This is a genomic window from Xanthomonas massiliensis (assembly GCF_900018785.1).
In the GTDB taxonomy this organism is placed as follows: domain Bacteria; phylum Pseudomonadota; class Gammaproteobacteria; order Xanthomonadales; family Xanthomonadaceae; genus Xanthomonas_B; species Xanthomonas_B massiliensis.
The window spans coordinates 1423893-1477960 of sequence record NZ_FCOY01000006.1 but is presented as its reverse complement, the minus strand read 5'-3'; the positions used below and the strand labels follow the sequence as shown (position 1 = coordinate 1477960).

The window sequence follows — 54068 nt, the reverse complement described above, 5'->3', positions numbered from 1 at the left end:
GGCCGACCCGGCCGCGCTGCAGCCGCTGGTCGGGCAGGGGACGCACCGCTTCCGCTGGCCGGCGCTGGTGCTGGGGCCGGGCACCGGCCTGGGGGCGGCACTGCGCTTCGCCGATGGCGAACGGCCGGTGCTCGGTACCGAGGTCGGCCACGCCGCGCTCGCCGCCGGCAACGCCCTGGAGCTGGAGGTGCTCGCGCGCCTGCTGCGGCGCTGGCCGCACGTGGGCAACGAGCGGGTGCTGTCGGGAACCGGGCTGCTCAACCTCTATGGCTGCCTGTGCGAGATCGAGGGCGCGGCGCCGTGCTGGCACACGCCGGCCGAGGTGGTCGCCGCCGCCGACCGCGGCGACGCGCTGGCCGTGCGCACCGTGCGTGCCTTCTGCGAATGGCTGGGCAGCGCGGTCGGCGACCTGGTGGTCACGTTCGAGGCCCGCTCGGTGTACCTGGCCGGCGGCGTGTCCGGCCACCTGCGCCACTGGCTGGCCGAGGGCGGCTTCGCCCGCCGCTTCCTCAACAAGGGCGTGCTCGCGCCGACGCTGGAGCAGGTCCCGGTGTGGCGCATCGAGCATGGCGAACTGGCGGTGCTGGGCGCGGCCGCCTGGCATCTCGCCCATCCCGGCCACGCCGATGCCGGCCCGGCCATGCAGCCCCCTTTCCCAGGAGACCGCCCATGACCTCGCGTCGCCGCTTCCTGCAATCCTCCCTGCTCGCCGCCGGTGCGGCCGCGCTGCCGGCGATGGCCGACGTGCGCCCCCTGCCGGGAGGCGCGCGCGTGGCCTCCACCTGGGATTTCGGCGTGGGCGCCAACCAGGCCGCCTGGCAGGTGCTCGGCGCCGGCGGCAGCGCGCTGGACGCGGTCGAGGCCGGCGCGCGCTGGGCCGAGGCCGACCTGTGCAACAGCACCGTCGGCCACTGCGGCTACCCCGACCGCGACGGCGTGCTGACCCTGGACGCCAGCATCATGGACGGCGACGGCCGTTGCGGCGCGGTCGCCGCCATCGAGGACATCGAGCACCCGGTCTCGGTGGCGCGCGCGGTGATGGAGAAGAGCCCGCACGTGCTGCTGGTCGGGATGGGTGCGCAGGAATTCGCCGTGCAGCAGGGGTTCGCGCGCCGGCCGCTGCTCACGCCGGAAGCGAAGGCGGCGTGGGAGAAGTGGAAGCAGACCGCGCACTACGCCCCGCAGATCAACGCCGAGCGCCGGCAACTGCCCGGCAACGCCGAGAACCACGACACCCTGGGCATGATCGCCATCGACGCGCAGGGCCGCCTGGCCGGCGCCTGCACCACCAGCGGCATGGCCTGGAAACTGCACGGCCGCGTCGGCGACAGCCCGATCGTCGGCGCCGGCCTGTACGTAGACAACGAGGTCGGCGCGGCCACCGCCTCGGGCGTGGGCGAGGAGATGATCCGCAACGCCGCCAGCTTCCTGGTGGTGGAACTGATGCGCCAGGGGCGCAGCCCGACCGACGCCTGCCGCGAGGCGATCGCGCGGGTGGTGCACAAGCGCCCGGACGCCAGCAAGACGCTGCAGGTCTGCTTCCTGGCGATGAATCGGCACGGCGAGGTCGGCGCCTTCGCGCTGCACCGCGGCTTCGTCTACGCGGTGTGCGATGCGCAGCGCCGCGACGCGCTGCTGGATTCGCCCTCGGTCTACGCGACCACGCAGACATGAGCGCCGCGCGCACGCTGCTGGAGGTGGCCGCCGGTTCCCTGGCCTCGGCGCTGGCGGCGCAGGCCGGCGGCGCCGACCGGGTGGAGCTGTGCGACAACCTCGGCGAGGGCGGCACCACGCCCTCCTACGGCACCCTGGCGCTGACGCGCGACCGGCTGAAGATCCCGCTGTACGTGCTGATCCGGCCGCGTGCAGGCGATTTCCTGTATTCGGACGCCGAGACCGAGATCATGCTGCGCGATATCGAGACCTGCGTTCAGCTGGGCTGCGACGGCGTGGTGATCGGCGCGCTGCAGGCCGACGGCAGCATCGACGCGCGCCTGTGCCATGCACTGGTCAGCGCGGCCGGCCGCCTGGGCGTGGCCTTCCACCGCGCCTTCGACGCGACCGCCGACCTGGCGCAGGCGCTGGAGGAGGTGATCGCCCTGCGCTGCGTGCGCGTGCTGACCTCCGGCGGCCATGCCGACGCCTGGGCCGGGCGCGACGTGCTGGCCGGGCTGGTGGCGCAGGCCGGCGAGCGCATCGCGGTGATGCCCGGGGCCGGCATCACCGCGGTCAACGCCGTGGCGTTGGCCGCAGCCACGGGGGCGGCGCAGCTGCATGCCTCGTGCAAGCGCGCGCGCAGTTCGGCCATGCACCATCTCAATCCCACCCTGGCCGGCCTGGCGCCGGACTGGTACGAGACCGACGAGGACGAGGTGCGCGCGCTGGTCGCCGCGCTGGCCGGGGACCGGGCGTGAGCCGCGTGGCCGCCCTGCTGGCCTGGGCCGCGCTCGCGCTCGCCTGCACCGGCCAGGCGCGGGCGCGGCCGCCGGTGCCCGCGCCGCTGCCGCTGCACGAGAGCCCGGTGCCCGGCAGCGACCGGCTGGTGATCCTGCTGTCCGGCGACGGCGGCTGGCGTGCCCTGGTACGCGGCATCGACGCCGAACTCAACCGCCAGGGCGTGGCGGTGGTGGGCTGGAACAGCCTGGGCTATTTCTGGCAGCGTCGGACCCCGCAACAGGCCGGCGCCGACCTGGCCCGCGTGATCGAGGACTACACCCGGCGCTGGCACGTGCGCGAGGTGGCGCTGGTCGGCTATTCGTTCGGGGCGGACGTGCTGCCGTTCCTGTACAACGCGCTGCCAGCCGGGACGCGGGCCCGGGTGCGCTTCGTGGCACTGCTCGGCCTGGCGCCGCAGGCCGATTTCAAGGCCAGGGCCGGGGGCTGGCTCGGCTGGGGACCCCGCCGGCCGGTGGCGGTGCTGCCGCAGGTCGCGCGCATGCCGGCCGCACGCGTGCAGTGCATCCACGGCCGCGAGGAACGCGACAGCCTGTGCCCGCGCCTGGCCGCGCTGGGCGTGGCGGTGGCGTCGGCACCCGGCGGCCATCATTTCCAGGGCGACGCCGCCGGCCTGGCGCGGATCGTCGTGCAGGGCTGGCGCCGCACGCCGCCGCTGCCGGCGACTGGCTGAACCGCCGCGCGACGGCCCCTGCCGGGGTGCTGGCGCCGTTGCCGGCGGACGCGTTCAATGCGCGCTTTCCCGCCGGGCCGCGCGCCATGCATCGCACCACGAATCGACTCCGGGGCCTGGCCTTCGCCCTGGCCACGTTGCCCGCACTGCTGGTCAGCGGCTATGCCGCGAGCGTGCACCACGAGCACCGCCTGGGCGGCGCCTACGGCCGGGTGCAGACCGAATGGCCCATCGGTCCGGTGCGCGGCACGGCCATCGTGCTTGCCGCCGAGGACGGCGATTCCGCCCCCGAGCACCGGCTGGCCGCGCAGCTGGCGCGCCAGGGCATGCTGGTGGCGCTGGTGGACGGCGACCGCTACCTGCGCGCCCTGCGGGCGATGGGCGCGCGGGCCTGCCCGCGCCTGGGCGAGGATGCCCAGCACCTGGGACGGCGGTTGGCGCGGCAGGCCGGGGCCGGCGATTTCAGCGCGCCGGTGCTGGTCGCGCGCGGGCCGCTGTCTGCCCTGGCGCGGCAGGTCGCCGCGGCCAGCGCCCCCGACCAGGTGGCGGCCGCAGTGCTGGCCGGTCCGGGCACGCAGGCGGCGCCGCTCCCCTGTCCGGCCTCGGGCGTGGCGGCGTCGGGCGTGGCCGGCGGCCAAGCCGTGCCGGTGCGCCAGGTCGCGGACGGTGACGATACTGCCGGCTGGGCCGCGGCGGTACGCGCGGCGATTCCGGCTTCGGTGGCGTCCGGCTTTGCCGGGCTGCCGCTGGTGGAACTGCCGGCGTCGGGCCATGGCGACGGGCGCATGGCGGTGCTGCTCTCCGGCGACGGCGGCTGGCGCGAACTGGACCAGGGCATCGCCCAGGCCCTGCAGCGGCAGGGCGTGGCGGTGGTGGGCCTGAACAGCCTGCGTTATTTCTGGTCCGGCAAGGACCCCGCGCGCACCGCCGCCGACCTGGGCCGGGTGATCGCCGAATACCGCCTGCGCTGGCACGCATCGCGGGTGGCGCTGGTGGGGTACTCGTTCGGCGCGGACGTGCTGCCGTTCGTGTACCCGCGGCTGTCGCCCGAGCAGCGCGCCGCGGTGGACGAGGTGGCACTGCTCGGCTTGGCCCACGAGGCCGATTTCCGCATCCGCATGGGCGGCTGGCTCGGCCTGAGCGGCGGCGGGCTGCCGATCGCGCCGCAGCTGGCCGCGCTGCCGCCGCAACGGCTGCTGTGCGTGTACGGCACGCAGGAGCGCGACACCCTGTGCCCGACGCTGCGCGGCCGCGGCGTGGACGTGCAGGCCACGCCCGGTGGCCATCACTTCGACCACGATCCGGAAGCGATGGCGGCGCGCATCCTCAAGGCCTGGCCGGCCGCGGCGGCGCACGCCTGAGCCGCCGCCGGCGGGAAGCTCAGGGGCGCGGCAGCGGACCGGGCCGGATGTCCTCCACCCGCACCTGCAGGCGGCCGTCGGCCAGGCGCGCCTCCAGCACCTGGCCCGCGTGCGCCTGCTGCACCGAACGCACCAGGGCGCCGCTGCCGGCATCCTGCAGGATGGCGTAGCCGCGCGCGACCGTGGCCAGCGGGCTCACCGCCTCCAGCGAACGGGCCAGCGCCTTCAGGCGCAGCGCGTCGCGCTGCAGCCGGCGGGCGATGTCGATACGCGGGCCGAGCGCGGCCAGGCGCTGGTGCAGCAGTTCCAGCCGCCGCGAGGGCGCCCGCAGGCGCAGCGCGGCGGCCGCCTGGGCCAGGCGTTGCCGCTGCAGGGCCAGGTGGCGGTCCCATTGCGCCTGCAGGTGGCGCATCGCCTCGCGCTGACGCCGCTCCAGCAGCTGCAGGCGCGCGGCAGGGCTGCGCGCGCCCAGGCGCAGCCAGGCGCGGTCAGTGCGTTGCATGGCCTGGGCCAGCGCCTGGACCTGGCGTTGCTGCAGGCGGTGGTGCAGGTGGCGCAGGCGCGCGCCGAGGTCGCGCCGGTCCGGCACCAGCAGCTCGGCCGCGGCCGAAGGCGTGGGCGCGCGCAGGTCGGCGGCGAAGTCGGCCAGGGTGAAGTCGGTCTCGTGGCCGATCGCGGAGACCACCGGCACCGGCGCGGCGGCGATCGCCCGCGCCAGCGCCTCGTCGTTGAACGCCCACAGGTCCTCCAGCGAACCGCCGCCGCGGGCCAGCAGGACCACGTCGTAGCGGCCGCTGGCGAGGGCGGCGCGCAGCCGCGCGAGGATCTGCGCGGCGGCCGCCTCGCCCTGCACCAAGCTCGGCAGGATCTCCACGTCCACCAGCGGGAAGCGCCGCCCGAGCACGCTGAGCACGTCGCGTATCGCCGCGCCGGTGGGCGAGGTGATCACCGCCAGGCGCCGCACCAGCGCCGGCAGGGGACGCTTGCGCGCCGCATCGAACAGGCCCTCGGCGGCCAGGCGCTGGCGCAGCTCCTCGAAGGCGCGGCGCAGCGCGCCTTCGCCGGCTTCCTCCAGATGGTCGAGCACCATCTGGTAGTCGCCGCGCGCCTCGTACAGGGTGAGCCGGCCGCGCGCGAGCACGCGCAGGCCCTCGCGCGGGACGAACTTCAGCCATTGGCTCTTGGGCCGGAACAGCGCGCAGCGCACCTGGGCGCGCGCATCCTTCAGGGTGAAGTACAGGTGGCCCGAGGCGGGGCGGGTGACGTTGCCCAGTTCGCCTTCCACCCAGACCAGCGGGAAGGCGCCCTCGAGCAGGTCGCGGGCCAGGGTGTTGAGCTGGCTCGGGGTGAAGATGCGGTCGTCGCGGGAATCCATGTCCGGATTATCCCGCATCCGCGGCCGGCCGCGTCCCACGCGCCCTGGTGGCGCGCGGCCGGTACCTGGGCGCGCTGCGCATGCTGGGGCAGCGTCCACCGCGCGTGCTCGCGCACCCGCGCCGAGGGATGCTCACGGCGCGCCGCGAGCGCAGCCAGCACCACGGGCGTGGATGGGACACGCTCCCCGGCGTGCGCGCGGTCGGTGACTGGGCACGCTGCGCATGCCGGGCCAGTGCCCACTGCATGTATTCGCGCACCCGTGCCAGAGGGACGCTCGCGGCACGCACCGCGCGCGGCCAGCACCACGGGCGTGGATGGGCCGCGCTCCCCGGGGGGCACGGCCGGTGCCTAGGCGCGCTGCGCATGCCGGGCCAGTGCCCACTGCACGTGCTCGCGCACCAGCGCCGAGGGATGCTCGCGGCGCGCGGCGAGCGCGGCCAGGACCTCGGGCGTGGACGGGGCGTTGCCCAGCGCCACGGCGAGGTTGCGCAGCCAGCGTTCGTGGCCGCTGCGGCGGATCGCGCTGCCCTCGGTGCGGCGCAGGAATTCGTCTTCCTCCCAGGCGAACAGCTCGGCCAGGCTCGCCTCGTCCAGCCGGTTGCGGGCGACGAAGCCGGGTTCGTCGGTGCGCCGGGCGAACTTGTTCCACGGACACACCAGCTGGCAGTCGTCGCAGCCGAAGATGCGGTTGCCGATCGGGGCGCGCAGTTCCTCCGGGATCGGCCCGGCGTGCTCGATGGTCAGGTAGGCGATGCAGCGGCGCGCGTCGAGCACGTGCGGGGCGACGATGGCGCGGGTCGGGCACACCTCGATGCAGCGCGCGCAGGTGCCGCAGTGGGCGCTGGCCGGCGCGTCCACCGGCAGCGGCAGGTCCACGTAGAGCTCGCCGAGGAAGAACCACGAGCCGCCGTTCCTGTCGATCAGGCAGGTGTGCTTGCCGATCCAGCCCAGCCCGGCGTTGCGCGCCAGCGCACGCTCGAGCACCGGTGCCGAATCGACGAAGGCGCGGTGGCCGAACGGGCCGACTTCCGCCTGCACCCGCTCGGCCAGCGTCTGCAGGCGGTTGCGCATCAGCTTGTGGTAGTCGCGGCCGAGCGCGTAGCGGGCCACGTAGGCACGCTCGCCATCGGCCAGCGTGGCCCAGGCCTCGGCGTCGTCGCGGCGGCCGTAGTCGAGCCCGACCGAGACCACCCGCAGCGTGCCGGGCACCAGCTCGGCCGGGCGCTCGCGCAGGCCGGCGTGGCGCGCCATCCACGCCATGTCGCCATGCATGCCGGCGTCCAGCCAGGCGCGCAGCGCGGCGCGGTCCTGCGCGCCCGGCTCGATGCCGGAGATGCCGACGTGACCGAACCCGAGCGCATGCGCATGCTCGCGGATGCGCGCGGCGACGCGTTCGGGGTCGGGTTCGTGACGGGCCGCAGACATGGGGCGAAGTATAGAATCGCGCCATGTACACGCCGCTCGATCTCTACGACGTCGCCTCGGCCCGCAGCATCGACGTGCGCGCCACCGCGCAGCTCGGCGGCGATGCCTACGTGCTGATGCAGCGCGCCGGGCTGGCGGTATGGCAGCAACTGGCGCGGCACTGGCCGCAGGCGCGGCGCATCGTGGTGGCCTGCGGTACCGGCAACAACGGCGGCGACGGCTACGTGCTGGCACGCCTGGCCCACCAGGCCGGCCGCGACGTCACCGTGGTGCACCTGCCCGGCCATGGCCCGGCCTCGGCGCTGGCCCAGCGCGCCTGTACCGACTACCTGGGCGCCGGCGGGCGCGTGGCCCTGTTCCCGTCCGACCTGGCCGATGCCGACGTCCTCGTCGATGCGCTGTTCGGCATCGGCCTGAACCGCGCGCCGGACGCACCGACCGCCGCCTTCATCGAGGCGATCAACGCCGCCGCCGCGCCGGTGCTGGCCATCGACGTGCCCAGCGGCGTGGACGCCGGCCGTGGCTGCGTGCCCGGCACCGCGGTGCGCGCGCAGCTGACCGTGCAGTGCATCGTCGCCCACGTCGGCCTGTACACCGGCGATGCGCTCGAGCACGTGGGCCACGCCGAGGTCGTGGGCCTGGACGTGCCGCCCTCGGCGCTGGAAGGGCTGGTCCCGGCCGCCCAGCGCTGGACCGCCGAGGCGCTGGGCCACTACCTGCATCCGCGCCGGCTCAACACCCACAAGGGCGAGTCCGGCCATGTGCTGTGCGTGGGCGGCAACCTCGGCAGCGGCGGGGCGATCATCATGTCCACCGAGTCGGCGTTGCGCAGCGGCGCCGGGCTGGTCTCGGTGGCCACCCGCCAGGCGCATGTCGCGCCGCTGCTGACCCTGCGGCCGGAAGCGATGACCCGCGCGGTGGAGGATGCCGACACCCTGCGGCCCCTGCTGGAGAAGGCCAGCGTCATCGCCATCGGCCCCGGCCTGGGCCAGGACGCCTGGGCGCAGATGGCCTGGCCGCTGGCGCTGGAGGCGGGCAAGGCGCTGGTGCTCGATGCCGACGCGCTCAACCTGCTTGCCGCCCATCCGCGGCCGCTGCCGGCCGACACCGTGCTCACCCCGCATCCGGGCGAGGCCGGACGCCTGCTCGGGCTGTCCAGCGCGCAGGTGCAGGGCGACCGCCTCGCCGCCGCGCACGCGTTGGTCGAGCGCTACGGCGTCACCGCGATCCTCAAGGGCGCCGGCAGCGTGGTGGTCAGCCCGGGCCAGGTGCCGCGCATCATCGCCGCGGGCAATCCCGGCATGGCCGTGGGCGGCATGGGCGATTTGCTGACCGGCGTGGTCGCCGCACTGCGCGGGCAGAAGCTGGCACCGTTCGATGCCGCGGCGGTCGGCGCCCTGCTGCACGCGGCTGCCGGCGATGCCGCCGCCGCCGACGGCGAGCGCGGCCTGTTGCCGCTGGACCTGCTGCCGCACCTGCGGCGCCTGGCCAATCCCGAGCCACAGGCATGAGCGCGGCGATGTTGGCCGTGGCGCTGCCCGACGAGGCGGCCACCGTGGCGCTCGGCCGGGCGCTCGCCGCGGCCCGGCCCGAACGCGCGGTCGTCCACCTGCAGGGCGACCTGGGCGCGGGCAAGTCCACGCTGGCGCGCGCGCTGCTGCGTGCGCTGGGCGTGGCCGGCACGATCCGCAGCCCGACCTACACCCTGGTGGAGCGCTATCCGGTGCCCGGCGGCGAGGCCTGGCACCTGGACCTGTACCGGATCGGCGACCCGGGCGAGCTGGATTTCCTCGGCCTGGACGAGGGCGGGGCGGCGCTGTGGCTGGTGGAATGGCCCGAGCGCGGCCGCGGCGGCCTGCCGCCCGCCGACCTGACCGTGGCGCTGTCGATCGACGGCCCCGGCCGGCGCGCGCGGCTGCAGGCGCATACCGAGGCCGGTGCCGGCTGGCTGCACCGCATCGACCTGAACGGGAAGTTGCAGGCCAATGTTGCCGGAGGACGCTAGGAAAGACCGGCAGGTTACGGATTATTAAGGAAAACCCTATTGCGTTTATCAGGCAGCAATGCTTGAATCCGTTCCATGCGCCAGGGGAATCGCCCATTCATGTTGTTTGCCGTACTCGCCAGCCTGTCGCTGGCGGGCATGGCATCGGCCTGGGCGGGCGAAATCCGCGGCGTCTCGGTCGGCAACGGCCCGACCGGGACCCGCGCCGAAATCCGCATGGACGGGCAGGGCAGCTACAAGACCCTGGCCCTGTCCAATCCCGCCCGGCTGGTGGTGGATTTCCCCGCCTCCAGCGCCGCCAAGGGATTGGCGATGCCGGCCGGCGCCGGGTCCGTCGCCAGCGTGCGCACCGGCCAGCCGGTGCCCGGCACCTTCCGCGTCGTGTTCGACCTGGCCAACGCGGTGACCGCATTCAAGCCCACGCTGGAGACGCGTCCCGGCGGCAGCACGCTGGTCATCGAATGGCCGGGCGACGGTACGCCGGCGCGCGCTTCGGCGGCTGTCGCGGCCGCGCCGCCCCCGGCCTCCGTTGCGCCCGCCGGGGAGGGCCCCGCGCAGGCCGTCGTCGCACGCGAGGAAGCGGCGCGCGCCACCGCCGCGCTTGCCGCTTCCGTGGTCCACCAGAGCACCGCGGTTCCGCCTGCGCCTGCGTCCGCGTCGAACGTGCCGGCATCCGCTGCCGTGACGCCGGTGTCCGCTGCGATCCCGGCGGCCGGTCCCGGCGGGGCCGGTGCGGCTAGTGCAGGCGTTGCTGGCAGCGCTCCCGCCAACGCCGCCAACGCCGCCGCGATCCTCAACGGTGCCCAGACGGCGCATGCGGCGCCGGTGCCCCCGCAGTCGGCGCCAGCGGCCGCGGTCGTGGCCGACGCCACGCCGGAGCCGCCGCGCCCGGTGCTGCCCAGCGAGTCCTCGCGCATCCGCATGCAGAAGGGCATGCGGCCGCTGGTGGTGGCCATCGATCCCGGCCATGGCGGCCAGGATCCGGGCGCGACCGGGCCGACCGGCAAGCACGAGAAGGACGTGACCCTGGCCATCGGCCGCGAGCTGGCGCGCCAGATCAACGCCACGCCCGGGTTGAAGGCGTACATGACCCGCGACACCGACGTGTTCATCCCGCTACCGATGCGCGCGCGCCTGGCACGCCAGGCCAAGGCCGACATCTTCATCTCCATCCACGCCGACTCGGCGGAGAACCGCGGCGCCACCGGATCGTCGGTGTACGTGCTTTCCACCAAGGGCGCCTCGAGCCAGCGCGCGCGCTGGCTGGCCGACAAGGAAAACGCCGCCGACCTGGTCGGCGGGGTGCGCCTGCAGAAGACCGACAATACCCTGGCCAACGTGCTGATCGACCTGGCCCAGAGCGGTCACATGAAGGCGTCCGAGGATGCCGCCGGCCACGTGCTGGGCGGGCTCAAGCGCATCGGCAACATCCACAAGGACGAGCTGGAACGCGCCAACTTCGCGGTGCTGCGTACCTCGGACATGCCGGCGATGCTGGTGGAAACGGCGTTCATCTCCAACCCGGACGAGGAACGGCGCCTGACCGACCCGGCGTTCCAGAAGCGCCTGGCCGGGGCGGTGCTGGATGGCATCAATACCTTCTTCACCCGCCAGCCGCCGCCGGGCACGTTGTACGCCGCGCGCGCCCAGGCCGAGGCGGAGGCCGCGTCCAGCATGGTCGCCGGCGGCAGCCGCTGACACGCCGGGCGGTTCGGGCACGTCGCCCGACGAGGGTGGTCATCGCGGGTGCGGCGACCGGGCCGTGACCACGGCTCGCGTGGCAGGCTGCCGGCGAGTTGACCGTTCGCGAGCGCCTGCGTCCGCCGGAACGCCAATGCCTCGGCAGCGCCCACTGCGTCGGCCCGCGCCTGCGGGAAACACCGGGCGGCATCGTCGGGTGCGACGCGGGAACCGCTATCATCCCTGCCTGATCGCGTCCCGAGCCGTACCGATGCCCGTTGCTTGCCTTTGTCCGCCCTCGTTCCCGTCGCCGACGCGGTGGGGAGGCGTGCGATGACGATCCGCCCGCTGCCGGAGATCCTGATCAACCAGATCGCCGCCGGCGAGGTCGTCGAGCGTCCGGCCTCGGTGGTCAAGGAGCTGGTGGAGAACGCCATCGACGCCGGTGCCACGCGCGTGGACATCGACCTGGAAGAGGGCGGCGTGCGCCTGATCCGCATCCGCGACAACGGCGGCGGCATCCCGGCCGGGGAGCTCGCGCTGGCGGTCAGCCGCCACGCCACCAGCAAGATCGCCTCGCTCGACGACCTGGAGTCGGTGGCCACCCTCGGCTTCCGTGGCGAGGCGTTGCCGTCGATCGCCTCGGTCAGCCGCTTCACCCTGGCCTCGCGTCCGGCCGGGGCCGAGCATGGCGCGGCGCTGCAGGTCGACGGCGGCAAGGTCGGCCAGGTGGCGCCGCGCGCGCATGCCCCCGGCACCACGGTGGAAGTGCGCGAGCTGTTCTACAACGTGCCGGCACGGCGCAAGTTCCTGCGCGCCGAGCGCACCGAGCTGGGCCACATCGAGGAATGGCTGCGTTCGCTGGCGCTGGCGCGGCCGGATGTGGAACTGCGGGTGAGCCACAACGGCAAGCCGTCGCGCCGCTACAAGCCGGGCGACCTGTATTCCGACGTGCGCCTGGGCGAGACCCTGGGCGAGGACTTCGCGCGCCAGTCCCTGCGCGTGGACCACGAGGGCGCGGGCCTGCGCCTGCACGGCTGGATCTCGCAGCCGCATTATTCCCGCGCGAGCGCCGACCAGCAGTACCTGTACGTCAACGGCCGCTCGGTGCGCGACCGCAACGTCGCCCATGCGGTGAAGATGGCCTATGCCGACGTGCTCTACCACGGCCGCCAGCCGGCCTACGTGCTGTTCCTGGAGCTGGACCCGGCCCGGGTCGACGTCAACGTGCACCCGGCCAAGCACGAGGTGCGCTTCCGAGACGCGCGCCTGGTCCACGATTTCGTCTATCGCACCCTGCAGGAAGCGCTGGCCCATACCCGCGCCGGCCTGACGCCGGCGCAGATGGGGGAGGAGGCCGCGCCGGCCGCCGCGGTGCCGCTGCCGCCGGCGGGGATGCCGGCGATGCCCGCCAGCACGGCCGCGCCGACGCCGGCCAGCGCCTGGGCGCCGCGCCAGTCGCCGCTGGGCCTGCGCGTGGACGAGGCGCCGGCCGCCTATGCCGCGCTGTACGCCGCGCCGGCCGCTGCCGCGCCCGACGTGTTGCCCGGCGGCCAGGCGGGCCTGCCGCCGGCCGACGAGGCCGCCGGCGTGCCGCCGCTGGGCTATGCGGTCGCGCAGTTGCACGGCATCTACATCCTGGCCGAATGCGCCGACGGGCTGATCGTGGTGGACATGCACGCCGCGCACGAGCGCATAGGCTACGAGCGCCTGAAGAGCGCCCACGACGGCATCGGCCTGAAGGCGCAGCCGCTGCTGGTGCCGATCACCCTGGCGGTCGGCGAGCGCGAGGCCGACGTGGCCGAGCGCGAGGCCGCCACGCTGGCCGACCTCGGCTTCGAGGTCACCCGCAGCGGGCCGCAGTCCCTGCACATACGCGCCATTCCCGCGCTGCTCGCGCGCGCCGAACCCGCGGCGCTGCTGCGCGACGTGCTGGCCGACCTGCGCGAGCACGGCCAGAGCCGGCGCGTGGCCGGCGCGCGCGACGAACTGCTCTCGACCATGGCCTGCCACGGCGCGGTGCGTGCCCATCGGCGCCTGACGATCCCGGAAATGAACGCGCTGCTGCGCGACATGGAGGCGACCGAACGTTCCGGCCAGTGCAATCATGGCCGTCCGACCTGGGCGCATTTCAGCCTGGGCGAGATCGATCGCTGGTTCCTCAGGGGGCGTTGATGGGCAAGAACGGGGGAAGGGCCGCGATGGCGGCCTGGCTGCTGCTGGCGGTGCTGGGCGGTTGCGGGCGGCCGCCGGCCGCCGCACCGGCCGCGGCGGTGCCGGACAAGGCGTTCCTGGCCGACGAGCAGGCCTGGCGGACGCAGCGGCTGGAGGACCTGCGCCGGCCCGACGGCTGGACCAGCCTCGTCGGCCTGCACTGGCTCACGCTGAAGGCGCACTACATCGGCGCCAGCGCGGACAGCGGCATCCGCCTGGCGGTCGGCCCGGCCAAGATGGGCATGGTCTCGCGCGAGGGCGATGCGGTGTTCTTCACGCCCGAGCGCGGCGCCGCCCTGAGCGTGGACGGCCATCCGCTCACGGGACGCATCCGTTTCCACAGCGATCGCGACGCCCAGCCCACCACGATCGCCTTCGACGATGGCAAGGGCCTGCTGACCCTGATCCGCCGCGGCGACCGCTATGCGTTGCGGGTCAGGCATGCCGACGCGCCCGCGCGGCAGGCGTTCGCCGGGCTGGCGTACTGGCCGCTGGACCCGTCGTGGCGGATCACCGGCCGCTTCGTGCCCAACGCCGCCGGGGCCACCCTGCCGATCGTGGACATCGTCGGCATCACCACCGAGCAGCCCAACGCCGGCGCCGTCGAGTTCGAGCGCGACGGCAAGCTGTGGACGCTGCAGGCGATCGGCGAACCGGGGCGCGCGCTGTTCGTGGTGTTCGCCGACCGCACCAGCGGCCACGGCAGCTACCCGGCCGGCCGCTTCCTCGACGTGGACGCGCCCGACGCGAAGGGGCGCGTGGTACTGGACTTCAATCGCGCCTACAACCCGCCGTGCGCGTTCACGCCGTTCGCCACCTGTCCGTTGCCGCCGCCGGAGAACCGGCTCGACCTGCGCGTGGAAGCGGGCGAGAAGGCCTACCACCCGCCGCAATGAGCCGTCCTGCATACGTGCCAGCATGTGCCTGGCGCTGGCTGGCGGGCCTGGCGCTGTGCCTTGCGCTGCTGCCGGCGGCGCGCGCGGCAGCGCCGGAGCCGCTGCTGTGGAAGGTCGAATCCGGCCATGGCAGCGCGTTGTACCTGCTCGGGTCGTTCCACCTGCTGCAGGCGGACGACTACCCGCCGGCGCCGTCGGTCATGGCCGCCTTCGGCGACGCCGACCGCGTGGTGTTCGAACTGGCGCCGCAGGAACTGGGCGCGCCGGCCCTGGCCGCCGCCATGCGCCAGGCCGGCACGCGTGCGGGCGGCAGGCTGCAGGACGAGCTGGACCCGGCCACCTGGGCGCGGCTGCAGGCCCTGGCCGCCCGCGAGGGGCTGGCGCTGGACGCGCTGCAGGGCTGCAAGCCGTGGTTCGTCGGCCTGTCGCTGGGCGTGGCGACCATGACCCGGCAGGGATTGGATCCGGCCCTGGGCCTGGACCGCTGGTTCATGGAACGCGCCGCGCAGGCTGGCAAGCCGACCGCCGGCCTGGAACGGGCGCAGGACCAGATCGCCCTGCTCGACGGCATGGCGGCGGAGGAACAACGCCAGCTGCTCGACGAGGCACTGGACCAGTTCGACGACGACGGCGGACAGGCCCGCGACCTGCACGATGCCTGGCGTGCCGGCGACGCTGCGCGCCTGCAGGCGCTGGCCGGCGAGGCCATGCGCCGGCGCTATCCGCGCCTGTACCGGCGCATCAACGTCGATCGCAACCGGGCCTGGCTGCCGCAGCTGCAGGACTGGCTGCGGCCGGGGCAGGGCGACACCCTGGTGGTGGTCGGCGCCCTGCACCTGCTCGGCGAGGACGGCGTGGTCCAGGGCCTGGCCGCGCGCGGCTACCGGGTGCGGCGCATCTGCGGCAGCTGCCAGCCCTGAAGGCCGGGGGCCATGGTCAGCGCCGGGCCTTGCCCGGCGGCGGCGTGCCGGGCGCCGCGGCGGGTTTGCCGTCCTCGCGCGGGGCGACGAAGCCGTCGCTGAAGCTGCGCTGGAACTCGTTCCACAGCTTGAGGTTTTGCTCGGTGAGCTGGTTCATCATCGCCCACGGGGTCTGGCCCAGCAGGTTGCCCATCTGCTGGCGGAACTGCTGCTGCTGCTCCAGGAACACCTGCATGCTGCGTTCCAGGTAGTTGCCCATGAAGCCCTGCAGCGAGTCGCCGTAGAAGCGGATCAGCTGGCTGAGCATCTGCGTGGACAGCATCGGCTCGCCGGCGCGCTCCTGGTCGGCGATGATCTGCAGCAGCACCGCGCGGGTGAGGTCCTCCCCGCTCTTGGCGTCGCGCACCTCGAACTCCTCGCCGTCGATGATCAGCTGGCGCACGTCCTCGATGGTGATGTAGCTGGAGATCTCGGTGTCGTACAGGCGCCGATTGGGGTACTTCTTGATGATGCGGACCTCGGCCATGTCGTGTGCTCGTCTCAAGTCGTTTTCCGGCGGAGCATGGCGCGGCGCAACAGGGCCCGCAACAGGACCAAAGTCCAATCCGCACGGCGGGTTGGCGTTCATGGATGCTGCGCAGCAGGGATTGCGGTGCTGCAACGCCGGCCTGCAGCACGGGCTACCAGCCCATGTGGTGGCCGCCGTTGACGTCCAGGTTGGAGCCGGTGATCCAGGCCGCCTCCTCGGCCACCAGGAAGGCGACCGCATAGGCGATCTCCTCGGGCTTGCCGAGGCGGCCGGTGGGGATGTCGGCCACGATCTTGGCGCGGACCTCCTCGGGCACGGCCATCACCATGTCGGTGGCCACGTAGCCGGGCGACACCGTGTTGACGGTGATGCCGTAGGCCGCGTTCTCGCGCGCCAGGGAGATGGTGAAGCCGTGCATGCCGGCCTTGGCCGCGGCGTAGTTGGCCTGGCCGTACTGGCCCTTGAGCCCGTTGATCGAGCTGATCTGCACGATCCGGCCCCAACGCCTGCGGCGCATGCCCTCGATCACCGGCCGGGTCACGTTGAACACCGAGTTGAGGTTGGTGTTGATCACCTCGTGCCACTGCTCGGCGCCCATGCGGTGGAAGGTGGCATCGCGGGTGATGCCGGCGTTGTTGACCAGGATCTCCACCGGCCCCAGCGCCTGTTCGACCGCGGCCACCAGCGCGGCAGCCGACCCGGTGTCGGACACGTCGCCGGGGAACAGCGCCACGTCCACGCCCTGCTCGCGCATGCGTCGTTGCCACTCCTGGGCATGCTCGCCCTTGCGGAAACTGGTCGCCACGCGGTGCCCCTGGCGGGCCAGGCGCTGGCAGATGGCGGTGCCGATGCCACCGGTGCCGCCGGTGACCAGGGCGATGCGGGATGTCATCGGGGAGAGGAATCCAGGCCGGAACCGCTCCATCCTAGCGATCGGCGCCGGCCAGGGAAGCGATTTCGATGTTGCGCCGCGGCAACCGGGCCGGTTCGAAGCGGCGCAGCATCGCCTGCAGCATGGCCGGCGCGCTTCCCGCGCGCGGCGCCTGGTCCTGGCCCAGCGCGTGCCATGCCAGGGCCAGGGCGGGCAGCGGGTCGGACGCATCGACCGGCGCGGCCGCCAGCGACTTGGAGAGCTTGTGCCCCTGCGCGTCCAACAGCAGCGGCAGGTGCAGGTAGCGCGGCGTGGGCAGCCCCAGCCGGCGCTGCAGCAGGATCTGCCGCGGCGTGGAATCGAGCAGGTCGGCGCCGCGGACCACGTCGGTGATGCCCTGGTCGGCATCGTCGACCACTACCGCCAGCTGGTAGGCCCAGCAGCCGTCGGCGCGGGCGAGCACGAAGTCGCCCACCTGCGCGTACACGTCCTGGCGGACATGTCCGCGCAGCGCATCGTCGAAGCCGATGACGGTGCCCGCCGGCACGCGCAGGCGCACGGCCGGGCAGGGCCGTTGCCGCGCGGCCGCGCAGGCGTGGTGGAGGCTGCCGGCGGCGGCCAGGTCGGTACGGCTGCAATGGCAGGCGAAGGCATGGCCGGACGCGAGCAGGCGCTGCAGCATCTGGCGGTAGCGCGCATCGCGCTGGTGCTGGCGCAGCACCGGCGCATCCGATTCCAGGCCGAAGGCGTGCAGCGTGGCCAGTTGCGCCTCGGCCGCGCGCGGCACCTCGCGGATGCGGTCCACGTCCTCGATGCGCACGATCCACTCGCCGCCGGCGTGGCGTGCCAGCAGCCAGCTGCCGAGCGCGGCCAGCAGCGAGCCGAAGTGCAACGGGCCGGTGGGCGAGGGGGCGAAGCGGCCGCGGTAGGCTGGAACGGTCATGGACGGCTGAATCCTCGGTCAGGTTCCGGCTTGAATTCAAGCCGCCGGGCCGCCAGATTGACGGCCATCGCTTCCCCTTCCACGTCCGGGCCTTCCTCCCCCATGTTCACGCGCATCTTCCTCTTCCTGGCCACCAACCTGGCGGTGCTCATCCTGGCTGGCATCGTCATGTCGATCCTGGGCGTCAACCCGGCGCAGATGAGCGGCCTGCTGGTGATGGCCGCGATCTTCGGCTTTGGCGGTTCGCTGATCTCGCTGCTGATGTCCAAGTTCGTGGCCAAGCGCGCCACCGGCGCGCAGGTGATCGAGCAGCCGCGCAACGCCACCGAGCGCTGGCTGGTGGAAACCGTGCGCCGCCAGGCGCAAGCCGCCGGCATCGGCATGCCGGAGGTGGCCGTCTACGACGCGCCGGAGATCAACGCCTTCGCCACCGGCGCCAACCGCAACAACGCGCTGGTGGCGGTGTCCACCGGCCTGCTGCAGCACATGGACGAGAACGAGGCCGAGGCGGTGCTGGGCCACGAGATCAGCCACGTGGCCAACGGCGACATGGTCACCATGGCGCTGCTGCAGGGCGTGCTCAACACCTTCGTGATCGTGCTGGCGCGCGTGGTCGGCGGGGTGATCGACAGCTACCTGTCGGGCAACCGCAGCGACGGCCGCCGCGGCTTCGCCTACTACATCATCGTGATGGTGCTGGAGATGGTGTTCGGCCTGTTCGCGACGATGATCGCGATGTGGTTCTCGCGCCATCGCGAGTTCCGCGCCGATGCCGGCGGCGCGCGCCTGGCCGGCCGGCAGAAGATGATCGAGGCCCTGCAGCGGCTCAAGGCCAACCAGGGCCAGAGCACGCTGCCCGACCAGGTGGAAGCGTTCGGCATCGCCGGCGGCCTGGGCCACGGCCTGCGCCGTCTGTTCCTGAGCCACCCGCCGCTGGACGAGCGCATCGCCGCCCTGCAGCGCCTGGGCACGACCGTCGCCTGACGGCGATACCGACACCGGCAATACGCGAAGGCCCGCCATCGGCGGGCCTTTCGCTGTCCGGCGTGGAGCCTGGCCGAGGAGCCTGCGCGCGCCGGCGCATGCCGGCGGGCAACCGGCGAGGCGGCCGTGCGGATCAGAAGTCGTAGTCCATGCCCGCGCCGGCCAGCCCGACGAATTCGCCTTCCACGTAGTCCACGCCGATGCCGAACAGCTGGCTCATCGAGCCGGCGTCGCTGACGAATTCGGCCAGCACCTTGACGTGGTCGGCGTGGGCGCGCTCGACGATGTCGGCGATCTTGGCCTGATGTTCCTTGACCAGGGCCAGGTCGCGGGTGAAGCCGCGGTCCAGCTTGAGGAAGGCGGGCAGGAAGTGGTGGAGCAGCTGGAACGAGTCCAGGCCCGAGCCGAACTGTTCCAGGCCCATGCGGCAGCCCAGCGCGGACACGTCGGCGAGGAACTGCTGTGCGCTGCGCAGGTGGGTGAACACCTTCGACTCCGGCGCCTGCAGCCACAGCCGGTCGCTGGGCACGCCGGCGCGCGCCAGGCCCTGGCGGATCAGACCGAGCAGGCGCGGGTCGTCGAAGGATTCGGCGCTGACCTTCACCAGCAGCCGGGTGTCGCGGCCGGCCCGGTGGCGCTCGCCGAGCACGGCGATGGCGTGGGCGACCACCCAGCAATCGATGTCCGGCATCAGCCCGTGTTCCTCGGCGATGCCGAGGAAGTGCGCCGGGGCGATGATCTCGCCGTTGTTGTCCAGGCGCAGGAACGTCTCGTAGAGCTCGCCGGGCTCGCCCTGCAGGCTCAGCACCGGCTGGAAGTGCAGCAGGAAGTGGTCGTGGGCGATGGCCTCGCGCAGCCGTTCCAGCCAGCGCTGCACGCGCTCCTCCTCGGCGCGGTCGGCCGCGGCGGGGTCGAAGATCTGCACCGTGTTGCCGCCGAGCTCGTTGGCGGCCTGCACGCTGGCACTGGCCTTGGCCAGCACCTGGCCGAGGTTGGCGATCTTCTCGCCGATCTGCACGCCGCCCACGCTGACCGTCACCGTGGCCGAGCGCGCCCCGGCACTGAACACATGGGCGGCGAAGGCGGTGCGGATGCGTTCGGCCAGCGCCTGGGTATCGGCGTAGCGCCCCTCCGCCAGCACCGCGAAGGTGGTCTCGCCGAAGCGCGCCAGCTGCACCGGCTCACCGGCGCAGCCGCGCAGGTGCGCGGCCATCGCGGCGATCAGGGTATCGGCGGCGTCCAGGCCGATCTCCGGCAGCAGCCGCGCGTAGTGGTCGGGTTCCACCAGCAGCAGGCCGGCCTGGATTTCGCCGCGCCCGGCGCGCGCGATCACGCCCTCCAGCGCCAGCAGGAAGGCCGGGCGGTTGAGCAGGCCGGTGACCGAGTCGCGCTGGCGCAGGTCCTCGACCTCGCGCGCCAGCTCGGGATCGAATTCCTCGCGGCGGCGGAACACCACCTGGATGCACGGCTCGCCCTCGTAGGTGGCGGTGGCGAACTCCAGCATCGCCGGGAACGTGTCCCCGTCCATGCGCCGCGCATCCACTTCGTAGTGCGGCGGCGGCGGCTCGCCGCGCGAGAGCGACTTGAGCAGCTGGCGGAAGTCGTCCACGCAGCGCGGGGCGATCATGTCCAGCAGCGAGACGCCTTCCACGTCCTCGAACGAGTCGACGCCGAACATCTCCAGGTATGCCTCGTTGGCACGGATGTGCATGCCCTCGTGGACATAGGCGATGGGGTCGCGCGAGGAGGCGATCAGCGCGTCGCAGCGGCGCTCGGTCTCGCGCATCTGGGTCTCGATGCGGCGCAGCTTGCGGCGGGTCTCCAGGTCGTCCCACTCGGCACGCACCATGCCCAGCAGCTGCTCCGGCCGGGTGCGCAGGGCGACCGCGCGCGCGCCCTGGGCGAAGGCCCCGACCCAGTCGTTCTCCTCGAGGCCGTCGGCCACCAGCACCACCGGCACGTCCTTGCCGCTGGCGGCCACGGCGGTGAGCACCTGGGGCAGCGGCAATGCGTGCGCATGGCTGGCCAGGACCAGGTCGAACGGCTGCTCGGCCAGCAGGCGCGCCAGTTCCTGCGGGTCCTGCGGATGGGCCGGGCGTACCGCGATCCCGGCGTTGCGCAGGGTGCTGACGATGGCTTCGGCGTGGGTGCTGCTGTCGTCGATCAGGATCAGACGCAGCGCGTTTTCCTTGGTGCGGATGGACATGGGCAAGCTGTCAGGAAGTGCGCCGTCGCGCATGGCCGCGGGAAGTGCGGGGCAGTAGTACACGAAGCCCGGCACCGCGTCCATGCGCCGACGCAGGAGCCGGGAACGGATTCTCCTTCATGCGGCCAGGCCGGCGGCATGACCGGAGGCCCAGGCCCACTGGAAGTTGTAGCCGCCCAGCCAGCCGGTCACGTCCAGCACCTCGCCGACGAAGTACAGGCCCGCCACCAGGCGCGAGGCCATCGTCGCCGAGGAGACCTGGTCGGTGGACACGCCGCCCAGGGTCACCTCGGCGGTGCGGTAGCCCTCGGTGCCGCTGGCCACCACGGGAAACCGGCCCAGCTGTTGCGCCGCTTCGCGCAGCGCACGCTCGTCGAACTGCCGCAACGGGCGGTCGGGCAGCCAGGCCTCGCACAGGCGCTGGGCGAAGCGGCGCGGCATCGCCTCGCCCAGCACCGTGTGCAGGCTGGCGCCGGGCCGCGCGCCGCGCGCCTGGCGCAGCCAGTCCAGGGCATCGCGGCCGGGCAGCAGGTCCAGGCGCAGGTCGTCGCCCGGCTGCCAGTACGAGGAGATCTGCAGGATCGCCGGGCCGCTCAGGCCGCGATGGGTGAACAGCATGGCATCGTGGAAGGCGGCGCCGTTGCAGTGCGCCACCACCGGCAGCGACAGCCCGGCCAGGTCCTGCAGCCGCTCCAGCGGGCGGCCGCTCAGGGTCAGCGGCACCAGCCCGGCGCGCGTGGGCAGGACGGCATGGCCGAACTGCCGCGCCAGGGCGTAGCCGAAGCCGCTGGCGCCCATGGTCGGGATCGACAGGCCGCCGCTGGCCACCACCAGCGAGGCCGCGCGCCACTCGCCCTGCGAGGTGCGCACCCGGAACCCCTCGCTGCCGCGTTCGACGGCACCGATCTCGCACAGCGTGCGCAGCTCGACGCCGGCGGCCCGGCATTCGTCCACCAGCATGCGCACGATCAGCTTGGAGGAAATGTCGCAGAACAGCTGGCCGGCGGCCTTCTCGTGGAAGGCGATGCCGTGGCGCTCCACCATCGCGACGAAGTCGTGCGGGCGGTAGCGCGCCAGCGCCGACTTGCAGAAATGCGGGTTGGCGGAGAGGTAGTTGTCCGGCCCGGCGCCGGTGTTGGTGAAGTTGCAGCGCCCGCCGCCGGACATGAGGATCTTCTTGCCCACCTTGTTGGCATGGTCGATCACGACCACGCGGCGGCCGCGCCGGCCGGCGGTGAATGCGCACATCATGCCGGCCGCACCCGCGCCGACGACCAGCACGTCGCAGTCGTTCATACCCCCGGCGGGCGGGCGGGGGCGTTCCCTTTTGCCCGGCATGCGCGTATCGTGCTCGTCACTGTGTTTGCCGGGTTCACCGTGAATCGTGGCCTGGTGCGGCAGATCGCTCGATCCGCTTCATCGTTCCGCTTTGCCAACACCTGCAATCCAGTCTCGGCCGCCGCGTCCGGTGGCCGCGATAACTTCAAAAAAATTGTCTAGGAGTAGCAAAGATGTCTGATCGCCAGAGCGGAACCGTCAAGTGGTTCAACGATGCCAAGGGCTTCGGCTTCATCACCCCCGAGAGCGGCCCCGACCTGTTCGTGCACTTCCGCTCGATCCAGGGCACCGGCTTCAAGACCCTGCAGGAAGGCCAGAAGGTGACCTTCGTGGCCGTCCAGGGCCAGAAGGGCATGCAGGCCGACCAGGTGCAGCCGCTGTAAGGCGGACGGTACCGACCGACCCGAACGCCGGGGGCGCGAGCCTCCGGCGTTTTTCGTTTCCGGGGCCGGGCGGATGCTTCCGGCCACGCCGGTAGAATGGGCTGCCGCTTCCCGACGAACCCGCACAATGACCGATTCCCCGTGTCCGGCCTGTTCCCTGCCGCCACCGTCCTGCCGCTGGCAGGACCGCATTCGCGACGTGCCGGATTTCCCCAGGCCGGGCATCCTGTTCAAGGACATCACGCCGCTGCTGGCCGACGGGCCCGACTTCGCCTCGGCCATCGACGCCCTGGCCGAGCCGTGGCGGGGGACACCGCTGGATGCGGTGATGGGTATCGAGGCGCGCGGCTTCATCCTCGGCGCGGCCCTGGCCCACGAGCTGCGCAGCGGCTTCGTGCCGGTCCGCAAGCCCGGCAAGCTGCCGGGCCGTACCCTACGCCAGCAGTACGCGCTGGAATACGGCAACGGCACCCTGGAGGTGCAGGCCGATGCGTTGCCGACGGGGGCGAGGGTACTGATCGTCGACGACGTGCTGGCCACCGGCGGCACCCTGGACGCGGCCCTGTCGCTGGCCCGGCAACTGGGGGCCGACGTGGTCGGCGCGGCCGTGCTGGTCGAGCTGGACGGCCTGGGCGGACGCCAGCGCTGGGACGCCACGCTGCCGTTGCTAGCGACCCTGCGCTACTGAGGGACGGCCCTGCCGCTCCGACGCGGGCCGCCTGGCCCGCGCCGTGCGCTCCGGCGGCGATGCCGTTCGCGGCCAGCCGGCGCCTGGTTCGCCCTGCCTGCGTTCGCAGCAGGCGTGCCTTCGAGGCGCTGCGGCGCCGCCGGATACAACCTCCCGCGGCCGACGACGGGGAGGGCCCTGCCCGGGCAAGGCCACGCATCGCGCAGGCCCCGAACCGCTTCCCGGGCGCCGGCCCGGGCATGTCCGGCGCCGCAGGAAGCGCCGGGTCCGCAACGCGTGGCTACGCCGCGGACGAAGCCTGTGCCGCCTTGCGCTCGTATTCGGCACCGCCTTCGCGGTCGAGGGCGGCGAATTCCTCGTCCGACAGCGCGATATCGACCGCCGCCACGTTCTGCTCCAGGTGCGACACCTTGCCGGTGCCGGGGATCGGCAGCATCACCGGGCTGCGCCTGAGCACCCAGGCCAGCGCCACCTGGCTGGGCGAGGCGCCATGCGCCTGGGCGATGGCGTCCAGCAGCGAGCCCGGCCTGGCCAGCTCGCCGGCCGCCAGCGGGAACCAGGGGATGAAGCCGATGCCGTGGGCGCTGCAGTAGTCCAGCACGTCCTCGCTGGTGCGATCGACCAGGTTGTAGCGGTTCTGCACCGTGGCCACCGGGAACACCTTGGCCGCCGCCTCGATGTCCTCCACCGAGACCTCGCTGAGCCCGGCGTGGCGGATGATGCCCTTGTCCAGCAGCAGCCTGACCGCGTCGAACTGCTCGGCGCGCGGCACCTTGGGATCGATGCGGTGCAGCTGCCACAGGTCGATGCGCTCCACGCCCAGGTGGCGCAGGCTCTTGTAGGCCTGCTGGATCAGGTACTCGGGCCGGCCCACCGGCGGCCACACGTCCGGGCCGGTGCGGGTCAGGCCGCCCTTGGTGGCGACCACGATGTTCCGGTAGGGGTGCAGCGCCTCGCGGATCAGCGGCTCGGACACGTCCGGGCCGTACGAATCGGCGGTGTCGATGAAGTCGATGCCCAGCTCGGGCAGGCGCTTCAGCGTGCGCAGCGCCTCGTCGCGGTCGGGCGGATCGCCCCAGATGCCGGGGCCGGTGATGCGCATGGCGCCGAAGCCGAGGCGGTTGACCTTGAGGTCGCCGCCGATCAGGAACTGGCCCGAGCGCGCGGCCAGGGAAGAGGAAGTGGACATGGTGCCTCCTGTATGGGCGTGGACGCCGGCGTGCGACCGGCCGGGCGGATACGCGGCCGCCGGGACCGCAGGTGTCCGGGTCCGGGAGTGTGGACGCACTGGTGTTTGCGCGCGGTCTACGTCGGCGCGACGGTGCATTCCGTTTTCCGTTTTCGTGCGAGCGGCTAAGCCCAAGCCTGAGCCCGAGCCCGAGGCCAGAGCGGGGGGCGGGGAAGAGAAGCCACATCCACCCCTGCGTGCTGCCCTCCGGAGAAGCTTTCCCGTCCTGGTCGCTACGGCCTTGCTTCGGTGCCGTTCCTCGACGTGATTCCCGCGAAGGGCAGGTGGCCGGGGAGCGTTTCGTCGCCAGGATGGCGGATGCCTGGGGCGCAAGGCTTGCGGTGTGCCTGGGGACGTCCGGACTCGATCCAGGCTTGTGCGCCGGATCCTGGCTCTCTTCCTCCCCGCGCAGTCGGGAAGCGCCGATAGCGGCCCGAAGGCTCGATCACCCATGGGTATTCGGTCCGGCCATGTCCGCGTCCATGGGCTTCCGCCAGCGCGGGCGCGACGATCAGGATTTTCCCAGGACAGCGGTGCGCAACGACCCGAAGCAATACGCCGTAATGCGCGAAGGCGGGGATCCAGGGACGTTCGCCTCCAGGGCGGGCAACGGTCCGATGCGAGGCCTTCCGTCGCCGGGTATCGCCGCGGATCGCGCCCGATCGCCCTGCATCCACGGGAAAGCCGCAAGAGCCGGCGACTCGCCCGACCCGAGTCGTCAGGTCCTGCCGCAGCGCTCGCTTACAGCCTGCGCACGCGGAAGCGCCGGCCCTTGATCTTGCCCGCTTCCAGCCGCTGCAGCGCCTTGTCCGCCTGCGCCCGCGCCACCGCCACGTAGGAGCGGGTGGCGAAGATGTCGATCCGGCCGATGGCCTTGCCGGGCAGGCCGGCCTCGCCGGTGAGCGCGCCGAGGATGTCGCCGGCGCGCAGCTTGTCGGTCTTGCCGCCGTCGATGCGCAAGGTGGTCATCGCCGCCTGAGGCAATTGCGGCGGCTTGCCGGTGGCCAGCGGCGAGCGCGACCAGGCCAGCGGCCGTTCCAGTTCGGCCTCGATGACCTGCGCCCGTGGCATCTCGCGCGGCGTGGCCAGGCTCAGCGCCAGTCCGGGCTTGCCGGCGCGGCCGGTGCGGCCGATACGGTGGCGGTAGGTCTGCGCGTCGGTGGGCAGCTCGTAGTTCACCACCGCGGCCAGGTCGGCCACGTCCAGCCCGCGCGCGGCCACGTCGCTGGCCACCAGCACGTTGCAGCTGCGGTTGGCCAGGCGCAGCAGTACCTCGTCGCGGTCGCGCTGCTCCATATCGCCGTGCAGGGCGAGGGCGGAGAAGCCGAACTGCTGCAGCGAGTTGGCCACCTCGTCCACGTCCTTGCGGGTGTTGCAGAACACCACCGCCGATTCCGGCGCATGCCGCAGCAGCAGCCCGGCCACGGCCTTCTGCCGGTGCGCCGGTTCCACCTCGAAGAACAGCTGCTCGATCACCGGCGCGCTGTCGCCGCCTTCGACGGTGACTTCCACCGGCTCGTGCAGCAGCTGCCGCGCCAGCGCGCGGATCGGTTCGGGGAAGGTGGCCGAGAACAGCAGGCTCTGGCGATCCTTGGACGTGCGCCCGGCGATCTCGCGGATCGGTTCCTCGAAGCCCATGTCGAGCATGCGGTCGGCCTCGTCCAGCACCAGCGTCTTCACTCCGCCCAGGTGCAGCGCCCGCTTGCGCGCCAGTTCCTGGATTCGCCCGGGCGTGCCCACCACCACCTGCGGGTCGTGCGCCTCCAGCGAGGCCAGCTGCGGACCCAGCGGCATGCCGCCGGTCAGCACCAGCAGCTTGAGGTTGGGGATGCCGGTGGCCAGCTTGCGCAGCTGCTTGCCGACCTGGTCGGCCAGTTCGCGGGTCGGGCACAGCACCAGTGCCTGCGCGCGGATCAGCGCCGGGTCGAGCTTGTGCAGCAGGCCCAGGCCGAAGGCGGCGGTCTTGCCGCTGCCGGTCGGTGCCTGGGCAATGACGTCGCGGCCGTCGAGGATCGGCGGCAGGCTCTGCGCCTGGATCGGGGTGAGGGCGGTGTAGCCGAGGGCGTCGATGCCGGGCAGCAGCGACGGCGACAGGGGCAGGGAGGCGAAGTCGGTCATGCGGCATTTTCGCAGGAACCCGCGGCGCGTGCCGGTCGCCGGCCGCCTGCACGTACAATGCGCGCATGCCCCTGATCACCTTGCAGAACGTCGACTACAGCGTCGGCGGCCCGTTGTTGCTGGAAAAAGTCGAGCTGGCCATCGAGCCGGGCGAACGCATCGCCCTGATCGGCCGCAACGGCGCCGGCAAGTCCACGCTGATGAAGCTCATCGCCGGCGAGCTCAAGCCCGACGACGGCGAGGTGCGCGTGCAGCAGGGCGTGCGCATCGCCCGGCTCGAGCAGGAGGTGCCGCACGGCGCCGCCGGCAGCGTGTTCGACGTGGTCGCCGACGGCCTGGGCGAGCTGGGCCAGTGGCTGGCCGAGTTCCACCGCCTCAGCCATGCCGAGCCGTTCGACGGCGATGCGCTGGGCAAGGTGCAGGCCAAGATCGACGGCGCGCAGGGCTGGGCGCTTGAGCAGCGCGTGGACGAGACCCTGACCAAGCTGGAGCTGGACGGCGGCGCGCAGTTCGCGCGGCTGTCCGGCGGCATGAAGCGGCGGGTGCTGCTGGCGCGCGCGCTGGTGTCGGCGCCGGACGTGCTGCTGCTGGACGAGCCGACCAACCACCTGGACATCGAGGCGATCGACTGGCTCGAGGTCTTCCTCAAGGGCTGGAACGGCTCCGTGGTGTTCGTCACCCACGACCGCCGCTTCCTGCGCGCGCTGGCCACCCGCATCGTCGAGATCGACCGCGGCCAGGTGACCAGCTGGCCGGGCGACTGGGCCAACTACGAGCGCCGCCGCGAGGAGCGGCTCAACGCGCAGGCGCAGGAGAACGCCCGCTTCGACAAGCTGCTGGCGCAGGAGGAGGCGTGGATCCGCCAGGGCATCAAGGCCCGCCGCACCCGCGACGAGGGCCGCGTGCGCCGGCTCAAGGCGATGCGCAGCGAGCGCTCGCAGCGGCGCGAGCTGGGCGGCAACGTCAGGATGGCTGCCGCGCAGGGCGAGTCGTCCGGCAAGAAGGTGATCGAGGCCAAGGAGGTGACGTTCGCGTTCGGCGAGCGGGTGATGGTGCGCGATTTCTCCACCGTGATCCTGCGCGGCGACCGCATCGGCCTAATCGGCCCCAACGGCAGCGGCAAGACCACCCTGCTCAAGCTGCTGCTGGGCGAGCTGCAGCCGCAGTCGGGCGAGATCCGCCGCGGCACCAACCTGCAGATCGCCTATTTCGACCAGTACCGCGCCACCCTGCGCGAGGACTGGAACGCGATCGAGAACGTGGCCGAGGGCGCGGACTTCATCGAGGTCGGCGGCAAGCGCAAGCACGTGCTGTCCTACCTGCAGGATTTCCTGTTCACCCCCGAGCGCGCCCGCGCGCCGATCACCCGCCTGTCCGGCGGCGAGCGCAACCGGCTGCTGCTGGCGCGGCTGTTCGCGCAGCCGTCCAACCTGCTGGTGATGGACGAACCCACCAACGACCTCGACGTGGAGACGCTGGAGCTGCTGGAGGAATTGCTGGGCGACTACGCCGGGACGTTGCTGCTGGTCAGCCACGACCGCGATTTCATCGACAACGTGGTCACCTCGACCATGGTGATGGAGGGCGATGGCCATATCGGCGAGTACGTCGGCGGCTACAGCGACTGGCTGCGGCAGCGACCGGCGCCGGGCCATGCCGGCACGCCGGTGGCGGCCGACAAGGCCGGAGCCGCGGTGTCCGCATCCGCTACCGCCGCTCCCGCTGTCGCGGCACCGGCCAGGCGCAAGCTCGGCTACAAGGAACAGCGCGAGCTGGAGCAGTTGCCGGCGCGCATCGAGACGCTGGAAAAGGACGTGGCCGCCCTGACCGCGGCGATGAACGAGCCGGCCTACTACCAGCGCGAGGCCGCCGCCATCACCGCCGACAACGACCGGCTGGCGAAGGCGCAGGCCGAACTCGACGCCGCCTACGCGCGCTGGTCCGAACTGGACGGCTGAGCCGGCCCGACGCCGCTCAGGCCGGGTCGGCCTCGTCCGCCTCCGGCAGGGCCATCGCCACGAACGCGAAGAAGCCCAGGCCGTCCTCGCGCCAGAACGTGGCGGCGTCGTCGAGGATGTCCAGCAGGATGGCGAAATCGGCCGGGGCCTGGCTGCCGAGGGCATCGGCGCCGTCGAGCAGCAGCGCATAGCCGCGACGGGCCGCCGGCAGCCACGACAGGTCGCGCAGCGCGTCGGTCAGCGCATCCCAGTTGCGGCCGAAGCCCGGCGGGAAATCCAGCTGCGTGGCCAGGCGCAGCAACAGCGTGCGCTTGTCGGCGCAACCCTCCAGGTCGATGCGATGCGACTGCAGGCCGGCGTCGCGTGCCAGCGCGCCAAGCGTGTCCAGGTCCGCGACATCGACCTGGTAGACGCCCGAGCGCGCCGGCTCGGCCAGGCCCAGGCCGAAGGGATCGTGGCTCATGGTCGGTTCTCCGGGACATCGAAACGACGGAAGCTGTCGTAGTGATCGTCGCTGTAGTACCACTCCGCGGGCGGGGTGCCCCCGGTAATGATGCGGCGCGCACCGCGGTCGCGCGCCCCCGGCGTTTCCACCGTGTACTCGTGGTAGTAGCCGCGCGGGCGCTGCGGCAGGTGGCCCTCGCGGTTGCCGAACACCGCCCCGTCCTGGCGATGCGCGAAGGGGCCGCCGCGGCGGATCAGGGCGATGGTCCGCGCCGCTTCCGCGGGCAGGAACGACGGCAGCCGCGTGCCGGTCTCGCCGGCTGCGTCCGGCCCGGTCGCGGGCGGGGGCACGTAGGGCGTGGCCGCGGTGGGCGCGAACTGCTGCGCCGGCGGACGCTGCAGGGCATGCAGGGCCCACAGCCCGGCCAGCAGGACGACGATGGCGGCGATCAGCAGCCCGGGCTTGCGCATGTGAGGGAGTCCTGATGGTGTTCGGCCGGCGGGATCGCCAGAGGCCGCAGTATGCGGCCTGCCACCTTGTCGCCGCTTGAATGCCGCCGGGCGAGGCGATGCCGGCATGCACGGTTCACGCCCGAATAACCGGGGTGGGGGGCAAGGTAGGCGTCCGACGACGGCAGGATGCCATGGCGGGATGGTGATTTCCTGCCGTCCCGGTTGGTAATGGCGACGTCCATCCTTACCATTCACACTCGCAACGCCCGGCCCCCGCCGGACGAACGTACAAGGAGATCCCGATGGCCTACACCCTTCCCAAGCTGCCCTATGCCTACGACGCGCTGGAACCGTACATCGACGCGCGCACGATGGAGATCCACTACACCAAGCACCACCAGACCTACATCAACAACGTCAATGCGGCGCTGGAGGGCACCGAGTACGCCGACCTGCCGATCGAGGAGCTGGTCGCCAAGCTGAAGACCCTGCCGGAGAAGCTGCAGACGGCGGTGCGCAACAACGGGGGCGGCCACTACAACCACTCCCTGTTCTGGACGGTGATGGCCCCCAACGCGGGCGGCGAGCCGACCGGCGAGGTCGGCAAGGCGATCGAGTCCGACCTGGGCGGCTTCGAGAATTTCAAGGACGCCTTCACCAAGGCCGCGGTGAGCCGCTTCGGCTCCGGCTGGGCCTGGCTGGTGGTGACCCCGGACAAGAAGCTCAAGGTCGAGAGCAGCGCCAACCAGGACAGCCCGCTGTCCGATGGCCAGACCCCGGTCCTGGGCCTGGACGTGTGGGAGCACGCCTACTACCTGAAGTACCAGAACCGCCGTCCGGAATACATCAGCGCCTTCTACCACGTGGTCAACTGGCCGGAAGTGGAGCGCCGCTACAAGGCCGCGCTGGCCTGAGCCGGCGCCGTGCCATTCGCATGACCAGGAAAGGCCGGGTTCGCCCGGCCTTTCCCGTTGCAAGGACCCATCGCCGCCGGCGATGCGTTAGGCTTTCGCGCTTTGCACCGACGAGCCGCTGCCTCCCGCGATGACGACGCCCGCCGCGCGCATGCCGCGCCAGATCCCCTACATCATCGGCAACGAGGCCTGCGAGCGCTTCAGCTTCTACGGGATGCGCAACATCCTGGTGCAGTTCCTGATCACCTCGCTGCTGCTGCAGGAAGTGGCCGGCGCCGACCGCGAGGCCGAGGCCAAGCACGTCATGCACAGCTTCATGATCGGCGTGTACTTCTTCCCGCTGCTCGGCGGCTGGCTGGCCGATCGCTGCTTCGGCAAGTACCCCACCATCCTGTGGTTCTCGCTGGTCTACTGCGCCGGGCACGCGTGCCTGGCGCTGTTCGAGCACAGCCGTGGCGGTTTCTTCCTCGGCCTGGGCCTGATCGCGCTGGGCGCGGGCGGGATCAAGCCGCTGGTCGCCTCGTTCATGGGCGACCAGTTCGACCAGGGCAACAAGCACCTGGCCAGGATCGTGTTCGACGCGTTCTACTGGATCATCAACTTCGGCTCGCTGTTCGCCTCGCTGCTGATCCCGCTGGCGCTCGGGCGCCTCGGCGCGGCCTGGGCGTTCGGCATCCCCGGCGCGCTGATGTTCGTGGCCACCTTCGTGTTCTGGCTCGGCCGCCACCGCTACGTGCGGGTGGCGCCGCAGGCGCAGGACCCGCACGGCTTCGGCAAGGTGGTGCGCACCGCGCTGCTGGCGCGCGTCCCCGGTCAGGGGCGCCCCGGCCTGGCGCTGGCCGGGGCCGCCTCGGTGCTGGCGCTGGCCTGCCTGGGGCTGGTCGGCCAGCTCGGCATCGTGATCTGCCTGTGCCTGGCGCTGGTGCTGGTCCTGGCCGGGGTCGGCGGCGGCGCCTGGTGGCAGCTGGACCGGGCCCGCGGCGTCCACCCGGACGCGGCCGTGGACGGCGTGCGCGCGGTGCTGCGGGTGTTGGTGATCTTCGCCCTGGTGACCCCGTTCTATTCGCTGTTCGACCAGAAGGCCTCGACCTGGGTGCTGCAGGGCCGGCAGATGACCATGCCCGCCTGGTTCAGCGCCTCGCAGATGCAGGCGCTCAACCCGGCGCTGGTGATGCTGCTGATCCCGTTCAACAACCTGGTGCTGTATCCGGCCCTGCGGCGCCGCGGCTGGGAGCCGACCGCGCTGCGCCGGATGGGGGCGGGCATCGTCTTCAGCGGCCTGGCCTGGGTCGTGGCCGGCCTGCTGCAGCTGGCGATCGATGGCGGCGACCCGCTGTCCATCGCCTGGCAGGTCCTGCCGTACGCGCTGCTGACCTTCGGCGAGGTGCTGGTCTCGGCCACCGGCCTGGAATTCGCCTACAGCCAGGCCCCGGCATCGATGAAGGGCGTGGTGATGAGCTTCTGGAACCTGACCACCACCCTCGGCAACCTGTGGGTGCTGCTGTCCAATGTCGCCGTGCGCAACGAGGTGGTCACCGGCCGCATCGCCGCGCTGGGCATCGGCGAGACCGCCTTCCTGATGTTCTTCTTCGCTGCGTTCGCCTTCGCCGCAGCCCTGGGCTTCGGCCTGTACGCGAAGCGCTACCGCATGGTCGACAACTACCGGACCGCCTGATGAATCCCCTGCAATCGCCCGTCAACCTGCTGTTGATCGTCGCCACCGTGGTGGTGTCGTGGATCGCCTTCACCAACCGCAAGCTCATGGACCGGCTGATCCTGTGGCCGCCGGCGATCTCGCGCAACCGCCAGTACGACCGGCTGCTGACCTACGGCTTCGTGCATGCCGACATCGCCCACCTGGCCTTCAACATGATCACCCTGTACTTCTTCGGCGGACCGATCGAGCGGGTGATGACGCGCCTGACCGGCACGCCGCTGACCTACCTGGGCTTCTACCTGGGCGCGCTGGTGGTCTCGATCCTGCCCAGCTACCTGAAGAACCAGAAGAACCCCAACTACCTGAGCCTGGGCGCGTCCGGCGCGGTCACGGCGGTGCTGTTCGCCTTCATCCTGATGGCGCCGTGGACGATCATCCTGGTGTTCTTCATCCCGGCCCCGGCGATCGTCTATGCAGTGTTCTACGTCGGCTACAGCCTGTGGATGGACCGCCGCGGCGGCGATCGCATCAACCACAGCGCGCACCTGGCCGGGGCGGCCTTCGGGGTGCTGTTCATGCTGGCGATGGAGCCGCGCATCCTCGGGCTGTTCGTGCAGGAGCTGCTGAACCCGCGCTTCGGCTGACGCCGCAGCGACGGGGCAGCGCGGCCTCAGGCGGCGCGCTGCTGCTCGCCGTGCCCGGACTCGATGCCGTAGGTGGCTTCCAGGCGGGCATAGACCACGTTGTCGAGCTGCTGGAATTCCTGGCCGTCGGTGCGCCCGTGGATGGCGAGCTGGTACAGGCCTTCCAGCAGCACGGCGTCGTTGTCGTGAGGAGTGTTGGCAGAGTTCATGGCGTCGACTTCCGGTAGGTGTCGGGGGAGTACGAAGCACGAACCGTGCCAGCCGCGGCGGCGGGCAGTGAGCCGCGGCCGGCGGGGTCGATGGGCGAATGTGACGTTGTGCGGCAGGCTGTGCCACGGGCGGGTTTCACGCCGCCACGGCGAGGGCGCGCGCACAATGCGCCGCGTGCAGGAACAGGGACCGGATGCAGCAATGGCCGATGCAGGGATCCAGGTGGGGCATGACCCCGGCGCATGCCGCTTCTTCGCCGAGGTCGAAGGCCTCCAGGCCCGGGTAGATTACGCCCTGGCCGACGGGCAGCGCATGGTCGTGGAGTCCACCCAGGTGCCCGGGCCGATCGCCAACCGCGGCATCGCCGCGGCCCTGACCCGGGCCGCGCTCGATTTCGCCCGGCGTTCCGGGCTGACGGTGGTGCCGGCCTGCTCCTACACCGCCGCGTTCCTGCAGCGCCATCCCGAGTACCGGGACCTGCAGGGCTGAGGTGGCCAGGCCGCCCGTCCCGGCGCCGGCCGACCGTTTCCGTTCCAGTTTTCTCGTGGAGTCGAAGATGTACACGCTGTTGTTGTCGCAACACCGCCGGGCCCTGCTGGCCACGGGCCTGGCCTGCGTGGTGATGGCCGGCTGCCAGCGCCAGCCGGCCGCGCCGGCCACCGTGGAGCCCGCCGCCCAGGCCCCGGTCAGCGGCGAGGCCGCGGCACCCAGCCAGCCGGGCGAGTTGAAGGATGTGATCGAGAACACGCCGGCCTATGTCGTCGGCATCACCTATCCGCAGGGCATCGCCGGCAGGCCGGGACTGGCCCAGGCCCTGGCCGCCTATGCCGCCTCGGCCCGCGCCGACCTCAAGGAAGCGGTCGATGCGCTCGGCAACGACAAGACCTCGGCCCCCTACGAGCTGTCGCTGAGTTTCGAGAAGATCCTGGACACGCCGCGCCTGGTGGCCGTGGCCGCCGATGGCAGCCTGTACACCGGCGGCGCGCACGGCATGCCGCTGATGGCGCGGTTCGTGTGGCTGCCGGAGCAGGAGCGGATGCTCACCGCCAAGGAGCTGGTGCCCTCCGGCGAGGGCTGGAAGGCCGTTTCCGACTACGCCGCCAAGCAGTTGCGCCATGCCGCCCAGGCCCGTGCCGAGGCCGATCACCTCGACCCGGACGAGCGCCAGGACCTGCTGGAGGGCGCATCGAAGATGATCGCCGAGGGCACCACGCCCGATCCGGACAACTTCGCCCAGTTCGAGCCGATCGTCGACGGCACCGGCCGCATCACGGCGGTACGATTCGTGTTCCCGCCCTACCAGGTGGGCCCGTATTCGGACGGGACCCAGAGCGTCGATGTGCCCGCCTCGGTCCTGCTGCCGCACGTGGCCCCCGCGTACCGGGACCTTTTCGCCCACTGACCTGCCGGAGGCCTGCATGTCCCATCGCCTGCAACGTCGCGTCCAGAGCCTGCTGGCCGAAGCCGGCGTCGAAGTGGGCGGCAGCGCGCCGCAGGACATCGCCATCCACGACCCGCGCTTCTACGCGCGGGTGATCTCGCAGGGCTCGCTGGGCCTGGGCGAGAGCTACATGGACGGCTGGTGGGACGCCAACCAGCTCGACGTGTTCCTGTGCCGGCTGATGCAGGCGCGGCTGGACGAGCGCGTGCACGGCTGGAGCGAGCTGTGGGACGGCGTGCGCGCGCACCTGCTCAACCTGCAGGCCGGCCGGCGCAGCTACGAGGTCGGCAAGCGCCACTACGACCTGGGCAACGACCTCTACCACGCCATGCTCGGCGAGCGCATGGTCTACAGCTGCGGCTACTGGCGCCAGGCCGGCACACTCGACGAGGCGCAGCAGGCCAAGCTCGACCTGGTCTGCCGCAAGCTCGAGCTCAAGCCCGGCCAGCGCGTGCTTGACATCGGCTGCGGCTGGGGCGAGGCGCTCAAGTTCGCCGCCGAGCGCTACGGCATCAAGGGCGTCGGCGTGACCATCTCGCGCGAGCAGGCCGAATACGCCCGCCAGCTCTGCCGCGGCCTGCCGGTGGAGATCCGCCTGCAGGACTACCGCGAGCTGGACGAGTCCTTCGACGCGATCATGTCCATCGGCATGTTCGAACACGTGGGGGTCAAGAACTACCGCACGTATTTCGAGGTCGCGCGCCGTTGCCTGGCGCCCGAGGGGCTGTTCCTGCTGCACACCATCGGCACCAACGTGAGCCGGCACAAGGTCGATCCGTGGATCGCCCGCTACATCTTCCCCAACTCGATGCTGCCCTCGCTGGTGCAGATCGGGCAGGGCAGCGAAGGCCTGTTCGTGATGGAGGACTGGCACAACTTCGGCACCGACTACGACCGCACGCTGCAGGCCTGGCGCAGCAATATCGAGGCGGCCTGGCCCGGCTTGGACGGGCAGCGCTACGACGAGCGCTTCCGCCGCATGTGGCGCTTCTACCTGGCCGGCTCGATGGCGACCTTCCGCTGCCGCCATGCGCAACTGTGGCAGGTGGTGCTGTCGCCGCAGGGCGTCCCGGGCGGCTACATCGCACCGCGCTGACCCGGGGACGGCCGGCGCGGCCGCGTGGTCCCGTCGTCGCAAGCGAGGAATCCTCTGTCCATGCCGCCCGCACGCGGCGGCCGTGTCCCCGGGCTGGACGGCTTCGGGGGCGGCGTCCAATGCCTGGGCGCGGCAACTGGCGCCGGGCAAGGCGCGAGGGCAAGGGCGATCGAAGGGGGATCCGCGGTGGCCCCCGGGCGCAGCGCCTGCAGGCGGAACGCGGATGGCGACGCCCCCGTCGATCATGGCGGGCGTCGCCGGTCCCGTCCTGAGGCGATGGCCGCGATGGCGCGGGTCGTCCCGCCGGCCGGCCAGGCGGCCTCCTCCGGCGGGACGGGCACGGCCTACTGCGCCGTCAGGCCGCGCTTTTCCAGCAGCGGACCGATCTGCGGATCGTGGCCGGCGAAGTCGCGGAACAGTTCCATCGCGTCGACGCTGCCGCCCTTGGACAGCAACGTGGCGCGGAAGCGGTCGCCGTTGGCGCGGCTCAGGCCGCCATGGTCGCGGAACCACTTCTGCGTGTTGGCGTCGAGCACTTCCGACCAGATGTAGGCGTAGTAGCCGGCCGCGTAGCCGCCCATGATGTGGCTGAAGTAGGGCGTGCGGTAGCGCGGCGGAACCGGCGGGTACCCGATGCCGTCGCGCTTGAGCGCCGCGGTCTCGAAGTCCATCACCCCGGTGCCGGCCGGGACCTGGGCCGCGGTGACCTGGTGCCAGTTCTGGTCGAGCATGGCCGCGCCCAGGTATTCGGTGGTGGCGAAGCCCTGGTTGAACCGCGATGCGGCGACGACCTTGTCCAGCAGCGCCTGCGGCATCGGCTCGCCGCTGCGGTAGTCCTTGGCGTAGTGCTTCAGGACCGTCGGCCAGTCGGCCCACATCTCGTTGACCTGCGAGGGGAACTCGACGAAGTCGCGCGGCACCGAGGTGCCCGAGAAGTAGGGATATTCCACGTCGGAGAACATGCCGTGCAGGGCATGGCCGAACTCGTGGAACATCGTGGTCACCTCGTCCCAGGTCAGCAGCGTCGGCTGGCCGGGCGCCGGCTTGGGAATGTTGAGGTGGTTGGCCACCACCGGCCGGTCGCCGGTCAGCCGCGACTGCGAGACGTAGGCGTTCATCCAGGCGCCGCCGCGCTTGGAGGCGCGCGCGTAGGGGTCGTGGATGAAGATCGCCAGCTGCTTGCCGTCGGCGTCGAACACGTCGTAGACGAGGATGTCGTCGCGGTACCTGGGCAGGTCGTGGCGCTCCTTGAAGCTCAGCCCGTATTCCTCGTGCGCCGCGTAGAAGACGCCGTTCTCCAGCACGTTCCGGTATTCGAAGTAGGGCTTGAGCTGGGCCTCGTCGAAGCTGTACTTGGCCTGGCGCACCTTTTCGCTGTAGAAGGCCCAGTCCCAGGGCGCGAGCTTGAACGTCGGCTGGCCGGCGGCCTTCTGCTCGGCGTCGATCATCGCCTGCAGGTCGGCGGCCTCGCGTTCGGCGTTGGCCACGGCCGGCGGCGCCAGCTGGCCGAGCATGGCGTTGACCGCCTCGGGCGTCTTGGCGGTCTGGTTGGCCAGCGAATAGGCGGCGTAGTTGGGATAGCCCAGCAGCACCGCCTTCTCGGCGCGCAGGGTCATGATCCGCGACACCAGCGCGGTGTTGTCGTACGGCCCGCCGTGGCTGCCGCGACCGATGGAGGCCTCGTGGATCTTCTCGCGCAGGGCGCGGTCCTTGAGGTAGGTCAGCGGCGGCTGGCCGGTGGTGTTGAGCAGGGTGACCAGGTACTTGCCGTCCTCGCCGCGGGCCTTGGCGGCCTCGGCGGCCGCGGAGACCTGTTCGGGCGCCAGGCCGTCGAGCGCGGCGGCGTCCTCGACCAGCACCGCCGAGGCATTCACCTCGTTGAGCACGTTCTGGCTGAACTGCGTGCCCAGGCGGGCGAGCTCGGCGTTGATCTCCTTGAGATGGGCCTTGTCGGCATCGGACAGACGGGCACCGGCGCGCACGAAGTTCTCGTAGTACTTCTCCACCAGGCGGCGGCTTTCCGGGTCGAGCCCGAGCGCCTCGCGCTGCTCGTATACGGCCTGGATGCGGGCGAACAGCCGGCCATCGAGCGAGATCGCGTCGTGGTGGGCGGCGAACCTGGGCGAGTACTCGGCCTGCAGCTGCTTGCGGGTGTCGTTGGTGTCGGTGCCGGCCAGGTTGAAGAACACGGTGGTGGCGCGATCGAGCAGCTGTCCGCTCTTCTCCATCGCCACCAGCGTGTTCTCGAAGGTCGGCGGTGCCGGGTTGGCGGCGATCGCATCGACCTCCGCCAGCTGCTGGGCCATGCCGGCATCGAAGGCCGGGGCGAAATCGCTGTCCCTGATCCGGTCGAACTGCGGGTAGTGCAGCGGCAGCGGGCTTTCCTGGAAGAAGGGGTTGGCCTGGGCGGCCGCGGGCGTGGCCGGTACGGCGGCGGGGGAATGCAGGGGCATGGCGAGTCCGAGGCTGGTGGCCAGCGCGAGCGCGAGGCGATGTTTCAAGGGGTCTTCCTTGCGTTGGGTGGTCCCGGAGCGTAGCCGATCCGCGAGTGCGTGGCCCGCCCCGGGATGCCGGCGCCATGCCCGCCGCGAGGACGGCGAAGCGTTATGCTGGCCGCCACGACTGCCGGAGCGCGCATGGCCGAGACCGCCTTCGATTTCGAACTACCGGGCATCGACGGCACGCCGTTGCCGCTGTCGCGCTGGCGCGGCCAGGTGTTGCTGGTGGTCAATACCGCCTCGCGCTGCGGCTTCACTCCGCAATACGAGGGGCTGGAACGGCTGTGGCGCCACTACCGCGACCGCGGCCTGGTGGTGATCGGCTGCCCGTGCAACCAGTTCGGCCGCCAGGAGCCGGCCGGCGATGCGCAGATCCAGGGATTCTGCGCGATGGAATACGGGGTGGACTTCCCGCTGTCGGCCAAGTTGCAGATCAACGGCCCGGGCGCGCACCCGCTGTGGAAATGGCTGTGCGCGAGCCGGGCCGGCGTGCTCGGCTCGGCGGCGATCAAGTGGAACTTCACCAAGTTCCTGATCGGACGCGACGGCCGGGTCATCGACCGCTACGCGCCGATCACCCCGCCCGGCGAGCTGGAAGGGCACATCGAGCACGCCCTGGCGGCGACGGCATAGTCCGGCGGCCGGCATGCGGCGGTCGCGGCCGGCCAGTGACGGCCGGCCCGGCATGCGATCGCCGGGAGTGCATGACGGGATGGCAACCGGGCATCAAGCGCCGGCCAGGGCAACGACCGCCACCGGCCTGGCGCGCGACGAACGGCCCGGCGCGGCCCGGACCTACTTCTCGACGAAGGCGCGCTCGAACACGTAGTGGCCGGGCGAGCCGATGCGCATGGAGGCCTGGAACTGGCGCGCATCGAACATGCGGCGCAGGTCGGCCAGCATCTGCGGGCTGCCGCAGATCATGGCGCGGTCGTTGGCCGGGTCCAGGGCGGGCAGGCCCAGCGTGCGCTGCATCTCCCCGCTCTCCATCAGCTCGGTCAGGCGGCCGTGGTTGCCGAACGGCTCGCGGGTGACCGCGGGGTAGTACAGGAGCTTGTCGCGCACCATCTCGCCGAGCAGCTCGTGGCGCGGCAGTTCGTTTTCGAAGTACTCGCGGTAGGCCAGGTCCTGCGCGTAGCGCACGCCATGGGCGAGGATCACCTTGTCGAAGCGCTCGTAGGTCTCCGGGTCCTTGATCACCGACAGCCACGGCGCCAGGCCGGTGCCGGTGCCGAGCAGGTACAGGTGGCGGCCGGGATGCAGGTCGCTGATCAGCAGCGTGCCGGTGGGCTTCTTGCCGACGAGGATCTTGTCGCCGGGGCGGATGTGCTGCAGGCGCGAGGTCAGCGGGCCGTCGGGCACCTTGATGCTGAAGAATTCCAGCTGCTCCTCCCAGTTGGCACTGGCGATGGAGTAGGCGCGCAGCAGTGGCCGCGTCTCGGTCTCCAGGCCGATCATCACGAACTGGCCGTTGTCGAAGCGGAAACCGCTGTCGCGGGTGGTGCGGAAGCTGAAGTAGGCGTCGGTCCAGTGGCGGACCTCGAGCACCGTTTCGGTGCCGTAGGCGGAGGACATGCGGGAGATCGTCGGATGGAATTGTCGGCCGCCATTTTAGCCCAGGCGGGCGATTCGAGAATGGATCTCAACTGTGGCGTTCAGCGATAGCCGGCCGCCTGCAGCTCGAACAGCTCGGCGTAGCGGCCGCCTTCGGCCATCAGCTGCTCGTGGGTGCCGCTGGCCTCGATGCGGCCGTCGGCCAGCACCAGGATGCGGTCGGCCATGCGCACGCTGGAGAAGCGGTGCGAGATCAGCACCGCGGTGCGGTTGTCCGACAGCTCCTTGAAGCGCTGGAACACCTCGTACTCGGCGCGCGCGTCCAGCGCCGCGGTTGGCTCGTCGAGGATCATCACCTGCGCGTCGCGCATGTAGGCGCGGGCGATCGCCAGCTTCTGCCACTGGCCGCCGGACAGGTCCACGCCGGTCTTGAAGCGGCGCCCGATCAGCTGCTCGTAGCCGTGCGGCAGCGACTCGATCACCTCGTCGGCCAGCGCGCGGTGCGCGGCGTCGCGGATGCGCGGGGCGTCGTCCATCGCCTCGATGCGGCCGACGCCGATGTTCTCCCCGGCGCTGAGGTGGTAGCGCACGAAGTCCTGGAAGATGACGCCGATGTTGGCGCGCAGGTCGTCCAGGTCGTAGTCGCGCAGGTCGCGGCCGTCGAGCAGGATGCGGCCCTCGTCCGGGTCGTAAAGCCGCGCCAGCAGCTTGACCAGGGTGGTCTTGCCGGCGCCGTTCTCGCCGACCAGCGCCAGCACCTCGCCGGCGCGCAGCTCGAAGTCCAGGTGGCGCACCGCCCAGTGCTCGCTGTCGGGGTAGCGGAAGCCGACGTCCTCGAACACGAAGCCGCGGGTGATCGGCCGCGGCACCGGCGCCGCATCCGGGCGCGAGGCGATCTCCGGCTCGATCTGGAAGAAGGAGAACAGGTCGTCCAGGTACAGCGCCTGCCCGGCCACCTGCGAGAAGCCGACCAGCAGGCCCTCGAGCAGCTGGCGCAGGCGCAGGAAGCTGGCGGCCAGGAAGGTGAGGTCGCCGATGCTGAAGTCGCCGTGGACGGTGCGCCAGGCGATGTAGCCGTAGGCGGCGTAGTAGCCCAGCGTGCCCAGCGCCGCCAGCAGCGTGCCCCACAGCGCGCGGCGGCGGGCCAGCGCGCGGTTGGCCGCGAACAGCCGCTCGGCCAGGGTGCGGTAGCGATCGACCAGGAAGCGGTGGAGGTTGAAGATCTTCACCTCCTTGGCCGTTTCCACGCTGGCGCCGACCTGGCGCAGGTACTCCAGCTCGCGCCGCTCCGGCGTCCACTGGAAGTTGAGCGAATAGCCCTGGGCGTTGAAGTGCGACTCGCCGACGAAGGCCGGCACCAGCGCCAGCGCCAGCAGCGCGATCAGCCACGGCGCGTAGACCAGCAGGCCCACCGCCAGGCTGGCCACGGTGACCGCGTCCTGCACCTGGCCGAACAGCTGGCTCATCAGGTTCATGCGGCCCATGGTCTGGCGCCGCGCCCGTTCCAGCTTGTCCTGCAGGTCCGGGTCCTCGAAGTCCTCCAGGTCCAGCGTCGCGGCGTGTTCCATCAGCCGCACGCTGGTGGCGTTGGTGAACAGCTCCGACAGCAGGGTGTCGGCGTAGCTGACCATGCGCCCGAACAGGTCCGAGCCGACCGCCAGCGCCAGTTCCAGCGCCAGCAGTTCCAGCAGCCGGTGCAGTTGGCCGCTGGCCAGCGCGGCGCCGAGCGATTCGAAGCCGGCCCCGGCCCCGGCCAGCCGCACCACCTCGTCGATGATCAGCTTGCCGATGTACAGCGTGGCCACCGGCATCAGCGCGCGCACCAGGCGCAGGCCGAGGCTGGCGACGGTCAACCACGGACTGGTCTGCCAGACCTGCCGCAGGAACGGCGGCAGGTTGCGCATGGCCTTGAAGCGTTCGCGCAGGCTCGGACGCGGCCCGGACGCGGCGGGGAAGGGGGGAGGCATGGCGCGATTGTGGCCCGGGTCGTGCGGCCGCGTCGATCAGTGGCGCCAACTAGTGGCACCGATCCCGCACGCGGGCCGGGAGCGGCGACCCGGCCGGGATCAGCCGTCCTCTTCCATGTCGGCCTCGGCGGTCGATCCCGGGCCGCCCTGGTAGTCGGCGCTCTTGACCGCCGCGCCGCGCGGCCCGAACGAGTGGCTGCCGTTGTCGGCGTCGATCAGGTCGCGCACCTCGCGCACGCCCTCCACGGCGGCCGCGCACTGCTCGGCGAGCTTCTTCATGCGCCGCTCGGGCACGTCGCCGGTCAGGGTGACCACGCCGTCCTTGACCTCGACCAGGATCTCCCCGGCCTCGATCGCCTCGTCCTGTTCCAGCGCCTTGAGGACCGCGTCGCCGACCAGTTCGTCGGACATCGGGGCTTCGTGTTGGGTTTCCTGGCTCATGGGCTATCTCCTTGTCGGCAACGATGCCGGCGATGGTGCGCGCGTGCGGGTGAGCGCGGCGCCAAGACACCGGCCTTCCGGGGCGGGTCGCTGCGCCGCCGCGCGGGGCGGCGGCGACCGGCATCCCGCCCCGGCACTTGCCGGCGCGGGCTACGGCAGCGGCGGCAGCAGGCCGGCGCCGAGCCGGTTCCAGGCATTGATGAGCGCAATGCCCATGCTCAGGTCACTGATGCCCTGGGCGTCGAAATGCGCGGCCAGCTCGTCGTAGGCGGCCTGCGGGGGCGCTGCGTCCGGCAGCCGGGTCAGGGCCTCGGCCCAGCGCAGCGCCGCGCGCTCGCGGGCGTCGAAGAAGCGGCTTTCGTGCCAGCCGGGCAGGGTATCGAGCTTGCGCGGCTCGATCCCGCCCTTGCGCAGCTCGGTGCCGTGCATGTCCATGCAGTAGGTGCAGCCGTTGATCTGCGATACCCGCATGAAGACCAGCGCCAGCAGCTCCTGGCCGATCGAACCGGCGTGGACATGGGTACTGGCGGCGAACAGGTTCTGGAAGGCCTTGGCGGCCAGGCGGGTGTAGGGAACTCGGGGAGAAGCGGACATGCGGTGCTCCATGGCGACCACGGTGGCCGCCTTCACTCCCAGGACGCGCCATGGCGCCCCGATGTGACAGGGGGCGGCAGCTTTTCCGGGTTGAGCACGCTGAGCACGCGCCGGATGCGGCCGTCCTCCACCACGAGGGTGGTGATCGAATGCACGCGCCCGCCGTCCATGCGCACGATCGCCGGCTCGCCGTTGACCCGGCCGATCCGCCCCCGGTGGCCGCCGCCGCGCCGCGCGACCGCCCAGAACAGCCGGGCGATGCGCTCGGCACCGCACAGCGGCCGGATCGCCGCGGTGACGTGGCCGCCGCCGTCGGACACCAGCTCGGCATCGTCGTGCAGCAGGGCCTGGATCGCCGCCATGTCGCCGCGCTCGCTGGCGTGCATGAAGCGCGCCAGCAGGTCGCGGTGCTGGCCGGCATCGACCTGGAAGCGCGGTTGCGCCTGGCGCAGGCGTTGCCGGGCGCGGTGCACCAGCTGCCGGCAGTTGGCCTGCGAATGCCCCAGCAGCTCGGCGATGTACGCATAGTCGTGGTCGAACACCTCCTTGAGCAGCCAGGCCGCGCGCTCGGCCGGGCCGAGCCGTTCGAGCACGGCCAGGAACGCCAGCGACACCTCGTCGGCCCGGGCATGACGCTGCGCCGGATCCTGCAGCGGGTCGGCCTCCAGGCTTATCTCCAGCGGCTCGGGCAGCCACGGGCCGACGTACTGGACGCGTGCGGTGCGCGCGCTGCGCAGGCGGTCCAGCCCGAGCCGGGTGGTGGCGGTGACCAGCCAGGCCTCCGGGTCGTGGATGGCAGCGGTATCGGTGCCGTGCCAGCGCAGCCAGGCGTCCTGGACCACGTCCTCGGCGTCGCTGCGGCTGCCGAGCAGGCGGTAGGCCAGGGCGAACAGGCGCGGGCGGTGGCGTTGGAAGGTTTCGGTGATGTCCATGCGGGAAGGACGCGACAAGGGGCGCCGGCGTGACAGTCGGCGCAAAGGCCGTTTGTCCTAGAATACGGGGTCGGATTCCCCGCCAGCCGCGAGCCAGCACGTGACCTCAACCGCGCCCGTTTCCACCGTTCCCGTTTCCATCAAGCAGGACGACCTGGTCCAGTCGGTCGCCGATGCGCTGCAGTACATCAGCTACTACCACCCGGTCGACTACATCAGGAACCTGGCCGCCGCCTACGAGCGCGAGGAGTCGCCCGCCGCCAAGGACGCGATGGCGCAGATCCTGATCAACTCGCGCATGGCCGCCGAGGGCCACCGCCCGATCTGCCAGGACACCGGCATCGTCACCGTGTTCCTGAAAGTGGGCATGGACGTGCGCTGGGAAGGCTTCACCGGCTCGCTGGAGGACGCCGTCAACGAGGGCGTGCGCCGCGCCTACAACGACCCGGACAACAAGCTGCGCGCCTCGGTGCTGGCCGATCCGGCCGGCAAGCGCCAGAACACCCGGGACAACACCCCGGCGGTGATCAACGTCTCGATCGTGCCGGGCAACACCGTGGAGGTGATCGTCGCGGCCAAGGGCGGCGGTTCGGAGGCCAAGAGCAAGTTCGTCATGCTCAACCCGTCCGACTCGATCGTGGACTGGGTGCTCAAGACCGTGCCGACCATGGGCGCCGGCTGGTGCCCGCCGGGCATGCTCGGCATCGGCATCGGCGGCACCGCCGAGAAGGCGATGCTGATGGCCAAGGAGGCGCTGATGGAGCCAATCGACATCGTCGACCTCAAGGCCCGCGGCCCGTCCAACCGCGCCGAGGAGCTGCGCCTGGAGCTGTACGAGAAGGTCAACGCGCTGGGCATCGGCGCGCAGGGCCTGGGCGGGCTGACCACCGTGCTCGACATCAAGGTCAAGGACTACCCGACCCACGCCGCCAACCTGCCGGTGGCGATGATCCCCAACTGCGCGGCCACCCGCCACGCCCACTTCGTGCTCGACGGCTCCGGCCCGGTGGCGCTGGACCCGCCGTCGCTGGAGGACTGGCCCAAGCTCACCTACAACCCGACCAACGCGCGCCGGGTGGACCTGGACAGCATCACCGCCGGGGACGTGGCCAGCTTCAGGCCCGGCGAGGTGCTGCTGCTCAACGGCAAGCTGCTCACCGGCCGCGACGCCGCGCACAAGCGCATCGTCGACATGCTCAACAAAGGCGAGCCGCTGCCGGTCGATTTCAGGGGCCGCTTCATCTACTACGTCGGCCCGGTCGATCCGGTGCGCGACGAAGTGGTCGGCCCGGCCGGCCCGACCACGGCCACGCGCATGGACAAGTTCACCGAGCAGGTGCTCGGCGCCACCGGCCTGCTGGGCATGGTCGGCAAGGCCGAGCGCGGCCCGGCCGCGATCGAGGCGATCAAGAAGCACAAGTCGGTGTACCTGATGGCGGTGGGCGGCGCGGCCTACCTGGTCTCCAAGGCGATCAAGTCCTCGAAGGTGCTGGCCTTCGCCGACCTGGGCATGGAGGCGATCTACGAGTTCGAGGTCAAGGACATGCCGGTGACCGTGGCGGTCGATTCGCAGGGCACCTCGGTGCACAAGACCGGCCCGCGCGAATGGCAGGCCCGCATCGGCAAGATCCCGGTGGTGGTGGAGTAGGCGCCGGGGCGACTCGTCGCACCGGAAGGCCGGGCCCTGCCGGGCCTTCCGTCCCTCGCGGCGGGGGCCGGCGAGACGGTCCGCATGCCGATGCGCCGGCGGTCGCGCAGGACCGCGGCATCGCCGCACGGGACAACGTGGCGCGCGTCGGTGCTCGCGCCCGGTGCGGCAATCCGGCCTTCTGTCGTGGCACCGGCTTCACCTGTTCCGGCCTAAGGTACAAAGACAACGTATTCATAGAGGATGCCAGGCATGCCCGCTTCCGACCGTTCCCCCGCCGAGCCGGCCGCGCTGTTGGCCGCCGGGACTCCGGCTCCGGACTTCACCCTCAACGCCACCCCGGATCAGACCCTGTCGTTGCACGAGCTGCGCGGCAAGCCGGTGATCCTGGCGTTCTATCCCGCCGACTGGAGTGCGGTGTGCGGCGACGAGCTGGTGCTGTTCAACCAGACCCTGCCGATGTTCCGGGAGTACGGCGCCACGCTGCTGGGCATCTCGGTGGACAGCGCCTGGTGCCACCAGGCCTTCGCCCAGGCGCGCAAGCTGCATTTCGACCTGCTGGCCGATTTCGAGCCCAAGGGCGCGGTGGCCCGTGACTATGGCGCCTACGACGCCGAGCACGGCTACTGCAAGCGCGCACTGTTCGTGATCGACAAGGAAGGCGTGATCGCCTGGAGCTACCTGTCGCCGACCGCGGTCAATCCCGGGGCCGACGGCATCCTCGACGCCCTGGAGAAACTGCCCAAATGAGCGGCCTGCGCATCCCGGTCGGCCCGGACGACCATGTACTCGGCGACCTGCACGCGCCGGTCGTGCTGCTGGAATACGGCGACTACCAGTGCCCGTACTGCGCCGCGGCGCAGCCGGTGATCGGCGACATCCTGCGCGATTTCGGCGACCGCATCGCCTTCGTGTTCCGCAACTTCCCGCTCAGCGACGACCATCCCGAGGCCATCCCCGCGGCGGTGACCGCCGAGTACGCCGGCAACCATGGCCGTTTCTGGGAAGCGCACGACGCGCTGTACGCCAACCAGGACGTGCTCGGCGATGCGCTCTACGAGCAGATCGCCAGCGACCTGGGGCTGTCGGTGGCGGGCCTGCAGGACGCGATGGCCGACGACACCTACCTCGAGCGCATCCAGCACGATTTCGCCGGCGGCGTGCGCAGCGGCGTCAACGGCACGCCCTGCTTCTTCATCAACGGCCGCCGCTACGACGCGGTGGACGGTGCCGAGGGGCTGTACGGGGACATCGAGGCGCTGCTCGGCGACTGACGGCCGCGGGCTGGCGCCGCCCGCCCGCGCACGGGATGATGGCGGCTCCTCCACGAACGGAGTCGCCGATGCCGGCCACGCTCTACTACGCCCCCAGTACCGCCGCACTGGTGGTGCACTGGTTGCTGATCGAACTGGACGTGCCGCACCGGCTGCACCTGCTGGACTTCGACCGGCGCGAGCAGAAATCGCCGGAATACCTGCGCCTGAACCCGGCCGGCGTGGTGCCGACGCTGGTGCTGGAGGATGGCCACGTGCTCACCGAGGCGGCCGCGATCGCCATGCACCTGGCCGATGCCTATCCGCAGGCGCAGCTGGCACCGGCACCGGGTTCGGAGGCGCGCGCGGACTACTACCGCTGGATGTGCTTCTGCGCCAACACGCTGCAGCCGGCCTATCGCGCCTGGTTCTATCCGGACGAACCGGCCGGCGCGGCCAACGCCGAGGCGTCCGCCGGGCAGGCGCGCCGGCGCCTGGAGACGGCCTGGCAGCAGGTCGCCGATCACCTGGAGGCGGCGGGCGGCCCGTACCTGCTCGGCGAGCGGATCTCGGTGGCCGACTTCATGTTGACCATGCTGATGCGCTGGTCGCGCAACATGCCGCGGCCAACCGACGACTGGCCGGCGCTGAACGCGCACGCCGCGCGCATGAAGGCGCGGCCGGCGTTCAAGGAGACCTATCGGCGCGAGGGCATCAGCGACTGGGCCTGAGCCTGTCCCGGCTCACAGCAGCGCGAGCACGCGCTCCGGCGGCCGGCACAGCGCAGTGCCCTTGGGCGTCTCCACGATCGGGCGGTTGATCAGGACCGGGTGGGCGACCATGGCCGCGACCAGGGCATCCTCGTCCAGCGCCGGATCGGCCAGCCCCAGTTCCGCGTAGGCCACCTCCTTGCTGCGCAGCAGCTGGCGCGCGTCCATGCCCATGCGCGCCAGCGCCGCCTTGAGCGTGGCCGCGTCCGGCGGCGTGTGCAGGTAGTCGTATACCTGCGGCTCGATGCCGGCCTCGCGGATCAGCGCCAGCGCCCCGCGCGAATTGCCGCAGCGCGGGTTGTGCCAGATGCGCACCGCCATCAGAACCACTCCAGCAGCGAGATGCCCACGCCGACGTAGGTGGCGCGATGGTTGTAGTCGATCATGCTCTCGCCGTAGCCGTCGAACACCTGGACATGGCCGCGCAGCAGGTTGCTGATCGGGAAGCCCCAGTCCAGCTGCAGCGCCCCGTGCGAGCGGTCGCCGCTGCGCAGCGAATGGCGGCCCATCAGCGACACCTCGTGGCCGTCCTTGTTCCAGATGAGGGTTGCGTCCATGCGCCCCATGTAGTCCTCGATGTCCGGATTGTTGTCGTCGCTGCGGCTCTCGGGGACGCGGTACCACGGGCGCACGACGAAGGCCCAGTTGTCGCGGTCGAAGCCGAAGTTGAGGATCACCCGGTTCCAGCTGCGCGAGAGCGGATCGCTGCGGCCGTTGGACTGGTGGTCAAGGCCGATCGCGGCCATGCGCCCGTGCCAGCCGGCGAAGCTGTAGTTGTTGCGGAACACCAGCATCAGTTCCGGCTCGTAGTTGGTCTCGCGGAACGGGCGCGAATCCTCGGCGTTGTAGGCCTGCCAGCGCGAGCTCTGGGTATAGCCGGCCCACAGGTCGCCGTTGTCGCCGAAGATGTTCTCCCACACCTTGGTCTTGAAGCTGAGCTGGAACTTCAGCTCGGTGCTGTCCAGCACCTGCGGCGTGGTGACGGTGTTGGCCGGGTTGGGCGAGGAGGGCAGGGTGTTCTTGCGGCTGGTCCAGAACGCCGGCAGCAGGTACACCGGCTTGAAGGCGCGCAGCTGGAACGTGCCCAGCTTGGAGTCCTTGGCCAGCTCCCAGCGGCTGTCCAGCAGCGAGCCGCGGCCGGCGTTGGCGATGCTGTTGTTCCAGTAGTCCCGGCGGAAGATCTGCTGCTCGTCGCTGCGTTCGGAATGGGCCTCGCGCTCGGCCGCCTGTTCGCGCGCCTTCAGCGCCTGCGAGGCCGAGGCGGCATCGGCATCGGCCTGCTGGGTGTCCACCGCGTGGTAGCCCAGCGCCTGGTCGTAGCAGGCCAGGCGCGCGGCATCGGACTGGACCGACACGCAGGCCTGGGGCGAGGCGGCGGCAGCGGGTGCCACCTCCTGGGCGGCGGCGGCCAGCGGGGCCAGCGAACAGGCGACCAGGAGCATCGGGGCAGGTCTGGGCATCGACGGATCTCGACGTGGGGGCAGGGCGCGCATGGTGCCAGAACCGGAGTGCAGCCGATGCCAAGGCCGCCGGGCGTCAGCGCCACCAGGCCAGAGCGAACAGCACCAGCATGGCCAGGGCGATGGCAAGCTTGGAGGCGGTGCCCAGGACGATCCCCAGCCAGGTGCCCAGGCCGACCGCGGTGGCGCGGCCGAGGTGGCGCCCATGCCAGTACTCGCCCAGCCACGCCCCGACGAAGGGGCCGGCCAGCAAACCGATGGGCATGAAGAACAGCCCGACCACCGTGCCCGCCAGCGCGCCGGCGATCGCCAGCCGGCTGGCGCCGACGCCCTTGGCCCCCAGCGCGGTGGCGGCCACGTCCACCAGCAGCGAAAGCAGCGTCAGCCCGGCGAGCACCAGCAGCATGGGCCAGCCGACGTGGTGGAAGCCGTCCGCCCAGGCCGACAGCAGCAGCCCGGCGAACACCAGCGGCACGCCGGGCAGGGCCGGCAGGACGATGCCGGCCAGGCCAGCCAGTACCAGCACGATGGCGATCAGGTGGAAGATGAATGCAGTATCCATGGGGGCGGCCGACAAGGACGTTTTGGGGTTGACAGGAGTGGCTCCGGGGTGATTGCAATTTCATTTTGGCCGGGTTAAGTTGCAGCCGCTGCGCTTGGCAAGGTCACCGCGTGACGTGGCCTGGATCCGTCGGTCCGCTGTATCGCTGCATCCGGCTCCTCCTTGTACCCAGACGCCGCACCCATCCCAAACGAAATCGTGTCACCAAGGAGTTTGTCGAGATGTCTGAGCGCGAGACCGGAACCGTCAAGTGGTTCAACGACGCCAAGGGCTTTGGCTTCATCAGCCGCGAGAACGGCGAGGACGTGTTCGTGCACTTCCGTGCGATCCAGGTCCAGGGCTTCAAGAGCCTGAAGGAAGGCCAGAAGGTCACCTTCACCGTCGTCCAGGGCCAGAAGGGGCTGCAGGCCGACGCCGTCCAGCCGCTGTAAGCGGCCCCGGAAGGCCAGGAAAGGAAGGACCGGCCATGCGTGCATGGCCGGTCCTTGTCATGTCCGTCGCCGGCAGGGCGCGCACCGGGGCGCCTACCAAGGCCGGCACCTGCTTGATACGGCATGGGGCCGGTCCACCTGCGGGTTCGACGTGCGCGTGCGCACGCATCCCCACCCGGGAGCGGATATACGGGAAAGCCCGCCTCGCGGCGGGCTCCCCGTTTCCGGCCGGGGACTTCGCCGGCCGCGAGCGGACGGCCGCGTGATCGCCCGCGCCGGCGTGCTCCCGGGGCGCCTCAGCGCAGCACCACCCGGCCGTTGGCCACGCGTACATAGGCGTTCTCGGCCACGCCGTCGAGGTTTTTCTGGTTGACGACGATCACCCGTCCGTCGTCCATCTTCACGTGGATGTCGTAGGAATCGCCGGTGACGTTGTTCTGGATGGCGTTGCCGGCCAGTGCGCCGCCGGCCGCACCGGCCACCGCGGCGACGTTCTTGTTGCCCTTGCTGCCGCCGGTCTCCTTGGAGATCTGGCGCCCGGCGACGGCGCCGACGATGCCGCCGAGGATCGCGCCGGTGGCGGTGGGCGCGGTGCGGTTGGACTGCACCGTATCGATGCGGGTGACGATGCCGCAGTCGGCGCAGCGTGCCTGCTGCCCGTAGGTGCCGCCGTTGCCGTAGCCGTAGCCGCCGCGGGGCGCGGTGGCACAGCCGGCCAGGGCCAGCGTGGCGAGGGCGGAAAGGGCGAGGAATCCGATCTTCATGGGCATTGCTCCTGGGACAGACGTGTCACGATGTTGCAGATCGTGTCGTTCCCGAGATGAATGCGGCGACAACCATGGCCGGGTCGGCCGGTGCCGCGGGAGATCAGCGGAAATCCTGATGGCACCCGCTGCAGCTCTGGCCGATCTGGGCGACGGTCCTGTCCAGGCCGCTGCAGTCGGTCGGCGGATGGGCCAGCGCCTCGTCGAGGGTGGCGCGCAGGCGCGAGGCGTGGCCGACGAAGCGATCGTCCGATGCCAGACCCGGGAATGCCGGCTCCAGGTCGTTGGCCAGGGCACGCAGCGATTGCAGCCGCGGCACCGCGTCGGTGGCCGTGCAGCGGCTGGCGGCGATGCTGGCGCGCAGCTGGTCGACCTGGTGGTCCATCACGTGCATCACCGCGTCGGGAAGCGGGTCCTGGCGCGCCTGCCAGGCACGCAGCGCCATCGTCGCCAGGGCCGCACCGACGACCAGGGTGCACAGCGCCAGGATCAGCGCGGCCTTGAGCGGGATGCGGCGTGCGGGACGGGCGGGGGCATTCATGGCGGGCTCCGGGAGACGGCGGGCTGGCACGTGGGTCCCGTAAAATATCGGCATGAACGAACAGTGGCGTGAACGGTTCTCGGGCATCGACCGGCTCTACGGCGCCGGCACGGTTGCGCGCCTGGCCGGGTGCCGGGTGGCGGTGGTCGGCCTGGGCGGCGTGGGCTCGTGGGTGGTGGAGGCCCTGGCCCGTTCGGGCGTGGGCCAGCTGCGGCTGATCGATGCCGACGACATCTGCGTGTCCAACACCAACCGGCAGCTGCCGGCGCTGGCGGGCATGTTCGGCCGCAACAAGGCCGCGGCGATGGCCGAACGCTGCCGGGCGATCAACCCGGAGATCGGGCTGGAGGTGGTGGAATCGTTCCTGACGCCGTCCAACCTGGAGGAGCTGCTCGGCCAGGGGCTGGACCTGGTGGTCGATGCCTGCGACAGCTTCCGGGTCAAGGTCGAGGCGATCGCCTGGTGCCGGCGGCGCAAGCTGCCGATCGTGACCGTGGGTGCGGCCGGCGGGCGCACCGATCCGACCCAGGTACGGGTGCGCGACCTGTCGCGTACCGAGCACGATGCGATGCTGGCGCTGATCCGCCGCAAGCTGCGCGGCGAGTTCAACTTCCCGCGCAACCACCAGCGCTATTTCGGCGTGCCGGCGGTGTATTCGCTGGAGAACGTGCAGTACCCGCAGGCCGACGGCAGCGTGTGCGGGCTGCGCCCGCAACTGGGTGCCGACGAGGCGCTGCGCCTGGACTGCGGCGCCGGCCTGGGCGCGGCCACGCACGTGACCGGCACCTTCGCCTTCGTGGCCGTGGGCAAGGTGCTGGAGATGCTGCTCAAGCCGCGTCCGGCCGCGGCGCCCGCCGCCTGAGCGCCGTCACTCCGGCAGGCGGAACAGGCGCTCGGCGTTGAGGGTAGTCTGCGCGGCGATGCGCTCGGCCGGCGCCGCGCGCAGCCCGGCCACGGCCTGCAGCACCGCGACCAGGCGCGCCGGCTCGTTGCGCTGGCCGCGGATGCCCGCATCCGGTTGGTCCGGGGCATCGGTCTCGAGCAACAGCTGTTCCAGCGGCATCTGCCGCACCAGCCGGTGCAGGCGGTGCGCGCCCGGATAGGTGAGCGGGCCGCCCAGGCCGAGCAGGAAACCCCGTTGCCATAGCTGCGCGGCCTGCTCGGGACTGCCGCCGTAGCTGTGCACCACGCCGCGCACGCCCGGATGGCGGCGGATCGCCAGCAGCACCTGTTCCACCGCCTTGCGCGCGTGCACGATCACCGGCAGGTCGTATTCGACGGCAAGGGCCAGCTGGCCCTCGAAGAATGCCAATTGGCGTGCGGGGTCCAGGCCGGGGACGTGGAAGTCCAGTCCGCATTCGCCGATGGCCAGCGGACGTTCGGTCTCGATCCAGTGGCGCAGCGCCTCCAGGTCCTGCGGCCGGTGCCTGGACAGGTAGAGCGGGTGCAGGCCATAGGCCGGGAACAGCCCGGGCATGGCGGCACAGACCCCCCGCAACCGCGGCCAGCGCGCCGCGCTCACGGCCGGCACCACCTGGCGGTCGATGCCGGCCTGGCGCGCACGCGCGAGGACCTCGGCGCGATCGGGGTCGAACTCGGGGGCGTCCAGGTGGCAGTGGCTGTCGACCAGCCGCATGGATCAGCGGCGCACGCCCGGGGAGCGGCCGGTCGTGGCGGCGACGGGCGCCTTGCGGTTCTTCCAGTTGGCCAACGCCAGGGTGATCAGGCCCAGGGTGATCTCGTCCACGAACGGCACCGGGTCGGGAAGGAAGATATCCACCACGAACAGCACGGCGGTGATCTTGAACAAGGTGGGATAGCGCAGCCTGCGTGCCCAGGCCATCAGCGGGAACACCAGCGGGTTGGACATCGGGTTTCTCCGGGGGGAAGGGAAACGCTAGCACGGCAGGTGGGGATGGCCGGCGCCGGGCGGAAGTGCGCAGGCGTCCCGGTACCCCGGATGTTCACGTGGATCGTTCAGCTTCGTCGTGGTGGAATGGCGCCATCGACGACGCGGCCGGGGCCGCAGGGAGATGTCCGATGAAGAACAACACCACGATCGCCCTGGTGGCGGTGGGCGCCCTGCTCGTGGGCGGCATCGCCACGGCGGCATTCATGAACAACCGCAAGGACGAGCCGGCCTTCGTCGCGCCCCCGGCGGCACAGGCGGACACGCCGGCGGCAGCGGCCGACGACGCCCCGGCCGCCGATACCGCGGTGGCCACGCCCGCGGCGGCGCTGCAGTACGCCGACGTGACCAAGGTCGTGCCGGTGACCGAGAAGGAGCGGGTCTACGGCACGGTGGTGTCCGCCGATCCGATCAGCAAGACCACCACGACCACCACGCCGCACGAGGTCTGCAAGGACATGGTGGTGCAGGAACGCCTGCCCGAGCGCGACGGCAACGTCGGCGGCACGGTGGTCGGCGCCGTGGTCGGCGGGCTGCTCGGCAACCAGGTCGGCAAGGGCGGCGGGCGCAAGGCCGCAACCGTGGCCGGCGCGGTCGTTGGCGGGGTGATCGGCAACCGCGTGGACAACAACCATGTCGGCGGCAAGGTCGTGGACCGCACCGAGCGCCAGTGCCACACCGAGCAGGCCAGCAGCCAGTCCACCGCGGTGACCGGCTACAAGGTCACCTATCGCAAGCCCGACGGCAGCACCGCCACCACCACGCTGGCGGACAAGCCGGGCGAGCGCATCGACCTGGGCAACCAGGACAAGGTGGTCGGCTACGACGTGACTTATCGCCTGGACGGGCAGGACAAGCAGGTGCGCATGGCGCACAAGCCCGACGGCGAACGCCTGCCGGTCGTGGACGGCAAGCTGGTGACCCAGACCGCCTCGCTGGATCCGGCCACCCGCTGAGTGCAGGCGTGCCGTGCCGGGCGAGGATGGAAAGGCCGGCATTCGCCGGCCTTTTCCGTTGCTTCCAGGGCGCGCGCCTTCACTCGGCCTGTGCCCGGGCCGGTTTAGCGTGGTCCGGCATTTCCACACATGAAGGAGTCACAGATGAGCGGTTACAAGGTGGCGGTGCTGGTCGGCAGCCTGCGCAAGGCCTCGATCAACCGGCGGCTGGCCAGGGCCGTGGCGAAGCTGGCCGGCGACCGGGCCAGCTTCGAGTTCCTCGAGATCGGCGACATCCCGCTCTACGACCAGGACAACGACGGCGCCTATCCGGCCCAGGGCACGCGGCTCAAGCAGCAGATCCGGGCAGCCGATGCGGTGCTGTTCGTCACTCCCGAGTACAACCGCTCGATCCCGGGGGTGCTCAAGAACGCGATCGACACCGCCTCGCGTCCCTACGGCGACAGCGCGTTCGCCGGCAAGCCGGCGGCGGTGATCGGTGCCTCGATCGGCGCCATCGGTTCGGCGCTGGCGCAGCAGCACCTGCGCAACGTGGCCGCCTACCTGGACCTGGCGGTGCTGCCGCAGCCGGAGGTGTTCATCCACTACACCGAGGGCCTGCTGGACGAGGACGGCAACGTCGGCAACGACGGCACGCGCAAGTTCCTGCAGGGCTTCGTCGATCGCTTCATCGCCTGG

At 71.6% G+C, this 54068-nt stretch carries 56 protein-coding genes (2 of these 56 cut by a window edge); 31 read left to right on the top strand and 25 right to left on the bottom strand.

From position 1 onward, the window contains the following. From BN3794_RS09635 to BN3794_RS09615, 5 genes are all read left to right on the top strand, one after another. Positions 1-673, top strand: the 3' portion of a protein-coding gene (locus BN3794_RS09635) for a glucokinase (RefSeq protein WP_066097217.1). The gene continues 383 nt to the left of window position 1, outside the view; only the last 673 of its 1056 coding nucleotides appear in the window; its start codon lies beyond the left edge, outside the window; it ends in the stop codon at positions 671-673. Continuing rightward, positions 670-1674 (top strand): glycosylasparaginase, encoded by a 1005-nt coding sequence (locus BN3794_RS09630; protein ID WP_066096612.1) that lies wholly within the window; start codon positions 670-672, stop codon positions 1672-1674. The genes BN3794_RS09635 and BN3794_RS09630 overlap by 4 nt, the downstream gene beginning before the upstream one ends. Beyond that, positions 1671-2414 (top strand): copper homeostasis protein CutC, encoded by a 744-nt coding sequence (locus BN3794_RS09625; RefSeq protein WP_066096609.1) that lies wholly within the window; start codon positions 1671-1673, stop codon positions 2412-2414. Before BN3794_RS09630 ends, BN3794_RS09625 begins: the two co-directional genes overlap by 4 nt. Further along, positions 2411-3127 (top strand): AcvB/VirJ family lysyl-phosphatidylglycerol hydrolase, encoded by a 717-nt coding sequence (locus tag BN3794_RS09620; protein ID WP_066096607.1) that lies wholly within the window; start codon positions 2411-2413, stop codon positions 3125-3127. The genes BN3794_RS09625 and BN3794_RS09620 overlap by 4 nt, the downstream gene beginning before the upstream one ends. 86 nt (positions 3128-3213) lie before the next feature. Further along, a complete protein-coding gene (locus BN3794_RS09615; protein WP_066096602.1) occupies positions 3214-4488 on the top strand; it encodes a virulence factor family protein in 1275 nt (424 codons plus the stop codon). 19 nt (positions 4489-4507) lie between these two features. On the opposite strand, the gene xseA is transcribed toward BN3794_RS09615, so the two are convergent. Together xseA and queG are read right to left on the bottom strand one after the other, a co-directional pair. Then, positions 4508-5863 (bottom strand): exodeoxyribonuclease VII large subunit, encoded by a 1356-nt coding sequence (xseA, locus tag BN3794_RS09610; RefSeq protein WP_066096600.1) that lies wholly within the window; start codon positions 5861-5863, stop codon positions 4508-4510. Between the two features lie 350 nt (positions 5864-6213). Beyond that, complete coding sequence (gene queG, locus BN3794_RS09605; RefSeq protein WP_066096597.1) at positions 6214-7290, bottom strand: tRNA epoxyqueuosine(34) reductase QueG; 1077 nt, start codon at positions 7288-7290, stop codon at positions 6214-6216. 23 nt (positions 7291-7313) lie between these two features. On the opposite strand from queG, the gene BN3794_RS09600 reads away from it, so the two are divergent. The 6 genes from BN3794_RS09600 to BN3794_RS09575 all read left to right on the top strand — a co-directional run bounded on the left by BN3794_RS09600 (position 7314) and on the right by BN3794_RS09575 (position 15005). Next, positions 7314-8801, top strand: a complete 1488-nt coding sequence (locus tag BN3794_RS09600; RefSeq protein ID WP_066096594.1) for a bifunctional ADP-dependent NAD(P)H-hydrate dehydratase/NAD(P)H-hydrate epimerase — start codon at positions 7314-7316, stop codon at positions 8799-8801. Further along, positions 8798-9295, top strand: coding sequence for a tRNA (adenosine(37)-N6)-threonylcarbamoyltransferase complex ATPase subunit type 1 TsaE (tsaE, locus tag BN3794_RS09595; RefSeq protein ID WP_236493207.1), 498 nt, complete (start codon positions 8798-8800; stop codon positions 9293-9295). Before BN3794_RS09600 ends, tsaE begins: the two co-directional genes overlap by 4 nt. A 75-nt stretch (positions 9296-9370) precedes the next feature. After that, complete coding sequence (locus BN3794_RS09590) at positions 9371-10993, top strand: N-acetylmuramoyl-L-alanine amidase (RefSeq protein WP_066096591.1); 1623 nt, start codon at positions 9371-9373, stop codon at positions 10991-10993. Positions 10994-11308: 315 nt separating this feature from the next. Then, positions 11309-13150: a DNA mismatch repair endonuclease MutL gene (gene mutL / locus BN3794_RS09585; RefSeq protein WP_066096588.1), complete on the top strand. Its 1842-nt coding sequence runs from the start codon at positions 11309-11311 to the stop codon at positions 13148-13150. Next, positions 13150-14085 carry a DUF1684 domain-containing protein gene (locus BN3794_RS09580; protein ID WP_066096585.1) on the top strand — a complete coding sequence of 312 codons (936 nt, stop codon included), beginning with the start codon at positions 13150-13152 and terminating at the stop codon, positions 14083-14085. The genes mutL and BN3794_RS09580 overlap by 1 nt, the downstream gene beginning before the upstream one ends. Next, positions 14082-15005 (top strand): TraB/GumN family protein, encoded by a 924-nt coding sequence (locus BN3794_RS09575; protein ID WP_078059674.1) that lies wholly within the window; start codon positions 14082-14084, stop codon positions 15003-15005. Before BN3794_RS09580 ends, BN3794_RS09575 begins: the two co-directional genes overlap by 4 nt. A 16-nt stretch (positions 15006-15021) precedes the next feature. Here BN3794_RS09575 and phaR read toward each other — a convergent pair whose 3' ends face one another. From phaR to gluQRS, 3 genes are all read right to left on the bottom strand, one after another. After that, positions 15022-15531, bottom strand: a complete 510-nt coding sequence (gene phaR, locus BN3794_RS09570) for a polyhydroxyalkanoate synthesis repressor PhaR (RefSeq protein ID WP_066096582.1) — start codon at positions 15529-15531, stop codon at positions 15022-15024. Between the two features lie 154 nt (positions 15532-15685). Further along, on the bottom strand, positions 15686-16426 hold the full coding sequence (gene phbB, locus BN3794_RS09565; protein ID WP_066096579.1) for an acetoacetyl-CoA reductase: 741 nt from the start codon (positions 16424-16426) through the stop codon (positions 15686-15688). 34 nt (positions 16427-16460) lie between these two features. After that, positions 16461-17348 carry a tRNA glutamyl-Q(34) synthetase GluQRS gene (gluQRS, locus tag BN3794_RS09560; RefSeq protein ID WP_066096576.1) on the bottom strand — a complete coding sequence of 296 codons (888 nt, stop codon included), beginning with the start codon at positions 17346-17348 and terminating at the stop codon, positions 16461-16463. A gap of 102 nt (positions 17349-17450) precedes the next feature. Here gluQRS and htpX point away from each other — a divergent pair, with 102 nt between their 5' ends. Beyond that, a complete protein-coding gene (gene htpX, locus BN3794_RS09555; RefSeq protein WP_066096572.1) occupies positions 17451-18332 on the top strand; it encodes a protease HtpX in 882 nt (293 codons plus the stop codon). A 133-nt stretch (positions 18333-18465) separates the two neighbouring features. Here the strand turns inward: htpX and BN3794_RS09550 are convergent, their stop codons facing one another. Further along, a complete protein-coding gene (locus tag BN3794_RS09550) occupies positions 18466-20538 on the bottom strand; it encodes an EAL domain-containing response regulator (RefSeq protein WP_078059705.1) in 2073 nt (690 codons plus the stop codon). A 117-nt stretch (positions 20539-20655) separates the two neighbouring features. Continuing rightward, positions 20656-21834 (bottom strand): BaiN/RdsA family NAD(P)/FAD-dependent oxidoreductase, encoded by a 1179-nt coding sequence (locus tag BN3794_RS09545; protein WP_066096570.1) that lies wholly within the window; start codon positions 21832-21834, stop codon positions 20656-20658. On the opposite strand from BN3794_RS09545, the gene BN3794_RS16695 reads away from it, so the two are divergent. The 3 genes from BN3794_RS16695 to BN3794_RS09535 all read left to right on the top strand — a co-directional run bounded on the left by BN3794_RS16695 (position 21733) and on the right by BN3794_RS09535 (position 22947). Continuing rightward, the gene (locus tag BN3794_RS16695; RefSeq protein WP_187128062.1) at positions 21733-22038 is read left to right on the top strand and encodes a hypothetical protein; all 306 of its coding nucleotides are present in this window, start codon (positions 21733-21735) and stop codon (positions 22036-22038) included. The genes BN3794_RS09545 and BN3794_RS16695 overlap by 102 nt on opposite strands. Before the next feature lie 11 nt (positions 22039-22049). Then, positions 22050-22259 (top strand): cold-shock protein, encoded by a 210-nt coding sequence (locus tag BN3794_RS09540; protein ID WP_066096566.1) that lies wholly within the window; start codon positions 22050-22052, stop codon positions 22257-22259. Between the two features lie 127 nt (positions 22260-22386). After that, positions 22387-22947, top strand: a complete 561-nt coding sequence (locus BN3794_RS09535; protein ID WP_066096563.1) for an adenine phosphoribosyltransferase — start codon at positions 22387-22389, stop codon at positions 22945-22947. Between the two features lie 280 nt (positions 22948-23227). On the opposite strand, the gene BN3794_RS09530 is transcribed toward BN3794_RS09535, so the two are convergent. Together BN3794_RS09530 and dbpA are read right to left on the bottom strand one after the other, a co-directional pair. Next, positions 23228-24136, bottom strand: coding sequence for an aldo/keto reductase (locus BN3794_RS09530; RefSeq protein ID WP_066096560.1), 909 nt, complete (start codon positions 24134-24136; stop codon positions 23228-23230). 780 nt (positions 24137-24916) lie between these two features. Further along, the gene (dbpA, locus tag BN3794_RS09525) at positions 24917-26293 is read right to left on the bottom strand and encodes an ATP-dependent RNA helicase DbpA (RefSeq protein WP_066096557.1); all 1377 of its coding nucleotides are present in this window, start codon (positions 26291-26293) and stop codon (positions 24917-24919) included. Between the two features lie 65 nt (positions 26294-26358). Here dbpA and BN3794_RS09520 point away from each other — a divergent pair, with 65 nt between their 5' ends. After that, positions 26359-28251, top strand: coding sequence for an ATP-binding cassette domain-containing protein (locus tag BN3794_RS09520; RefSeq protein ID WP_066096554.1), 1893 nt, complete (start codon positions 26359-26361; stop codon positions 28249-28251). Positions 28252-28267: 16 nt separating this feature from the next. On the opposite strand, the gene BN3794_RS09515 is transcribed toward BN3794_RS09520, so the two are convergent. Both BN3794_RS09515 and BN3794_RS09510 read right to left on the bottom strand, forming a co-directional pair. Next, positions 28268-28714 (bottom strand): barstar family protein, encoded by a 447-nt coding sequence (locus BN3794_RS09515; protein WP_066096551.1) that lies wholly within the window; start codon positions 28712-28714, stop codon positions 28268-28270. Then, a complete protein-coding gene (locus tag BN3794_RS09510) occupies positions 28711-29166 on the bottom strand; it encodes a guanyl-specific ribonuclease (RefSeq protein ID WP_066096549.1) in 456 nt (151 codons plus the stop codon). Before BN3794_RS09510 ends, BN3794_RS09515 begins: the two co-directional genes overlap by 4 nt. A gap of 284 nt (positions 29167-29450) precedes the next feature. Here BN3794_RS09510 and BN3794_RS09505 point away from each other — a divergent pair, with 284 nt between their 5' ends. The 3 genes from BN3794_RS09505 (at position 29451) to BN3794_RS09495 (ending at position 32363) form a co-directional block, all read left to right on the top strand. Then, on the top strand, positions 29451-30062 hold the full coding sequence (locus BN3794_RS09505) for a superoxide dismutase (protein ID WP_066096546.1): 612 nt from the start codon (positions 29451-29453) through the stop codon (positions 30060-30062). A 130-nt stretch (positions 30063-30192) separates the two neighbouring features. Next, positions 30193-31737: a POT-type proton-dependent oligopeptide transporter gene (locus BN3794_RS09500; protein WP_066096543.1), complete on the top strand. Its 1545-nt coding sequence runs from the start codon at positions 30193-30195 to the stop codon at positions 31735-31737. Then, positions 31737-32363, top strand: a complete 627-nt coding sequence (locus BN3794_RS09495; RefSeq protein WP_066096540.1) for a rhomboid family intramembrane serine protease — start codon at positions 31737-31739, stop codon at positions 32361-32363. The genes BN3794_RS09500 and BN3794_RS09495 overlap by 1 nt, the downstream gene beginning before the upstream one ends. Before the next feature lie 26 nt (positions 32364-32389). Here the strand turns inward: BN3794_RS09495 and BN3794_RS09490 are convergent, their stop codons facing one another. Further along, the gene (locus tag BN3794_RS09490; protein ID WP_066096537.1) at positions 32390-32572 is read right to left on the bottom strand and encodes a hypothetical protein; all 183 of its coding nucleotides are present in this window, start codon (positions 32570-32572) and stop codon (positions 32390-32392) included. 202 nt (positions 32573-32774) lie between these two features. On the opposite strand from BN3794_RS09490, the gene BN3794_RS09485 reads away from it, so the two are divergent. The 3 genes from BN3794_RS09485 to cfa all read left to right on the top strand — a co-directional run bounded on the left by BN3794_RS09485 (position 32775) and on the right by cfa (position 35110). Next, positions 32775-33062 carry a GNAT family N-acetyltransferase gene (locus tag BN3794_RS09485; protein ID WP_066096534.1) on the top strand — a complete coding sequence of 96 codons (288 nt, stop codon included), beginning with the start codon at positions 32775-32777 and terminating at the stop codon, positions 33060-33062. 67 nt (positions 33063-33129) lie between these two features. Continuing rightward, complete coding sequence (locus BN3794_RS09480) at positions 33130-33975, top strand: DUF3298 and DUF4163 domain-containing protein (RefSeq protein ID WP_066096530.1); 846 nt, start codon at positions 33130-33132, stop codon at positions 33973-33975. 16 nt (positions 33976-33991) lie between these two features. Beyond that, entirely contained in the window at positions 33992-35110 is a 1119-nt protein-coding gene (gene cfa / locus BN3794_RS09475; RefSeq protein WP_066096527.1) for a cyclopropane fatty acyl phospholipid synthase, read from the top strand. 344 nt (positions 35111-35454) lie between these two features. On the opposite strand, the gene BN3794_RS09470 is transcribed toward cfa, so the two are convergent. Continuing rightward, entirely contained in the window at positions 35455-37611 is a 2157-nt protein-coding gene (locus tag BN3794_RS09470; protein ID WP_187128049.1) for a M3 family metallopeptidase, read from the bottom strand. A 135-nt stretch (positions 37612-37746) separates the two neighbouring features. Between BN3794_RS09470 and BN3794_RS09465 the strand changes: the two genes are divergently transcribed. Next, on the top strand, positions 37747-38241 hold the full coding sequence (locus tag BN3794_RS09465; protein ID WP_066097209.1) for a glutathione peroxidase: 495 nt from the start codon (positions 37747-37749) through the stop codon (positions 38239-38241). Between the two features lie 162 nt (positions 38242-38403). Here BN3794_RS09465 and BN3794_RS09460 read toward each other — a convergent pair whose 3' ends face one another. The 5 genes from BN3794_RS09460 to BN3794_RS09440 all read right to left on the bottom strand — a co-directional run bounded on the left by BN3794_RS09460 (position 38404) and on the right by BN3794_RS09440 (position 43096). Next, positions 38404-39183, bottom strand: a complete 780-nt coding sequence (locus tag BN3794_RS09460) for a ferredoxin--NADP reductase (protein WP_066096524.1) — start codon at positions 39181-39183, stop codon at positions 38404-38406. Between the two features lie 80 nt (positions 39184-39263). Continuing rightward, entirely contained in the window at positions 39264-41129 is a 1866-nt protein-coding gene (locus tag BN3794_RS09455) for an ABC transporter ATP-binding protein (RefSeq protein ID WP_066096521.1), read from the bottom strand. 99 nt (positions 41130-41228) lie between these two features. Continuing rightward, positions 41229-41570 carry a BON domain-containing protein gene (locus BN3794_RS09450; RefSeq protein WP_066096518.1) on the bottom strand — a complete coding sequence of 114 codons (342 nt, stop codon included), beginning with the start codon at positions 41568-41570 and terminating at the stop codon, positions 41229-41231. Between the two features lie 150 nt (positions 41571-41720). Beyond that, positions 41721-42164, bottom strand: coding sequence for a carboxymuconolactone decarboxylase family protein (locus BN3794_RS09445; RefSeq protein WP_066097207.1), 444 nt, complete (start codon positions 42162-42164; stop codon positions 41721-41723). 32 nt (positions 42165-42196) lie between these two features. Continuing rightward, positions 42197-43096, bottom strand: coding sequence for an RNA polymerase sigma-70 factor (locus BN3794_RS09440; protein ID WP_066096515.1), 900 nt, complete (start codon positions 43094-43096; stop codon positions 42197-42199). 100 nt (positions 43097-43196) lie between these two features. Between BN3794_RS09440 and BN3794_RS09435 the strand changes: the two genes are divergently transcribed. From BN3794_RS09435 to BN3794_RS09420, 4 genes are all read left to right on the top strand, one after another. After that, entirely contained in the window at positions 43197-44744 is a 1548-nt protein-coding gene (locus BN3794_RS09435) for a fumarate hydratase (protein ID WP_066096511.1), read from the top strand. Between the two features lie 252 nt (positions 44745-44996). Continuing rightward, complete coding sequence (locus BN3794_RS09430; RefSeq protein WP_066096508.1) at positions 44997-45494, top strand: redoxin domain-containing protein; 498 nt, start codon at positions 44997-44999, stop codon at positions 45492-45494. Further along, positions 45491-46018 (top strand): DsbA family protein, encoded by a 528-nt coding sequence (locus tag BN3794_RS09425; RefSeq protein ID WP_066096505.1) that lies wholly within the window; start codon positions 45491-45493, stop codon positions 46016-46018. The genes BN3794_RS09430 and BN3794_RS09425 overlap by 4 nt, the downstream gene beginning before the upstream one ends. 68 nt (positions 46019-46086) lie before the next feature. Then, a complete protein-coding gene (locus tag BN3794_RS09420; protein ID WP_066096502.1) occupies positions 46087-46728 on the top strand; it encodes a glutathione S-transferase family protein in 642 nt (213 codons plus the stop codon). 12 nt (positions 46729-46740) lie between these two features. On the opposite strand, the gene arsC is transcribed toward BN3794_RS09420, so the two are convergent. From arsC to BN3794_RS09405, 3 genes are all read right to left on the bottom strand, one after another. Next, positions 46741-47088: an arsenate reductase (glutaredoxin) gene (gene arsC / locus BN3794_RS09415; protein WP_066096499.1), complete on the bottom strand. Its 348-nt coding sequence runs from the start codon at positions 47086-47088 to the stop codon at positions 46741-46743. Next, on the bottom strand, positions 47088-48227 hold the full coding sequence (locus tag BN3794_RS09410) for a phospholipase A (RefSeq protein WP_066096496.1): 1140 nt from the start codon (positions 48225-48227) through the stop codon (positions 47088-47090). The genes arsC and BN3794_RS09410 overlap by 1 nt, the downstream gene beginning before the upstream one ends. A 76-nt stretch (positions 48228-48303) precedes the next feature. Beyond that, positions 48304-48789, bottom strand: a complete 486-nt coding sequence (locus BN3794_RS09405; protein ID WP_066096493.1) for a DUF456 domain-containing protein — start codon at positions 48787-48789, stop codon at positions 48304-48306. Positions 48790-49010: 221 nt separating this feature from the next. Here BN3794_RS09405 and BN3794_RS09400 point away from each other — a divergent pair, with 221 nt between their 5' ends. Further along, positions 49011-49220, top strand: a complete 210-nt coding sequence (locus BN3794_RS09400) for a cold-shock protein (RefSeq protein WP_066096491.1) — start codon at positions 49011-49013, stop codon at positions 49218-49220. Positions 49221-49516: 296 nt separating this feature from the next. On the opposite strand, the gene BN3794_RS09395 is transcribed toward BN3794_RS09400, so the two are convergent. Then, a complete protein-coding gene (locus BN3794_RS09395; protein ID WP_066096488.1) occupies positions 49517-49984 on the bottom strand; it encodes a glycine zipper 2TM domain-containing protein in 468 nt (155 codons plus the stop codon). 103 nt (positions 49985-50087) lie between these two features. Further along, the gene (locus tag BN3794_RS09390; RefSeq protein WP_066096484.1) at positions 50088-50525 is read right to left on the bottom strand and encodes a hypothetical protein; all 438 of its coding nucleotides are present in this window, start codon (positions 50523-50525) and stop codon (positions 50088-50090) included. A gap of 52 nt (positions 50526-50577) precedes the next feature. On the opposite strand from BN3794_RS09390, the gene BN3794_RS09385 reads away from it, so the two are divergent. Then, positions 50578-51387 carry a tRNA threonylcarbamoyladenosine dehydratase gene (locus tag BN3794_RS09385; protein WP_066096482.1) on the top strand — a complete coding sequence of 270 codons (810 nt, stop codon included), beginning with the start codon at positions 50578-50580 and terminating at the stop codon, positions 51385-51387. Between the two features lie 6 nt (positions 51388-51393). Here the strand turns inward: BN3794_RS09385 and BN3794_RS09380 are convergent, their stop codons facing one another. After that, entirely contained in the window at positions 51394-52161 is a 768-nt protein-coding gene (locus tag BN3794_RS09380; RefSeq protein ID WP_066096479.1) for a TatD family hydrolase, read from the bottom strand. Between the two features lie 3 nt (positions 52162-52164). Continuing rightward, the gene (locus tag BN3794_RS09375; protein WP_066096476.1) at positions 52165-52395 is read right to left on the bottom strand and encodes a DUF6116 family protein; all 231 of its coding nucleotides are present in this window, start codon (positions 52393-52395) and stop codon (positions 52165-52167) included. Between the two features lie 170 nt (positions 52396-52565). Here BN3794_RS09375 and BN3794_RS09370 point away from each other — a divergent pair, with 170 nt between their 5' ends. Both BN3794_RS09370 and BN3794_RS09365 read left to right on the top strand, forming a co-directional pair. Continuing rightward, positions 52566-53390, top strand: a complete 825-nt coding sequence (locus BN3794_RS09370; RefSeq protein WP_066096475.1) for a glycine zipper 2TM domain-containing protein — start codon at positions 52566-52568, stop codon at positions 53388-53390. 144 nt (positions 53391-53534) lie between these two features. After that, a protein-coding gene (locus tag BN3794_RS09365; protein WP_066096473.1) for an NADPH-dependent FMN reductase crosses the window boundary here: on the top strand, positions 53535-54068 show its 5' portion. The gene runs 21 nt beyond the window's last position; only the first 534 of its 555 coding nucleotides appear in the window; it begins with the start codon at positions 53535-53537; the stop codon falls past the right edge of the window.

Coding starts and splice junctions, on each gene's coding strand:
- BN3794_RS09545 (WP_066096570.1), bottom strand. CDS start 21,834: ATGAACGACTGCGACGTGCTGGTCGTCGGCGCGGGTGCGGCCGGCATG.
- BN3794_RS09440 (WP_066096515.1), bottom strand. CDS start 43,096: ATGGACATCACCGAAACCTTCCAACGCCACCGCCCGCGCCTGTTCGCC.
- gluQRS (WP_066096576.1), bottom strand. CDS start 17,348: ATGACCGTTCCAGCCTACCGCGGCCGCTTCGCCCCCTCGCCCACCGGC.
- BN3794_RS09375 (WP_066096476.1), bottom strand. CDS start 52,395: ATGTCCAACCCGCTGGTGTTCCCGCTGATGGCCTGGGCACGCAGGCTG.
- BN3794_RS09450 (WP_066096518.1), bottom strand. CDS start 41,570: ATGAGCCAGGAAACCCAACACGAAGCCCCGATGTCCGACGAACTGGTC.
- BN3794_RS09380 (WP_066096479.1), bottom strand. CDS start 52,161: ATGCGGCTGGTCGACAGCCACTGCCACCTGGACGCCCCCGAGTTCGAC.
- cfa (WP_066096527.1), top strand. CDS start 33,992: ATGTCCCATCGCCTGCAACGTCGCGTCCAGAGCCTGCTGGCCGAAGCC.
- BN3794_RS09600 (WP_066096594.1), top strand. CDS start 7,314: ATGTACACGCCGCTCGATCTCTACGACGTCGCCTCGGCCCGCAGCATC.
- BN3794_RS09625 (WP_066096609.1), top strand. CDS start 1,671: ATGAGCGCCGCGCGCACGCTGCTGGAGGTGGCCGCCGGTTCCCTGGCC.
- tsaE (WP_236493207.1), top strand. CDS start 8,798: ATGAGCGCGGCGATGTTGGCCGTGGCGCTGCCCGACGAGGCGGCCACC.
- BN3794_RS09530 (WP_066096560.1), bottom strand. CDS start 24,136: ATGTCCACTTCCTCTTCCCTGGCCGCGCGCTCGGGCCAGTTCCTGATC.
- BN3794_RS09500 (WP_066096543.1), top strand. CDS start 30,193: ATGACGACGCCCGCCGCGCGCATGCCGCGCCAGATCCCCTACATCATC.
- htpX (WP_066096572.1), top strand. CDS start 17,451: ATGTTCACGCGCATCTTCCTCTTCCTGGCCACCAACCTGGCGGTGCTC.
- mutL (WP_066096588.1), top strand. CDS start 11,309: ATGACGATCCGCCCGCTGCCGGAGATCCTGATCAACCAGATCGCCGCC.
- BN3794_RS09505 (WP_066096546.1), top strand. CDS start 29,451: ATGGCCTACACCCTTCCCAAGCTGCCCTATGCCTACGACGCGCTGGAA.
- BN3794_RS09485 (WP_066096534.1), top strand. CDS start 32,775: ATGGCCGATGCAGGGATCCAGGTGGGGCATGACCCCGGCGCATGCCGC.
- BN3794_RS09490 (WP_066096537.1), bottom strand. CDS start 32,572: ATGAACTCTGCCAACACTCCTCACGACAACGACGCCGTGCTGCTGGAA.
- BN3794_RS09395 (WP_066096488.1), bottom strand. CDS start 49,984: ATGAAGATCGGATTCCTCGCCCTTTCCGCCCTCGCCACGCTGGCCCTG.
- BN3794_RS09515 (WP_066096551.1), bottom strand. CDS start 28,714: ATGAGCCACGATCCCTTCGGCCTGGGCCTGGCCGAGCCGGCGCGCTCG.
- BN3794_RS09370 (WP_066096475.1), top strand. CDS start 52,566: ATGAAGAACAACACCACGATCGCCCTGGTGGCGGTGGGCGCCCTGCTC.
- BN3794_RS09410 (WP_066096496.1), bottom strand. CDS start 48,227: ATGCCCAGACCTGCCCCGATGCTCCTGGTCGCCTGTTCGCTGGCCCCG.
- BN3794_RS09495 (WP_066096540.1), top strand. CDS start 31,737: ATGAATCCCCTGCAATCGCCCGTCAACCTGCTGTTGATCGTCGCCACC.
- arsC (WP_066096499.1), bottom strand. CDS start 47,088: ATGGCGGTGCGCATCTGGCACAACCCGCGCTGCGGCAATTCGCGCGGG.
- BN3794_RS09425 (WP_066096505.1), top strand. CDS start 45,491: ATGAGCGGCCTGCGCATCCCGGTCGGCCCGGACGACCATGTACTCGGC.
- BN3794_RS09510 (WP_066096549.1), bottom strand. CDS start 29,166: ATGCGCAAGCCCGGGCTGCTGATCGCCGCCATCGTCGTCCTGCTGGCC.
- BN3794_RS09405 (WP_066096493.1), bottom strand. CDS start 48,789: ATGGATACTGCATTCATCTTCCACCTGATCGCCATCGTGCTGGTACTG.
- BN3794_RS09465 (WP_066097209.1), top strand. CDS start 37,747: ATGGCCGAGACCGCCTTCGATTTCGAACTACCGGGCATCGACGGCACG.
- BN3794_RS09430 (WP_066096508.1), top strand. CDS start 44,997: ATGCCCGCTTCCGACCGTTCCCCCGCCGAGCCGGCCGCGCTGTTGGCC.
- queG (WP_066096597.1), bottom strand. CDS start 7,290: ATGTCTGCGGCCCGTCACGAACCCGACCCCGAACGCGTCGCCGCGCGC.
- phbB (WP_066096579.1), bottom strand. CDS start 16,426: ATGACATCCCGCATCGCCCTGGTCACCGGCGGCACCGGTGGCATCGGC.
- BN3794_RS09400 (WP_066096491.1), top strand. CDS start 49,011: ATGTCTGAGCGCGAGACCGGAACCGTCAAGTGGTTCAACGACGCCAAG.
- phaR (WP_066096582.1), bottom strand. CDS start 15,531: ATGGCCGAGGTCCGCATCATCAAGAAGTACCCCAATCGGCGCCTGTAC.
- BN3794_RS09390 (WP_066096484.1), bottom strand. CDS start 50,525: ATGAATGCCCCCGCCCGTCCCGCACGCCGCATCCCGCTCAAGGCCGCG.
- BN3794_RS09630 (WP_066096612.1), top strand. CDS start 670: ATGACCTCGCGTCGCCGCTTCCTGCAATCCTCCCTGCTCGCCGCCGGT.
- BN3794_RS09580 (WP_066096585.1), top strand. CDS start 13,150: ATGGGCAAGAACGGGGGAAGGGCCGCGATGGCGGCCTGGCTGCTGCTG.
- BN3794_RS09385 (WP_066096482.1), top strand. CDS start 50,578: ATGAACGAACAGTGGCGTGAACGGTTCTCGGGCATCGACCGGCTCTAC.
- BN3794_RS16695 (WP_187128062.1), top strand. CDS start 21,733: ATGGTCGATCACGACCACGCGGCGGCCGCGCCGGCCGGCGGTGAATGC.
- BN3794_RS09445 (WP_066097207.1), bottom strand. CDS start 42,164: ATGTCCGCTTCTCCCCGAGTTCCCTACACCCGCCTGGCCGCCAAGGCC.
- BN3794_RS09460 (WP_066096524.1), bottom strand. CDS start 39,183: ATGTCCTCCGCCTACGGCACCGAAACGGTGCTCGAGGTCCGCCACTGG.
- BN3794_RS09540 (WP_066096566.1), top strand. CDS start 22,050: ATGTCTGATCGCCAGAGCGGAACCGTCAAGTGGTTCAACGATGCCAAG.
- BN3794_RS09615 (WP_066096602.1), top strand. CDS start 3,214: ATGCATCGCACCACGAATCGACTCCGGGGCCTGGCCTTCGCCCTGGCC.
- BN3794_RS09590 (WP_066096591.1), top strand. CDS start 9,371: ATGCGCCAGGGGAATCGCCCATTCATGTTGTTTGCCGTACTCGCCAGC.
- BN3794_RS09575 (WP_078059674.1), top strand. CDS start 14,082: ATGAGCCGTCCTGCATACGTGCCAGCATGTGCCTGGCGCTGGCTGGCG.
- BN3794_RS09520 (WP_066096554.1), top strand. CDS start 26,359: ATGCCCCTGATCACCTTGCAGAACGTCGACTACAGCGTCGGCGGCCCG.
- BN3794_RS09420 (WP_066096502.1), top strand. CDS start 46,087: ATGCCGGCCACGCTCTACTACGCCCCCAGTACCGCCGCACTGGTGGTG.
- BN3794_RS09480 (WP_066096530.1), top strand. CDS start 33,130: ATGTACACGCTGTTGTTGTCGCAACACCGCCGGGCCCTGCTGGCCACG.
- BN3794_RS09455 (WP_066096521.1), bottom strand. CDS start 41,129: ATGCCTCCCCCCTTCCCCGCCGCGTCCGGGCCGCGTCCGAGCCTGCGC.
- BN3794_RS09550 (WP_078059705.1), bottom strand. CDS start 20,538: ATGTCCATCCGCACCAAGGAAAACGCGCTGCGTCTGATCCTGATCGAC.
- xseA (WP_066096600.1), bottom strand. CDS start 5,863: ATGGATTCCCGCGACGACCGCATCTTCACCCCGAGCCAGCTCAACACC.
- dbpA (WP_066096557.1), bottom strand. CDS start 26,293: ATGACCGACTTCGCCTCCCTGCCCCTGTCGCCGTCGCTGCTGCCCGGC.
- BN3794_RS09535 (WP_066096563.1), top strand. CDS start 22,387: ATGACCGATTCCCCGTGTCCGGCCTGTTCCCTGCCGCCACCGTCCTGC.